Genomic DNA, 54,184 nt, shown 5'->3' with positions numbered 1-54,184 from the left:
GGGTGGGCCGCCGCCTGCCGCGCTACCGGCGCACGATCCTGAAGAGCCGTATCTCCCGCTCCACCCGCGCCTGGTACGCCGCGTACGGCGGCCAGAGCGCCAGCGCCGCCGCCCAGGCCGCGGCCCGCTCCTCCCCCGCCAGCAGCCGCGCCGTGACCGCGATGTCCTCGCCCCTGAGGCTGACCGACGCCTCCGGATGCGCGAGCAGGTTGTGGGTCCAGGCGGGGTGGCCGCTGCGGCCGAAGTTGGAGCCGACCAGAAACCAGCCGCGGCCGTCCTCCTGCGGCACGCACGCCAGCGGGGTGTGCCGGGGCAGCCCGCTGCGCGCCCCGGTCGAGGTCAGCACGAGACCCGGCAGCATCTGGGCGCTGAGCAGCACCTTTCCCCGGGTCAGCCGGTGCACCGCGCGGTCCAGGGCGGGGATGACGTGCGGGGCGACCTTCGCGAAGCCCCGGGTGGCGGACACCCGCCGCACCAGACGCACACCGAGGGCGGTCACACCGTCACCTCCTGCCGCTCGAAGAGCCGTGCGGCCCGGGCCGCGTGCGCGCGCAGCCGGTGCACCGGGCCGAACAGCAGCTCGTCGCCCGTGGCCCGCTTGAAGTACAGCTGGGCCTCGTGCTCCCAGGTGAAGCCGATGCCGCCGTGCAGCTGCACGGCCTCGGCGGCGGCGGTCCGCAGCGCCTGGAGGCCCTGCGCGAGGGCGAGGCCGCCGACCCGCTCGTCCCGCGCGGTCGCCCACGCGGCGTAGTACGCGGCCGAGCGCGCCGCCTGCACCTGGACGTACACGTCGGCCAGCCGGTGCTTGACCGCCTGGAAGGAGCCGATCGCCCGCCCGAACTGCTCCCGGCGCCCGACGTGCTCCACGGTCCGCTCCAGCACCCGGTCGGCGGCCCCGACGGCCTCGCAGGCCAGGACGGCCGCGGCGGTGTCACCGACGGCGGCGAGCACCGCCGGGACCCCGCCCCGCTCCCCCGGCTCCGGCCGCTCCCGCTCCTCCCCCAGCAACTCGGCTTCGACATCACGCAGTTGAAGGCGTCCCTGCGGCCTGGTGGCGTCCAGCGCGGTCTGCCGCACCCGCACCAGCCCGGCCGCGTCGCCGGACACGAGGAACAGCAGCGTGCGCGAGCGGGCGAAGCCGCCGGTGTGCGCGGCGACAACGAGGAGCCCGGCGCTGTGCCCGTCGAGGACCTGCTCCGCCTCCCCGTACAGCCGCCACCGGCCGTCCACGCGCCGGGCCTGCATCCCGCCGGCCCGGCCGCCGCCCGCCCAGTCTCCACCGTTCGGGCCGGTCAGGGCGAGCGCGGTGGCGAGCGCGGCGCCCGGCACGGCGAGGGCGGCGGTCAGCTCGCCGGCGGCGATCCGGGGCAGCAGCCCGGCGCGCTGCTCCTCGGTGCCGAGGGCGAGCAGGAGCGGGGCGGCGAGGGCGGCGGTGGCCAGCAGCGGGGTGGGGGCCAGGAAACGCCCCGCCTCCTCGCAGGCGAGCGCGAGATCGGTGACCGGGCAGCCGGCGCCGCCGTAGCGCTCCGGCAGGGCGAGACCGGGCAGGCCTAGCCGGGCGGCCAGGGCCTCCCAGAGGCCGGGGTCGTGACCGGCGGGGGTGTCGGCGGCGGCCCGCACCTCCGCCGGCCCGCAGCGCTTGCGCAGCAGTTCACGGAGGGTGCGGCGGATGTCGTCCTGTTCTGCGCTGAAGCCGGCGTCCATGGGGACCACCCACTCTCTCCCGATCTGACGGCTCGTCATGCTAAGGCTGCCGCCCTCGGATGCACAGGGCCTCGACGCCTGCCGCCCCGACCGGATCTGATATACCGTCAGATCCATGTCGCTGCCAGGTACCCGAAGGGCCGCCGTCGTCGGCGCGGCGCTCTCCCGCTGCGGCCGCGTGGACGACGCGACCGCGTACACCCTGCACGCCCAGGCGGCCCGCCGCGCCCTCGCCGACGCCGGACTGGACCGCTCGCTCGTCGACGGCTTCGCCTCGGCGGGCACCGGCGTCCTCGCACCCGTGGAGGTCGCCGAATACCTGGGACTGCGCCCCACCTGGGTCGACTCCACCGCCGTGGGCGGCTCCACCTGGGAGGTCATGGCGGCCCACGCGGCGGACGCGATCGCCGCGGGCCACGCCAACGCCGTCCTGCTCGTCTACGGCTCGACCGCCCGCGCGGACATCAGGGCCGGCCGCCGCACCGGCGACCTCTCCTTCGGCGCCCGCGGCCCGCTCCAGTTCGAGACGCCCTACGGCCACACCCTGATCGCCAAGTACGCCATGGCCGCCCGCCGCCACATGCTCGAACACGGCACGACCATCGAGCAGTTGGCGCAGGTCGCGGTCCAGGCGCGGGCGAACGCCGCACTGAACCCGGAGGCCATGTTCCGCGACCCGATCACGGTCGACGACGTCCTGTCCGGCCCGATGATCGCCGATCCCTTCACCAAGCTGCACTGCTGTCTGCGCTCCGACGGCGGGGCGGCGGTGCTGCTCGCCGCCGAGGAGTACGTACGGGACTGCCGCACGGCCCCGGTGTGGGTCCTGGGCACCGGGGAGCACGTCTCCCACGCCGCCATGTCGCAGTGGCCCGACTTCACGGTGTCCCCGGCCGCGGTGAGCGGACGGCTCGCCTTCGAGCGGGCGGGGGTCGGGCCCGGTGAGATGGACTTCGCCGAGATCTACGACGCCTTCACCTACATGACGCTGGTGACCCTGGAGGACCTCGGCTTCTGCGCGAAGGGCGAGGGCGGGGCGTTCGTGGAGAAGGGGCGGCTGATGGTGGCCGGCGGGGAACTGCCCGTGAACACGGACGGAGGCGGTCTCTCGGCCCAGCATCCCGGTATGCGCGGGCTGTTCCTGCTGGTGGAGGCCGTACGGCAGCTGCGGGGCGAGGCCGGGGCCCGGCAGGTGCGGCGACCGGGCGGGGAGCTGCCCCGGCTGGCGGTCGCCTCCGGCACCGGGGGCTGGTTCTGCTCCTCGGGGACGGTGGTGCTGGGGCGGGACTGAGCCGGGCGGCCGCGATGGTGGCAGGCCGGACAGCGATGCCGGGCCGGGCGGCGACGCCTGGCCGGGCCGCCGACGTGGTGGCGGGCGGCCGCGCGGGACGGCTGCGTGATACTCGGGGCATGGCAACGGATCTTCACGAGCTGCTCAGGTCGCTGCGGGTGTGGGCCCCGGAGGCGACCGAGCTGCCGCCCTTCGACCCGGAGGCCGCGCCCGGCGACCCCCTCGTGCTGTTCACGGCCTGGTTCGCCGAGGTGGCCGCGGCCGGGCAGACCGAGCCGCACACCATGTCGCTGGCGACCTCGGACGATGAGGGCCTGCCGGACGTGCGGACCGTGATGCTGCACGGCGCCGACGCGGACGGCTGGGCCTTCGCGACCCACGCGAGCAGCCGCAAGGGCCGCCAGCTCGCCACCCGCCCGTACGCCGCCCTCGGCTTCTACTGGCCCGCCCAGGGCCGCCAGGTGCGGGTACGCGGCCCGGTCGCCGTCGCCCCGCCCGGGGAGGCGCGGGCCGACCTGCACGCCCGTTCCACCGGGGCGCTGGCCGCGGCGCTGACCGGCCGGCAGAGCGACGTCCTCGGCTCGGTGGAGGAGCTGCGGCGGGCCTCCGAGGACGCCTGGGAGCTGGCCCGGCGGGAGCCGCAGGCCGAGGTCGGGAGCTGGACGCTCTACCGGCTCCGCCCGACGGAGGTGGAGTTCTTCCAGGGCGACGGACAACGCCGCCATGTGCGGCTGCGGTACCGGCGGGAGAGCGCCGACGCGGGTACGGACACGGGCGCGGGCTGGGTCAGGGAGCTGCTGTGGCCCTGAGGCCGCCGCACCCCGGCGCCGTACGTCCCTGAGAGCTCCGGGCCCACGCGCACCCCGGCACCCTCGCGCCACCACATCCCGCGCCCCGCGCGCCGGTCAGGACAGCCGCGGCTCCGGGTCCGTGGCCAGCCGGGCGTGCAGATGGCTGTCGCGGAACGCGTCGTGGCGGCCCGCCTCGAACATGGCGCCGCGCAGGGTGCCCTCGTACCGGAAGCCGCAGCGCTCGGCGACCCGGCAGGAGGCGTCGTGGTCGAGGGCGTGGTCGAGTTCCAGCCGGTGCAGGCCGAGGTCGCCGTGGGCCCAGCGGGCGGCCAGGGCCAGCGCGCGGGTGGCGACGCCCCGGCCGCGGGCCTCGGGCAGCACCCAGTAGCCGACCCGGCCGGAGCGGAAGACCGGGTCGATCGCGTTGACGCCGATGTGCCCCAGCGTCGTACCGTCCGCCGCGTCCGTGACCCGGAACGAGGCGCTGGTGCCGTCGGCCGCGCCGTCCTGCTTGGCCCGCAGCGAGGCACGGGCGCTGTCGAGGTCCACGACGGGCCTGAGCGGGGTGTTCCAGCGCCGGAACTCCCGGTCGGAAAGCCCGCGCAGCCAGGTCTCGGCGTCGGCGTCGCGGTCCGCGCGCCAGTGGCTCAGCCGCAGCCCGTGGCCGTGCAGCTCGGGGAAGGCGGAGCCGGGAGGTCTGTCGCTCGTGTGGGCCATCGGGCCATTGAAACCGGTGAACCGGGGATCGGCAGCCTCTTCACGCCCCCGTCGGCGCCCGGCCCTCGAAGATCAGGGCCGTTCCGGCCGGAACACCGGCACGCCGTCGCGGAAGGCGACCTCCAGCGCCGCCCCCGCCCGCAGTCCGTCCGGCCCGCACTCCACCACCTCGGTCATCATCCGCGGCCCCTCGGCGAGGTCGACGACGGCGGCGACGTAGGGGGTGCGCTGCCCGAAGGGTGGCAGATCGTTGCGGTGGACGACGGACCAGGTGTAGAGCGTGGCCCGGCCGCTCGCCTCCTGCCAGGTCACGTCCTCGCTCCAGCAGTGCGGGCAGAACTCGCGGGGATAGTGGTGCGCCCGCCCGCACGCCCCGCAGCGGCGGATCAGCAGGCGCCCGCACGCCGCCGCGTCCCAGTAGACGCGGGTGAAGCCGTCCGGTTCGGGGAGGTCGTGGCGCGGGCCGCCGCTCACCGGAACCAGCCGAGCGCGTCGTCCAGCGACCAGGTCTGCCACGACATCCCGAACAGGGCGACCACCGAGATGAGCCCCATCATCGAGTTCTGCCCCTGCTCGGCCCAGTCGTGGATCATCAGGACGAAGTAGAGGGCGTTGAGCACCAGTCCGCCGACCAGGGCGACCGGGGTCAGGAAGCCCGTGATCAGACCCAGTCCGAGGGCGAGTTCCGCGTAGACGACGACGTACGCCATCGTGCGCGGCCTGGCCGCGACCACGGTCTCGAAGCCGGAGCGGACCGCACCCCAGCGGTGTCTCGCCGCGACGTCCGCCGCCCACGCGATGCCGGTGCCGTGCTCGAACCAGTCCTTCCGGTCCTTGTGCCGCCAGCTCTCCAGCCACCACAGGCCGAGCCCGATACGCAGCACCGCCAGCCATTCCGCCCCGCCGAGCCAGATCGTGTCCATGTCCCCGGACCCACTCTCCCGCCGACCCGCCCATCACATCTGACGGTACGTCAGTTCAGCGGACGGGCGGCACTTTCGCAAGATGCCCGCGGCCCGCGGCTTTCCGGGCGCCCCGCCCGCACCGAAGCCGTGCGTCCGCGCCGGATCCGGCGGCATGGCCGACGATTCCGTCGGTCGTCGGTACCCGACCGCGTCCGCAAGGGCGCGGCGTCCGGTCTTCCCGTCCGTCCGATCGGGCGCCGCCCACCTCGCACCTCCGACACCCCACCGCGCATACACAATCGAGCGGTCTACGTCACACGTCCCACCCATCCGTCCCTCAGGCGTGATCAATCCGCAACCAATTCCGGTCTTGACCGAGACCCATCAATCCTGTGCGTGATTACGCTCGCGCTCATGCCAGACTCCACCCCCTCCTCCGACTCCACCCCGCCCGCGCCCGTCCCCTCCGCCGCGGCCGCCGCGACCGTTGCCGCGGACCGGCCCGTGTACGTCATCGGCGCCGGCCCCGGCGGGCTCGCCGTCGCGTACGCGCTGCGCGCCCGGGGCGTCCGCGCCGTCGTCCTGGAGAAGTCCGACCAGGTCGGCGCGTCCTGGCGACGCCATTACGACCGGCTCCACCTGCACACCACCCGGCGCCTTTCCGCCCTGCCGGGGCTGCCCATCCCGCGCCGCTTCGGCCGCTGGGTGTCCCGTGACAACGTGGTGCGCTACCTGGAGAAGTACGCCGAACACCACGAGCTGGAGATCGTCACCGGAGTCGAGGTCTCCCGCGTCGAGCGCTCGCCCGACGGCACGGCCTGGCTGCTGCACGCCACCGGCGGCCGTGAACTGACCGGCGCCGCGGTCGTCGTGGCCACCGGCTTCAACCACACGCCCCACATCCCCGACTGGACGGGCCGCGAGTCCTACACCGGCGAACTGCTGCACGCCGGGGCGTACCGCAACGCCGAGCCCTACGCTGGCCGGGACGTGCTCGTCGTCGGGATCGGCAACACCGGCGCCGAGATCGCCGTGGACCTGGTCGAGGGCGGCGCCAAGCGGGTACGGCTGTCCGTCCGCACGGCCCCGCACATCCTGCGCCGCTCGACGGCCGGCTGGGCTGCCCAGTACACCGGTGTACTGGTCCGGCGGCTGCCGGTCGGGCTCGTCGACCGGCTGGCCGGGCCGGTGGGCAGGCTCAGCGTGCCGGACCTCTCGGCCCACGGCCTGCCCCGCCCGGACACCGGCCTCTACAGCCGCGTCACCGCGGGGTCGATCCCGGTCCAGGACGTCGGCCTCGTCGACGCCGTGCGCAAGGGGAAGGTCGAGATCGTGGCCGCCGTCGACGGCCTGGAGGACGACGAGGTCGTCCTCGCCGACGGCAGCCGGCTGTCGCCGGACGCCGTCGTCGCCGCCACCGGCTACCTGCGCGCCCTGGAGGACCTGGTCGGCCACCTCGACGTGCTCGACGCCCGGGGCCGCCCGGTCGTGCACGGCGCCCGCACCCCGCGCAACGCCCCCGGCCTGTACTTCACCGGCTTCACCAACCCGATCAGCGGCATGTTCCGCGAGCTGGCGATCGACGCGGAGAAGATCGCCAAGGCCGTCGCGGCGGACGCCGGACCGGGCCAGGTGTCCCGCCTCCCGGGCTGACCCGGTACCGAGGCACGCCCCCGCCCGCCGTCCGGCCCCGGCCCCGCGGCGGGCGGCCGCTCGTTCTTTGTGTGCACAACCATTCCTGACGGTTCGTCAATTCAGTAATCTGACAGAGCGTCAGTTATTTGGCTGTCACACAGGAGCGGGCGGACCGATGCTTGGATCAACCCACGGCACCCTCACCACCGACTCCCGCCGGGCCCGCGTCATCGCGTGCGGTGAACCCCCGGCGCCGGCCGTCCACGGCCGCCCGGCCGACGTGGACGACCTCGACGTCAGCGGACGTCCGCTGCACGCGGCCGTCCCCGACCTGGACCGCCTCTTCCGGCCCGAGTCCGTCGCCGTGGTCGGCGCCTCGGACGCCGACGGCCGGCCCAACACCGGCATCACCAGGCAGCTGATCGCCTGGGCGGAACGGGTGGGCGCGCGACTGCACCCCGTCCACCCCACCCGCGCGTCGGTCTTCGGCATCCCCTGCCTGCCGTCCGTCGCCGACCTGCCCGAACAGGTCGACCTCGCCGTGCTCCTGGTCGCCGATCCGCTCCCGGTGGTCGAGGAACTCGCCGAGGCCAAGGTGCGGTTCGCGGTGGCCTTCGCCTCGGGGTTCGCGGAGACCGGGGCATCGGGCGCGGCCGCGCAGACCCGGCTCGCGGACGCCGCCGCCCGGTCCGGGGTGCGGCTGCTCGGGCCCAACACCAACCTCAACGCCTTCGAGCGCATCCGGGACGACCTCGACGGACCGGCGATCGCCCTCATCACCCAGTCCGGCCACCAGGGCCGCCCCGTCTTCGCCCTCCAGGAGCTCGGCATCCGCCTCTCCCACTGGGCGCCCACCGGCAACGAGGCCGACCTGGAGAGCGCCGACTTCATCTCGTACTTCGCCGAGCGGCCGGAGGTCGGTGCCATCGCCTGCTACGTGGAGGGTCTGAAGGACGGCCGGTCCTTCCTGCTCGCCGCCGACCGGGCCGCCCGGCGCGGGGTGCCGGTCGTCGCGGTCAAGGTGGGCCGCACGGAGACCGGTGCCCGCACCGCCGCCTCCCACACCGGCAAACTGACCGGCTCGGACGCGGTGGTGGACGCGGCGATGCGGCAGTTCGGAGTGATCCGGGTCGACGGTCTCGACGAGCTCCAGGACACCGCCGCACTGCTGGCACGGGCCCGCGCCCCGCTCGCGGACGGGGTCGTCGTCTGCTCCATCTCGGGCGGCACGGGCGCGCACGTCGCCGACCTGGCGACCCGGGCCGGCCTGCGGCTGCCGGTGCTGTCCGAGGCCAAGCAGGCCGAGCTGCACCAGTGGATACCCGAGTACCTGAGCGTGGCCAACCCGGTCGACAACGGCGGGCATCCGGTCGGCGACGAACGCGGCCGGAAGATCATCGACGCGATCCTCGACGATCCGTCGGTCGGCGTCCTGATCTGCCCGGTCACCGGCCCCTTCCCGCCGCTGAGCGACCGGCTGGTCCAGGACCTGGTGGACGCGGCCGAGCAGTCGGACAAGCTGGTGTGCGTGGTGTGGGGGTCGCCGGTCGGCACCGAACCGGCCTATCGCGAGGTGCTGCTCGGCTCCTCGCGGGTGGCCACCTTCCGCACCGTCGGCAACTGCCTGGCGGCCGTGCGCGCCCACCTCGACCACCACCGTTTCGTACGCGCCTACCGCTCCCCCTTCGACGAGGCGCCGCGCACCACCTCCCCCTCCTTCCGCAAGGCGCGCGCCCTGATGCGGCCGGGCGAGCAGCTCAGCGAGCACGCGGCGAAGCAGCTGCTGCGCGCCTACGGCATCCGGGTGCCCCGGGAACAGCTGGTGACCAGCGCGGCGGCGGCCGTGCGCGCGGCCGGGCTGGTCGGCTACCCGGTGGTGATGAAGGCGTCCGGCGCGCGGATCGCCCACAAGACCGAACTGGGGCTGGTGAAGATCGGTCTGACCTCGGCCAGCCAGGTCCGTGACGCCTACCGCGAGCTGACGGAGATCGCCCGCTACGAGGACGTGCCGCTGGACGGCGTGCTGGTGTGCCAGATGGTGGAGCGGGGCGTGGAGATGGTCGTCGGCGTCACCCATGACGACCTGTTCGGGCCGACCGTGACCGTGGGGCTCGGCGGGGTGCTCGTGGAGGTCCTGCGGGACACGGCCGTGCGGGTGCCGCCCTTCGGCGAGGACCAGGCCAGGACCATGCTCACCGAACTGCGCGGCCGGGCCCTCCTCGACGGGGTCCGCGGCCGCCCGCCCGCCGATGTCGACGCCCTGGTCGAGGTCGTGCTGCGGGTGCAGCGCATGGCCCTGGAGCTCGGCGGCGAACTCGCCGAGCTCGACATCAACCCGCTGCTGGTGCTGCCCCAGGGGCAGGGCGCCGTGGCCCTGGACGCCCTGGCGGTGTGTCGCTGAGATGAGCACCCCCGAATCCGCCGGGTCCCGGGTCCTGCACGACGTCGAGGACCAGGTCTGCCGCATCACCCTCAACCGGCCCGAAGCCCTCAACGCGCTCACCCCTGATCAGCGGGAACGCATCATCCGGCTGCTGGGTGACGCCTCCGCGGACCCGGCGGTGCGCGCCGTCGTCGTCACCGGCACCGGCCGCGGCTTCTGCGCGGGCGCGGACCTGCGGGGCGGTCCGCCGGCCGGGGAGCGGGTCGCGGGCGATGTCGCCCGTACGCTCCGGCTGGGCGCCCAGCGGCTGATCGCCGCCGTCCTCGACTGCGAGAAGCCGGTGCTCGCCGCCGTGAACGGCACGGCGGCCGGTCTCGGCGCCCACCTCGCCCTCGCCTGCGATCTCGTGCTCGCCGCGGAGTCCGCCCGGTTCATCGAGGTGTTCGTACGACGCGGCCTGGTCCCCGACGGCGGCGGCGCCTATCTGCTCCCCCGGCTGGTCGGACCCCAGCGCGCCAAGGAGCTGATGTTCTTCGGCGACGCCCTCACCGCGCCGGACGCCGAACGCCTCGGTCTGGTCAACCGGGTCGTCCCGGACGAGGAGCTGGCCGCGACGGCCCGCGCCTGGGCGGACCGGCTCGCCGCCGGTCCGACCCGCGCCCTCGCCCTGACCAAACAGCTCGTCAACGCCTCGCTCGACGCCGACCGCGCCGCCGCCTTCGCCGCGGAGGCCGCCGCACAGGAGATCAACATGACCACGGCGGACGCCCGGGAGGGAGTGGCGAGCTTCGTGGAGCGTCGCGCACCCGGGTTCCGGGGCCGCTGACACCGGGACACCCCCGGACGGCCCTCGCCGGGAGCCCTGCGCCGGAAGGAGGCGCTCCGCGCGGCCCACCCCGGGTAGACCGCTTCAGTGCTGTCCGCCCCGGGGAGACCGCCTCGGGCATCCGTCTCAGGAAGACCGCTTCAGAATCCGCAGTTCCCCCGCGTCCGGGTCCCCGAGGAGCACGAACAGTTCGGGGGACCGGGCCGTCCCGCCGACCGTCCAGGACGTCTCCTGCCCACAGCCGCCGCCGAGCCGTACGACGACGGCGTCCCGCCCGTCCTCCTCCCGGTCCGTCTCGAAGGCCCAGGTACCGGTCCCGTCGCACACGGTGAAGTCGTCGGCCGTGCCGAACACCGGCTGGGCCGGCACCCGGCTCAACCCGGCCCGGCCGTCCGGCCGCAGCCGCAGCACAGCCCCGTCCTCGCCGCGCCAGACACCGGCGAGCCGGTCGGCGGACAGGCTCGGGGGCTCGTACGTCCGGACCAGCCCCGTGCCGGTGGCCCCCGCACCGCCCGCCACGGCCAGGACGAACAGGGCGACGGAGGCCGCCCCGGCACGCCACCACAGATCCCAGGTTCCCCACGCCCGCGCCCCGGTCCGGGCGCGCCGGCGGGCATGGGCGACCGCGAGCACGGGCAGGACGCCGAGGCCGGCCGACACCAGGGCCGTGGCACCGAACGGCCAGTCCCACAGCAGGGCGGCCGCCGCGGCCCACAGGACACCGAGCAGGGCCGCGCACAGCAGATGCCGGAGCCACCGCGACCGGCGGCCGCCGCACGGGACGAGGTCCGCCAGGGCGGCGGCGGGCCTGGTCTGCACGTACGTGTGCAGCAGTCCCACCACCGGTAGCCACAGGGGCGCGAACAGGAGCAGACAGGCCAGGCCGAAGGCGCCGCCGTATCCGGCACCGTGGTCGTCGAGAGTCGCCAGATGGACCAGCCAGACGACGAAGGCCGCCGAAAGCTGCGCCGCTCCGGCCGCGGCGGCCGCGGCGGTGTCTCCGTCCGCCCAGCCCTGATCCGCTTTGGACCACATGTTCCCACCCCGCCCTGCCCCGTGGCGGCAGCCTACGGTCCCCGCCCCGGCGTCCGGCACACCCCTTTCCATCTGACGCATCGTCAGCTTCAATGGTGGATGTGATGGGACACGCAGGGATGGCGGCAGCCGCCGTCCGTTGGCTCAGGTCGGCCGAGGCGCCGCCGCCCACCTCCGTGGAGGCGCTGCCGCGGCCGGAGCTGCGGTGCGTCGGCGAGGACGAGCGGGCGCCGGTCGACAGCGCCGAGTTCCGGCGGGTGCTGGCGAACTTCGCGACCGGCGTGACCGTGATCACCGCGCCCGCCGCCGACGGCTCCGGCTCCCCCGCCGGTTTCGCCTGCCAGTCCTTCTCCTCGCTCTCCCTCGACCCGCCGCTGGTCGCCTTCATGGTCGGCCGCGCGTCGACGACCTGGCCGCGCATCGCCCGCGCCGGGGTCTTCTGCGTCAACGTCCTGGACGAGTCCCAGGGCGGGCTGTGCCGCGCGTTCGCGGTGAGCGGCGCGGACAAGTTCGCGGGGGTCGCGCACGAACCGGCCCCGGTCTCCGGCGCACCGCGCCTGGCCGGGGCGCACGCCTGGATCGACTGCACCGTGCACGCCGTGCACACCGGCGGCGACCACCTCATCGTGGTCGGACGGGTGGACGCCCTCGGCACCGGCGAGGCCCCCGGCGAGGGCGGCGGTCCGCTCCTCTTCCACCGAGGGCGCTTCGCCCGGCTCGGACCGGCCGGCTGACAGCTCTCAGGCCATCGCCGGCAGCGCCGGCATGGTCGCCGGACGCCGCCTGATCACCAGGGCCATCAGCGCCGCCGCCGCGCACAGCGCGCCCGAGGCGTACCAGACCACGTCGTACGAGCCGAAGGCGTCCCGGGCGACACCGCCGAGGAAGGCGACGAGCGCGGCCCCCACCTGGTGGGAGGCGAGCACCCAGCCGAAGACGATGGCGCTGTCGTCGCCGTACTGCTCCCGGCACAGGGCCAGGGTGGGCGGCACGGTGGCGACCCAGTCGAGGCCGTAGAAGACGATGAAGAAGATCATCGGCGGGTGCACGGAGGGCGCCAGCAGCATCGGCAGGAACAGCAGCGAGACGCCCCGCAGCGCGTAGTACACGGCCAGCAGGCGGCGCGGCTCGAAGCGGTCGGTGAACCAGCCCGAGGCCACCGTGCCGACCACGTCGAAGACGCCGATCACCGCCAGCAGCGAGGCGGCCGCCGTGATGGGCATGCCGTGGTCGTGCGCGGCGGGCACGAAGTGGGTCTGCACCAGGCCGTTGGTCGAGGCGCCGCAGATCGCGAAGGTGCCCGCCAGCAGCCAGAAGGGGCCGGTGCGCACCGCCGCGAACAGGACGGTCACGGCGCGGCGGGCGGCGCCGGGGACGGGCTCGGGCTTCGGCACGAACTCCTCGGACCCGTACGGCTTCTGCCCCACGTCCGCCGGGTGGTCCCGCAGCAGCAGCCAGACGAAGGGCACGACCGCCAGGGCCGCCAGGGCCACCGTGACGGCGGCCGGACGCCAGTCGTGCTCCTCGACGATCCAGGACAGCAGAGGCAGGAAGATCAGCTGGCCGGAGGCCGAGGCGGCGGTGAGGATGCCGGTCACCAGGCCCTTGCGAGCGGTGAACCAGCGGTTGGTCACCGTCGCCGCGAACGCAAGGGCCATCGAGCCCGAGCCGAGGCCCACCAGCAGGCCCCAGCACAGCATCAGCTGCCAGGCCGCCGTCATCCACACCGTCAGGCCGGAGCCGACCGCGATCACGGTCAGCGCGACCGCGACCACCCGCCGGATGCCGAAGCGGTCCATCAGCGCGGCGGCGAAGGGCGCGGTGAGGCCGTACAGCGCGAGGTTGACGGAGACGGCGGCGCCGACCGTGCCGCGCGACCAGCCGAACTCCTGGTGCAGCGGGTCGATGAGCAGGCCGGGCAGCGAGCGGAAGGCCGCCGCACCGATGATCGTGACGAAGGTGACGGCGGCGACGAACCACGCGCGGTGGACGCGGGAGCGGCGTGCGGACGGGGCGTCCGCCACGGTGGCTGCGGCTTCTGATGTCTGGGTCACGTCGTAGAGCATCCAGTGCGCGACCATGACAAACGAGTGGCCCGAAGGACAGCATTCGCTAGGATCGGGCCATGACCCGTGAGCGTGCGTTCCGCCCCCACCGTGTCGTCGTCCTCGCCCTCGACGGGCTGCTCCCCTTCGAACTGGGCATCCCGCACCGCATCTTCGGGCGTCCCAAGGACGCCGAGGGGCGCCATCTGTACGAGGTCGTCACCTGCTCCGTCCGGCCGCCGGGCCCGGTCGAGACCGACGCCGACTTCGCCGTCCAGATCGCCCACGGACCGGAGGCCCTGGCCACCGCCGACACGGTCGTCGTCCCGGCGTCGTACGAACTGGGACCGGTCTACGAGCAGGGCGTGCTGACCGACGAACTGGCCGCCGCGCTCGCGTACATCCGGCCCGGCACCCGGCTCGCCTCCATCTGCACCGGCGGCTACGTGCTCGCCGCCGCCGGCCGGCTCGACGGCCGTCCGGCGACCACGCACTGGGCCGACGCCGCGCACTTCGCGCGGCTCTTCCCCCGGATCAAGGTCGACGCGGACGTCCTGTTCGTCGACGACGGCGACGTGCTGACCTCGGCGGGGGTCGCGGCCGGCATCGATCTGTGCCTGCACATGGTCCGCCGCGACCACGGCACCGCGGTCGCCAACGAGGTGGCCCGCCGGACGGTCGTACCGCCGCACCGGGACGGCGGGCAGGCCCAGTACATCCACCGGCCCGTGCCCGACCCGCAGGTGTCCGGCACGACCGCCGCCCGTGCCTGGGCCCTCGGCCGTCTCCACGAGCCGCTCCAGCTGCGCGACCTGGCCGCCCAGGAGTCCCTGTCGGTACGCACCTTCACCCGCCGCTTCCGCGAGGAGGTCGGCGTCAGTCCCGGGCAGTGGCTGACCCGGCAGCGGGTGGAGCGGGCCCGGCACCTGCTGGAGTCCACCGATCTGTCGGTCGACCAGGTGGCCCGGGACGCGGGCTTCGGCACCGCCCAGTCGATGCGCCAGCACCTACAGACGGCGCTCGGGGTCACCCCCACCGCGTACCGGCGGACGTTCCGGGTCGGCAGCGGCCGCGACGGCGTCCGGCCCGAGGGCGACGACGGGAGCCCCGCCGGTGCGGGCAGCGAGGCCGGTCTGGGCGTCGCGCGCTGAGCGGCCCTCGCGCCGGGCCTCGCCCCACCAGCCGAGCGCCGTCAGCACGAGGGTCGGCGCCACCCCGGCCAGGATCGCCGTCGACGGCGCCACGAACCGGAGCAGGGCGCCGGCCAGCGAGCCGGTGGCCGCGTACCCCGCGCCCGCGGCCGCGTACATCACCGAGTAACCCGCGGCCAGGTCGCCCGGCGGGAGGGCCTCGCGCAGGGAGAGGTTGCGGGTGAGCATCGCCCCGGACTGGAGGGTGCCGCCCGCGGCCAGCGCGACCGCGATGCCCGCCGGGTGCGGGAGCAGCGCGGCGAGCGTGATGCACACCGAGGTCCCCGCCATCAGCACCGCACTGCGCGTACGCAGCCGTCCCGGCCAGTTCCGCAGGCCGTAGGCGAACGCGCCCAGCCCGGCGCCCACCGACATCCCGGCCAGCAGCGGGCCGGACCAGCCGACGTCGACGCCGCGCTGTTCCAGCAGCGCGGGCAGGACGAGTTCGCCGAGGCCGAGCAGGGCCAGACTGGCCGCGCCCGTGACATACACCGGCCAGGCGTCGACCAGCGGCCGCCGCCGCGCCGCCCCGGCCCCGTCGCCTTCGCCCGTTCCCCGCCCGTCGTCCGAACCCCCTTCGCCGCCCGCGCCCCAGCCGGCCGGGAACAGCCGCAGGCCGGCCACCGACGACGCCATCAGGGCCGCCGCCAGCAGCAGCGGCACCCGCGGCGCGACCCCGAGGGCGAGGCCCGCGACCACGGCCGGGGAGACCGCCCACACCCCGGACGACAGCATCGACTCCACGGACAGCGCCTGGGCCGCCGCCCGCTCCGGGACCAACTCGGTGAGCAGGGTGCGCAGACCCCCGGTGACGGCCGCCGGGGCGGCACCGGCGACGCACGCGAACCCGGCCAGGACGGCGGCCGGGGCGGCCGGGAACATCCCGAGCCCCAGGAACCCGGCGGCTCCGACGGCGAGCCCGGCGGACAGCTGGGCGCGGGTGCGCTCCGGCCGCAGCCGCGTCCCGAGCACCGGGGCGCCGGCGATCTCGCCGATGACGTACGCCGCCGCGAGGACCGCGCCCAGCGAGTAGCCGCCGGGCCGCTCACGCGCCAGGAAGACCAGGGCCAGCGGGGCCATGGCCACCGGCATCCGGGCGCCGACGGCGGTTCCGGCCCAGGCCAGGACCTGCCTGGAGGCGATGTCGCGATAGGTCATGCGCCGACGGTACGGGCCGGGGCCGACGACGCCCCGGGATTTTTTTCCCGCCCGCGGACGGCTTCCGGCCACCGTCAGAAGGTGAGCACTCCGCGCGCCACCCGCCCCGCCTCCGCGTCGGCCCGCGCCTTCTCGAAGTCCTCGACCGGGTAGGTGCCCGTCACCAGTTCGTCGAGCAGCAGCCGGCCCTGCCGGTACAGCTCGGCGTACAGCGCGATGTCGCGCTGCGGGCGGGAGGAGCCGTAACGGCAGCCGAGGACCGCCTTGTCCAGGAAGAGGGAGGAGACCTTGAAGGACGCCTCGGCCGCCGCCGGGGGCACCCCGAGCAGGACGGCCTGGCCGTGCCGGTCCAGCAGGTCGATCGCCGCGCGGATCAGCTCCACCCGGCCGACGCACTCGAAGGCGTGGTCCGCGCCGGTCGGCAGGACGTCCTTCACCCCCTCGGTGGAGGTGAGGAAGTCCGTCGCCCCGAACCGACGGGCCAGCTCCTCCTTCTCGGGGTTGGCGTCCACGGCCACGATCCGCAGGGCGCCCGCGATCCGCGCGCCCTGGAGGACGTTGAGGCCGATCCCGCCGGTGCCGATCACGAGCACGCTGTCCCCGCGGTCCACGCGCGCGCGGTTGAGCACGGCGCCCAGCCCGGTCAGCACCCCGCACCCGATCAGCGCGGCGGACGGCATCGGTATGTCCTTCGGGATGCGCACCGCCTGCACCGCCTTAACCACCGTCCGCTCGGCGAAGGCCGAGTTGGCGGCGAACTGGTACACCGGACGGCCGTCCCGGGAGAACGGCCGACCGGGACGGCCGATGGCCTGCCGGCACATCGTCGGCCGGCCCCGGTCGCAGTCCGCGCACGTCCCGCAGTTCGCGAGCGTCGACAGGGCCACATGGTCCCCGGGCACCACATGGCCGACACCCGCGCCCACCGCCTCGACCACGCCCGCGCCCTCGTGCCCCAGCACCACGGGCACGGGGAAGGGGATGGTCCCGTCCAGCACGGACAGGTCGCTGTGGCACAGGCCCGCGGCGGAGACCGCGACCAGCACCTCTCCGGGTCCGGGATCGCGTACCTCCAGGTCGTCCGCGACCCGGACCTGCTTCCCGTCGTAGATCACGCCTCGCATCACGCGGCTCCCTTGGGCTCCCTGGGCAGGCCGAGCACGCGCTCGGCGATGATCGTGCGCTGGATCTGGTCCGAGCCGCCGTAGATGGTGTCGGCCCGGGAGAACAGGAACAGGTGCTGGAGCGCGTCGAGTTCGTACGGCGCCGTGGGCGACCAGTCCACCGGTCCTACGGCCGCCGCCGTGCCGCGCGCCAGCATGGCCAGCTCCCCGAGCCGCTGGTGCCAGCCCGCCCACAGCAGCTTCGCCACGCTGGGCGCCCCAGCGTCGCCGGTACGGCCGAGGGTGCGCAGCGCGTTCCAGCGCATCGTGCGCAACTCGGCCCACTGGCGCACCAGCAGTTCCCGTACGACGGGATCGTCCGCCGTGCCCGTCTCCACGGCCGTGCGCACCACGCGCTCCAGCTCCGCGGCGAACCCGATCTGCTGGGCGAGGGTCGAGACGCCCCGTTCGAAGCCGAGCAGGCTCATCGCGACCCGCCAGCCGCCGCCCTCGCCGCCGACGACGTGCTCCACGCGCGCGCGTGCCCCGTCGAAGAACACCTCGTTGAACTCGCTCGTGCCGGTCAGCTGCCGGATCGGGCGGACCTCGACGCGGCCCGGCTGGTCCATCGGCACGAGCAGGAAGCTCAGGCCGTGGTGGCGGTGCGAGCCGGGCTCGGTGCGGGCCAGCACGAAGCACCAGTCCGCCTCGTGCGCGAGGGAGGTCCAGATCTTCTGTCCGGTGATCCGGTAGTGGGTGCCGGACGGCTCCCGGGCGGCGGTGGTTCGTACGCCCGCCAGGTCGGAGCCCGCGCCGGGTTCGCTGTAGCCCTGGCACCACAGTTCGTCGCCCGCGGCGACGGGGGGCAGGAAGCGGGCCTTCTGGCCGTCGGTGCCGTGGGCGAGGAGGGTGGGGGCGAGGAGGTTCTCGCCGATGTGCCCGGAACGCGGGGGCGCGGCCGAGCGGGCGTACTCCTCGGCCCAGGCGACCTGCTGGGTGAGGGTGGCGGTGCGGTTGCCGTAGCCGCCCTCGGGCCAGCCCAGGCCGATCCAGCCCGCCTTGCCGAGGGTGCGTTCCCAGCCGCGGCGGTCCCGGGCGTCGCCCGCGTGCGCGGCGAGCCACGAGCGTGCCTCGGCGCGGAACTCCTCGTCCTGCGGTGTGAACCCGAACTCCACGGTGACCTCCTCGGAAAGAGCGCGGCAGCGGTCCTGCTCAGGCGTTCGGCCGGGCTCCGTCCCGCGCCGCCCGCTCCATCGCCTCGACCCGCTCCAGCAGCGGCATCGGATCCTTCCCCACCGTCCCCGGCAGGAAGTCGGCGATCCGCTGCGGGGTCCAGGCGCCGTCGGCGTAGGCGGCCCGCAGTTCCCTCGGCTGCGCCCACACCGCGATCTTGGGGCCGGCGATCGTGTACACCTGGCCGGTGATGCGCTGTTCCCTGGCCCGGTCGGACAGCAGATAGACCACGAGCGCGGCCACGTCCTCCGGTTCGCCGATCTCGGTGAGCTCCATGGGCACGTTCGCCGACATCCGCGTACGGGCCACCGGGGCCACCGCGTTGGCGCTCACCCCGTACTTGTGCAGCCCCAGCGCGGCGCTGCGCACCAGCGAGATGATCCCGCCCTTGGCGGCGCTGTAGTTGGCCTGCGAGACGGAGCCCTGGTGGTTGCCGCTGGTGAAGCCGATCAGGGTGCCGCGGCGCTGCGCGCGCATCACGGCGGAGGCCGCCCGGAACACGGTGAACGTGCCCTTGAGATGGGTGGCGACGACCGGATCCCACTCCTGCTCGGACATGTTGAACAGCATCCGCTCGCGCAGGATCCCGGCCACGCAGACGACTCCGTCCAGCCGCCCGTACGCCGACACGGCCGTGTCGACCACCCGCTGTCCGCCCGCCATGGTGGAGATGTCGTCGGCCACCGCGACCGCCGTCCCGCCCGCGGCCTCGATCTCCTTGACGACGGCCTCGGCGACCTCGCTGCTCGGCGCGGCGCCGTCCACGCCGACACCGAAGTCGTTGACGACGACCCGGGCGCCCTCGGCCGCCGCCGCCAGCGCCACCGCCCGGCCGATGCCGCGCCCGGCGCCCGTCACCGCGACGACCTTGCCTGCCACGAAGTTCCCCACGCCCGGCCCCTTCCCGCGTTATCTGACGGACCGTTAGATTTTATGACCGGTCGGATGCCTGGAGACAAGCCCCGGGGAGCACCCATGTCACTGCCGGACGAGTTCCACGAGATCGCCAAGCGCGTCAACAACTGGGGCCGTTGGGGGACCGACGACGAGCGCGGCACCCTCAACCTGATCACCGACGAGGTCGTCCGGGAGGCGGCCGGGTGCGTGCGCACCGGGCGGCGCGTCCCCCTCGCCCTGCCCCTGCGTCAGGACGGCGTGCAGACCGGGATGATCCCGGGGCGGGTCGACCCGCTGCACGTCATGGTGCAGATCAACCAGGAGATCTTCGGGCCGGGAACGGTGGCGTGCAGCGACGACGCCGTGACGATGGGGCTCCAGGCCGCCACCCACTGGGACGCGCTGCCGCACGTCTCCCACTCGGGCCGGCTCTACAACGGCCGCCCGGCCGGCACGATCACCGCGCACGGCGGCGCCGGGTTCGCCGGCATCGACAAGGCGGAGCACATCGTCTCGCGCGGGGTGCTGCTCGACGTGGCACGCGCGCGGGGGGTCGAACGGCTGGCCGGCGGACACGCCGTCACCCCGGAGGACCTGGAGGCGGCCGAGGAACTGGCGGGCACCCGGGTGCGCGCGGGGGACATCGTGCTGGTGCGGACCGGGCAGATCCGGTCCTGCCTCGCGGGCGACCGGCACGGGTACGCCCATCCGTCGCCGGGCCTTTCGGTGCGCACACCGGAGTGGTTCCACGCGCGCGACGTCGCCGCCGTCGCGAACGACACTCTCACCTTCGAGGTGTTCCCGCCCGAGATCGACGACCTGTGGCTGCCCGTGCACGCGCTCCACCTGGTGGAGATGGGCATGCTCCAGGGCCAGAACTGGGATCTCGAAAAGTTGTCCACAGCCTGTGGACAAGAAGGGCGTTACGCGTTTCTGCTCTCGGCGATGCCCGAGCCGTTCGCCGGCGCGACAGGGACACCGGTGGCTCCGGTCGCGATCCTCTGACCGGGCGCGGACCGCCGGGCACTGTCCGACAGGCACTGTCCGGCAGGCGATACGGCGACTCCGGCCGCCCATGGGCCGGTCCCGTCGGACGGGTTCGGCTGGCGGCGCGCCGCTGCCCGCCCCGAGCACGGCACCGCGCGCCGCCATCCGACCTCGGCGCACCCGCCCCGGTCCCTCTGCCCTGAGAAGAACGGCGCCGAACTCACGACCCGCACGCGCCGAGGGCCCCCGTCACCGGGGCCCTCGCCGTCCCCCTCGGCAAGTCGCTGCCACAAGCGTGATCAAACGGACACGCCGCGTCAACACCCGATCGGGGATTTATCGCTTACGCCCCGCTTCGCCCTGGGCGCGCACGGAAGCATATCCGGGCGCACGCCGTCCCGGCCCTCACCGGACGACGGCACCTCACACACCCGGGCACCAGTGGCGACGGGATTCCGCCGGCCGTGCGCCCGCCCTGCGCGCCCGTGCCGGGCGCGGTCACCGCCACGGCCACGGGTCACACGGCTTCGTAGGCCCCGTACACGAGTCCCTCGTATCCCTCGCACGCCGCCACCTCGCGGCAGGCCGCCCCGGGGCCCTCGGACTCCTCGGGCCGGTCCACCTCGCACCAGATGCGCTTGCCCGCACCCTCGGGGCTCCAGCCCCAGCGGTCGGCGAGGCCGTCCACCAGGGCCAGACCACGGCCGCCGGTCGCGTCGCCGTCGACGCAGCGGGGCACCGGCGCCCGGTCGCAGGCGTCGGCCACCTCCAGCCGGACGGTGGCGACCTCGGCCGCCACGGCGGCCAGCGACAGGCGCAGCACGGCCGGCCGGCCGGTGTGCACCACGGCATTGGTGACCAGCTCGGAGACGAGGAGCACGAGGGTCTCGGCGAGCGGTTCGTCGGCCTCTATCCCGGACCCGGCGAGCCGCGAGCGGGCCCACCTGCGGGCGCGCCCGACCTCGGCGGGGTCGGGCCGGATCTCCAGCTGCACTTGTAGCACCTGCACCGCTCACACCATCCGAACCGGCGTACACATGGCCTCGCGCCACGCGAGCGCCACGACGAGGGCCATGACGAGGGCCACGATCGTAGCCATTTTCAGCATGGCCAGGACAATGGCCGCAGCCAGGATCACTGATCGTGAATCCCTTGTAGGACAGCTTGGTTGACGTACAGTCACGCCAACAAGCGCTTCGGGCATATTCCAGCGCCAAGGAGTACCTGTCCGGCATACTGTGCGACCGATGCCGACGCAAGTCGAACAGGCAGGGAAGCGCCGCTCGGAGCAAGCCCTTTCTGCCTTGCGGGCGGCGATGCGCACCGCCGGATCCGGGGCCGCCTCTGGGGCGACACCCGCATGGCTCGTACCCGGAACCACTCGCATCCCACACAAGGTACCGGAGCACGGTGCCGACTCCGGGCCGTGACGAGCCCGCCCCGCGGCACAACCCGATATCGACGCTCCGTAGTTCCCGGATGCCACGATCCGCGGCACTCGGGCGCGGCGCGCCCGCCGGCGGGCGGCCCCCGGAGCTCTTATGCCGGGTCGGCGGCCAGGTCGGCGGCGAGCAGTTCGGCGGCCTGGCCGCCGCCGCCCGGCCGCCGCGCCCGCACCCACGCCCGCTTCAGATGCAGATGCACCTCGGACTCCCAGGTGAAGCCCATTCCGCCGTGCACCTGGAGACAGTCACGGGCGCCGCGCACGGCCGCCTCGTCGGCCAGCAGCCTGGCCGCGGCGATGTCGACGGGGTCGGCGGTGACGGCGGCCGCGTAGACCGCCGCGCGGGCCGGCTCCGTCCGCTCCAGGATCTGCGCGCACAGGTGTTTGACGGCCTGGAAGGCCCCGATCGGCTGCCCGAACTGCTCACGCGTCCGGGCGTGTTCCACCGCCAGCTCGCACACCCGCGCGGCCGTGCCGAGCTGTTCGGCGGCCGTCAGCAGCACCGCGACGGGGTCCGGGGCGGCCGGCGGGCCGTCCGGCGCGGGCACCCGGTGCAGCGGCGTCAGCGGGTCCACGGAGGTCAGCGCGACGGCCTTCGAGACGTCGCCGCGCACCACGTCCGCCTCCGCCAGCCACTCCACGAGCTCGCCGTCGACGGCCGCCACCACGGCCTGCCCTTCGGCCGCCCCGGGCACCGAGCCCGCCGCGAGATGGGTGGCCACCAGGGGGCCCGGCAGCAGGAACCGCCCCGCCTGCTCGAACGCCAACACCGCCTCGGGCAGTCCCAGTCCGACCCCGCCGTCCGCCTCCGGCACCCGCAGCGCGAAGAACCCGGCCGCCCCCAACTCCCGCCACAGCCGCCGGTCCAGGCCGGGCCGTCCGACGGCGGCGCGCAGCGCCTCGGCCGCGAAGCGCCGGGCCAGCAGCTCCCGCACACCGGCCCGCAACGCCTCCTGGTCCCGGGTGAGTCGGAATCGCACGGTCCGTGTCACCGTCCCTTCGGCAGTCCGAGGATCCGCTCGGCCACGATGTTGCGCTGGATCTGCGAGGTGCCGGCCGCGATCGTGTAGGCCAGCGAGGACAGCCGGTCGAGCACCCAGGGCCGGTCGAGGTCGAGCGAGCCGGCGCCCAGCACGTCGGCCGCGGTGTCGTAGAGCTCCTGGCGCGCGTGCGAGTACCTCAGCTTGAAGACCGAGCCCGCCACGCCGGGCACCGCGCCGCCCGCCGCCTCCGCCTCGCTCACGTTCCACTGCGTCAGCCGCCACAGCGCGCGGAACTCGGCGTTGAGCAGGCCCAGCCTGCGCCGCAGCCCGGGGTCGTCCCAGCGGCCGTCGGCCCGGGCCGTGCGGGCGAGTTCGTCCAGCACCCGGCGGCAGGCCACCACCTCGCCCACGAACGCCGTACCGCGCTCGAAGGACAGGGTCACCATGGTCACCCGCCAGCCGTCGTTCTCCGCCCCGACCCGGTTGGCGACCGGCACCCGCACCTCGTCGAGGAACACCTCGGCGAACTCGGCGGACCCGGCGAGCGTGCGCAGCGGCCGTACGGTGACGCCCGGGGCGTCCATCGGCATGGCCAGCCAGGTGATGCCCCGGTGCCGGGGCGCCGCGGGGTCGGTGCGCACCAACAGCTCGCACCAGTCGGCGACTTCGGCGTGCGAGGTCCAGATCTTGGACCCGCTCACCACATAGTGGTCGCCGTCGCGGCGGGCGCGGGTGCGCAGCGCGGCCAGGTCGGACCCGGCGCCCGGCTCGCTGAAGCCCTGGCACCAGACCTCCTCGCCGCGCAGGACCGGCGGCAGCCAGCGGGCCCGCTGCGCGGCCGTGCCCTCGGCGGCGACGGTCGGCCCCGCGTGCAGCAGTCCGACGAAGTTGGCGCCCACGTAGGGTGCGCCGGCCCGCTCGGTCTCCTCCAGGAAGATCAGCTGCTGGGTGGGGGTGGCGCCCCGGCCGCCCGCGTCGACGGGCCAGTCCAGCCCCGCGTACCCGGCGTCGTGAAGCATCCGCTGCCAGCCGAGGTCGTAGGCCCGGCGGGCCGGCCAGTCGCCGGGCGACGGCTTCGCCGGCAGCGTGGGCAGCACCCGCGCGAGCCAGGCCCGCAGCCCCGCGCGGAACTCCTCCTCGGCGGGCGTGTGGGAGAGGTCCATGACGCACCCATCTGATAGTCCGTCAGATCGCTGCTGCCGAGCAGGCTAGCCGCGCACCCCTGGACCGGCAAGGCGGCCGGGCCTACGCTCTGCCCAGCATCTGACGCATCGTCAGCTATCTGTGGGGGCCGAAGTGGACGACACCGCACACACGCTGAGCTCCGCCCGCACCCTGTGGGACCTGGTGGTCCGCCGCGCCGCCCTCACCCCCGACCGTCCGGTGTTCCTCCAGGGCGGGCGCTCCCTGACCTTCGGCGGGCTGCGGGCGCGGGCCGAGCGGGTGGCGGCCGGACTGCACGGTCGGGGCGTGCGCCCCGGCACGGTGGTCGCCTGGCAGCTGCCCACCCGCATCGAGACCGCCGTGCTGTCCTTCGCGCTGGCCCGGCTGGGTGCCGTGCAGACCCCGGTCATCCCGTTCTACCGGGACCGGGAGGTCGGCTTCGCCCTGCGTGAGTCACGGGCGGAGTTCTTCGCCGTACCGGGCGTCCTGCGGGGCTTCGACCACACGGAGATGGCACGGCGGCTGGGCGCGAAGGGCGTCCTCGAGGTGTACGGGGACGAGAGCCTGCCCGACGGCGACCCGGCCGTGCTGCCCCCGCCGCCCGCCGAGGGGACCTCGGTGCGCTGGATCTACTGGACCTCCGGCACCACCTCCGACCCCAAGGGCGTGCTGCACACTGACCGCTCACTGCTCGCGGGCGGCTCCTGTCTCGCCCACGCGCTGCGGCTGTCGGAGCACGACGTGGGCTCGATGGCCTTCCCCTACGCGCACATCGCCGGCCCCGACTACACGGTGATGCTGATGCTGTACGGCTTCCCGGCCGTGCTGTTCGAGCAGTTCGCGCTGCCGGACGCGCTGGCGGAGTACCGCAGGCACGGGGTGACGGTGGCGGGCGGGTCGACGGCGTTCTACTCGATGTTCCTCGCCGAGCAGCGCAAGCGGCCGGGAGAGAAGGTCATCCCGACCCTGCGGCTGCTGGCGGGCGGCGGGGCGCCCAAACCGCCCGAGCTCTACCACCGCGTCGTGCGCGAGATGGGGGTGCAGCTCACCCACGGCTACGGCATGACCGAGGTGCCGATGATCACCATGGGGGCGCCGGACGACACGGCCGAGAACCTGGCCACGACGGAGGGCCGGCCCCCGCGGGGCATGGAGATCCGCATCGTGGACGGGGAGGTGCGCCTGAAGGGGGAGGCCGTCTGCCAGGGCTATCTGGACCCGGCGCAGACGGCGGAGGCCTTCGACGGCGACGGGTTCCTGCGCACCGGCGACCTCGGGCATCTCACCGGCACCGGCCATCTGGTCCTCACCGGACGGCTCAAGGACGTCATCATCCGCAAGGGCGAGAACATCTCCGCCAAGGAGATCGAGGACCTGCTGCACGCGCACCCGGCGGTCGGGGACGTCGCGGTCGTCGGACTGCCGGACGCCGACCGCGGGGAACGGGTCTGCGCGGTCGTCGAACAGCCCGCGGGCGCCGCGCGGCTGACGCTGGAGGCGGTGACGTCGTACCTGCGCGCGGAAGGGCTGTCGGTGCACAAGCTGCCGGAGCAGCTGGAGGTGGTCGACGCCCTGCCGCGCAACGAGACCTTGCGCAAGGTCCTCAAGTACCGGCTCAGGGAGCGCTATTCGGGGACGGTGAAGTAGCGGGCGAAGGCGGGCACGATCTCCGCCTCGCCGACCCGGCCGTCGCCGTCGGTGTCCAGCGCGGCGGCCGTCGTGCGCGCGAGGTCCTCGGGCACGCCCAGGATCATCAGCACCCGCGCGGTGTCCGCGACGGCGGCCGTGCCGTCCGCGGCCGCCGCCAGGCCCAGGGCCGCGTGCAGGAAGGGGCGGGCGATCTCGCCGAACCGCTCGGGGTTGTCGTGCAGCCGCTTGACCGCGCCGTTGACGAACTCCTCCCGGGTGATGCGCTGGTCGCCGTCCCGGTCCGCGATGCCGGCCATGCCCTGCCAGAACGCCTCGGCGCCCGCGTACAGGGCCTGCCCCTTGTCGGAGCGGGCCGCCGTGCCGAACTCCGCCAGCAGCGCCTTGGCCGCCGTACTGAAGTCCTCCCGGTCGATGTAGCCGTTGCCGTCCTGGTCGAAGACGACGAACCGGGCGGCGATCCTGCGCTCGTACTCGCTGCTGACCATGTCTTCTCGGTCCGCCTTACCTCACGTCGGATGCATCTGGTGCCTCTGACCGGGAGCGTACGACGCCGGGGGCCGTCCGGGAGGGGGAAAACGACGCTTGCACCAAGACCGGGGAAATTCCGGGACAACGGTACGGCCGTCGGCCGGAGCCCTCCGCCGCCGCGCGGGCGGGCGGCCGTGCGCCGGTTCTCAGGCGGAGAGCGGGCGCGACTCCTCGGCGGCGACCGCCGTGTCGAGGTCCGGGTGGACGTCGAACAGCCGTCGCACGCCCAGCGCGCCGAAGACGCGGTTGACGTGAGAGCCCTCCACCGCGCCCTGGGCGGGCAGGACCAGACGCAGGCGGCCCTGGCAGGAGCGCAGCAGCCGGCGCGCCGCGATGAGGACGCCGACCCCGCTGGAGTCGCAGAAGTACACCCCGGACAGATCGAGGACGAGTCGGTGGCGGCCGTCGGCCACCACGTCGTGCACCCGCTGCCGCAACGTGGGCGACGTCACCAGATCCAGTTCGCCCGACACATGGAGCACGGCCCAGTCTCCCTGCGTGCCGTCGGTCACTTTGAACGCCACCACCACGCCTTTCGTCCGCCAAACGGAAGCTGTCCCATCACTTCCTTGCAGCGCGGCTGCCCAGCGGGCTGTTCCCTGAAACACCGACCAAAAAACGAAGACTGACCAAAGACGGCTTGTTTCAATCGTCTTCGATCCTGTTCGATCGAGTCTGATCGCCCGGATTCGGGGTAGCCAAGCGATCGGAGCCCTCCCGCGCGGGAACCGCCGGGTTCGCTACCACTCACGGCCGTTCCAGGGGCGCACATTGCAACAAAGGGGCGTGCGTTGTCGGACGTGCCGACTACATTCGAGGAGACGGTGGGCGCACGCTGATCTCAGGGACGAACCGGCGAGAGGGGCACGATGGCGAAGAAGGACGCACCGCCCCGCTGGGACCGCAAGATGCAGCAGCGCCTCGCACGCGGCGAGGCGGCCGCCCTCGGCGAGTTCTACGACCGGTTCGCTTCACTTGTGCACGGCCTCGCTCATCGTGTGCTCGAGGACGAGCGGGCCGCCGACAGCGTCACCCGCGAGGTCTTCGCCCATGTCTGGGAGCACCCGGACGCCTACGACCCGAAGACGGGACCCCTGCGCACCTGGGTGGCCGCCCTGACCCACCGTCTCGCCGTGCAGCGGCTGCGCGCCACCGGGACCGCGGCGCTCGCCGGCGACGACGGCGGGGCGAGCGCCGAGGAGCTGGAGCTCAAGGTGCGCCACGCCTCGGTCGCCGCCCGTGCCGACTACATCGTCCAGTCCATGCCCGCGCCCCTGCGGGCCGCCCTGGACCTGGCCTACTTCCAGCGCCGCGACTACCGCCAGACCGCCGCCGACCTCGGCGTCACCGAGGACGAGGCCCGCCGGCGGCTCCGCCTGGGCCTGCAACTGCTCTCCACCGCCCACGACGCCGGCGCCTCCGGGGCACCACCCGAGTACGGAGGTGCCGCGTGAGCGGGGCGGACCGCTTCGGCCCGGACGACGAGAGTGCGAGCGAGAAGCACGAGGACCTCGAAGGGCACGGGGAGCGCGAGGAGTACGGGGAGCGCGAGGAGTACGGGGAGCGCGAGGAGTACGAGGAGCACGGCGAGTACGACGCCTACGACGCGTACGGAGGGCCGGAAGGGGACGAAAAGAACGCAGAGGGCGAACCGGTGCAGAACGAGCAGGGAGAACGCGGGTCCGACGGACCGGGCGGCCCCGACGACGGCCGGGGTCCGGACGAAGGCCGGCTACGCATACCCCCGCCCCGCACCTCCGTCGAGGACACCGGGCTGCCGCTGCCCGAGCCCGCCGGCCCGGCACCCGGCGCCGCCCCGCTCGCCCTGGAGCACCCGGTCCTGAAGTCGCTGCTGGGCGCCTGGGCGCTGGCGGCCTGCTCCGCCGAGGAGACGGCGGCCGTCGAGGAGCACCTGGGCGACTGCGGCTCCTGCGCGGACGAGGCCCGGCGGCTGCGCGAGGCGGTCGGCCTGCTGCACCCGCCCGAGCCGCTGGACCTGGACCCGGGGCTGCGCACCCGCGTCCTGGCCGGCTGCCTGGACCGGCGCCCGCCGCGCATCCCGGTGCCCGACTGGGCCCACGCCTACGACGCCGAGACCGCCCGCCTCGACGCGCTGCTCCAGGACTTCGGGGACGCCGAGTGGCACGCGCCGGTGCGGCTGCGCTGGTTCGACGGGGCCGCCACGGCGAGCCGCCGTACGACCGTCGCCGGGGTCATCGCGCATCTGCTGGCGGTCGACGGTCTCGTCGCGACCGCCCTCGGCCTCGACGACCCGGTGGCCGGCCTCCCGGCCGGCCGGACCGCGTCACCGGGAAGCCGTACGGAGGCGTACTGGCAGGCCTCCCACTTCCCGCCCACCCGCTCCGTGCGCACCCCCTGGCGGGGGCAGAGCCACGACATCGTCCGGACGGTGTCCTTCACCGGCGGCAGCGCCGGGAAGCTGGCGGTGTCCTACGGGAGCACAAGCGACGGCGCCGAGATCGCGCTGCCGCTGCGGGACGCGATGCTGGACCGCGCCTTCGAGTGCTGGGTGCACGCGGAGGACATCGCGGAGGCGGTGGACTACCCCTACGACCCGCCGTCCCCGCGCCATCTGCACCGCATGATCGACCTCGCGGCCCGGATGCTGCCGGTCGCCCTGGCCGAGCGCCGCCGCGCCGGACTCGCCGCGCCGGGCCGGGGACGGCATCTGGTCCCGGCCGGCGCACCGGGACGCAGCCTGCGGCTGGAGATCGAGGGGCTCGGCGGCGGGGAGTGGATGATCCCGCTGGACTCCCCGGCGGCGACCACCTCACCGGACCACGAGGTGGCCCATGTCGCCCTGGACGGCGTGGAGTTCTGCCGGCTCGCGGCCGGACACGTCCCGCCGGAGGAGGCGGCCGCGGGGCAGGTCGGGGACCGCGAGGCGATCAGGGACGTACTGCTGGCCGCGGCCTCGCTGAGCCGGATGTAACCGTCCTACGCGAAGACGACCGTCCGACGGCCGTTGAGCAGGATGCGGCGCTCGGCGTGCCACTTCACGGCCCGCGCCAGCGCCTGGCACTCCACGTCGCGGCCGATCGCGACGAGCTGGTCCGGCGTGACGTCGTGGCCGACCCGCTCGACCTCCTGCTCGATGATCGGGCCCTCGTCGAGGTCGGCGGTCACGTAGTGCGCCGTCGCACCGATCAGCTTCACCCCGCGCGCATGCGCCTGGTGGTACGGCTTGGCGCCCTTGAAGCTCGGCAGGAAGGAGTGGTGGATGTTGATGATCCGGCCGCTGAGCTGCTTGCACAGGTCGTCCGACAGCACCTGCATATAGCGGGCGAGGACGACGAGTTCGGCGTTCTCCTCGCGCACCAGGTCCAGGAACCGGGCCTCCGCCTCGGCCTTGGTGTCCTTCGTCACCGGGATGTGGTGGAAGGGGATGTGGTACGAGCCGACGAGCTCGGCGAAGTCGGTGTGGTTGGAGACCACGGCCGCGATCTCCACCGGCAGTGCGCCCGTGCTCGCCCGGAACAGCAGGTCGTTCAGGCAGTGCCCGAACCTGCTGACCATCAGGACGACCCGCATCTTCTCCGCGGCCCGGTGGATCTGCCAGTCCATGCGGAAGGAGTCGCCGATCGCCGCGAAGCTGGCCCGCAGCTTGTCCAGCGTCACCGGCGTCTCCGCCGTGAAGTGGACGCGCATGAAGAACAGACCCGTGTCGTGGTCGCCGAACTGCTGGCTGTCCTCGATGTTGCAGCCCGTCATGAAGAGGTAGCTCGACACGGCGTGCACGATGCCCTGCTTGTCGGGGCAGGACAGGATGAGGACGTACTGGTCGGCCGGGGCCGCGGCGCGGGTGGACAGCTCATTCATGCAGCACAGGGTCCCATATCAGCCCCGCACCGGCCGAGCACCGTCCGCTACGCGGACCGCGTCATGATCTGAAGCACTTCGAGGGTGCGCGGCGGCGCGTCCGGGTCGTCCCCGTCGCTCACCGCGAGACGCACATGGGCGTCGCGCGCCGCACGTATCGCCTCCGGCCACGCCTCGTGGTCGACGTAGGCGGAGACGGGCGCGTCCGGGCCGACCTGGTGCATGATCCGCAGCACCCGCAGCACGGCGGTGTCGACGAGCGCCGCCTCCTGGGAGTCGCGGAAGATCGTGCCGACGTACTTCTCGGCGGACCAGTTGTCCAGCCAGGTGTCCTCGACCAGGCGGTACACGGCGTCGGTGACGTCGCCGTAGCCGTCCAGGCCGGCCAGCCAGACGTCCCGCTGGAACACCGGATCGGAGAGCATGTGCAGCGCGGAACGCACGTTGCTGCGCCAGCGCCACCAGGGCATGTCGTTCAGTGGCATGTCGCCCATGGTGGATGAGCGACGGCCGCGACGGGAAGAGTTCTCCGTACCTTGCACGGTCACCGATCGTACGTTCTCCCGCTCCGACCCCTCGACACCCCCCGTAATTCACCTTCACGTCACCGCTCGTTGACCCGAGGTCACTCCACGGTTAGCGATGTGGCGGAATCGTGCATGTTCATGACTGGCAGGCAACACACGCGCAGCACCTTCCCTCCCCACACCAGCCGGCGCGCCAGAGCTGTCCGCCGCACCCTGGGTGTACTGGTGGCATGCGCGTCCCTCACCGTCGGCTGCGGGGCCATCCCCGGAACCGACGGAGCATCGGGAGACGACCCGATCACCGTGATGACCTGGGCCCCCCAGGACACCAACGCCACCAACAAACCCGGTATGCCCGCCTTCGCGGCGGCTTACGCCCGGTACATCAACGCGCACGGCGGCCTGGCCGGGGGCCGCAAACTCAAAGTGATCACCTGCAACGAGAAGAACGACTCGATCACCGCGGCGAAGTGCGCCCGGCAGGCCGTCAAGGCGAACGCCGTCGCGGTCCTGGGCTCCTACAGCCAGTACTCGGACTCGTTCTTCCCGCCGCTGGAAGGTGCCGGCATCCCCTACATAGGCGGCTACGGCATCACCAACTCCGAGTTCACCAGCCCGCTCTCCTACCCGGTCAACGGCGGCCAGGCGGTACTGCTGGCCGGCCTCGGCAAGGAGCTCGCGGCCAACTGCGGATCCGTCGCGCTCGTGCGCCCCGACAGTGTCGCCGGGGACGCCCTGCCGGAGCTGCTCAACTCGGGACTGACGGCGGGCAAGCACGCGCCGACGGTCGACGTGCTGGCCGAGGACGACGCCACCGAGTACTCCAGGCAGTCGGAGGACGCCCTTCGGGCGGTCGCCACCTCCGGCGGCGGGAAGGACGACCAGGGGTGCGTGGTGCCCGCGCTCGGTGACGCCACCAGCACCTTCATGGACTCGTTCCGGCGTGACCGCGAGGACTACCCGGCCGTGCGGACCGCCACGGTGCTCGGCAGCGTCGACCAGACCGTGATCGACGCGTCCGGCGGCGCCTCGGGCCCGTACGAGGGCGCGTACATCACCGGCTGGTACCCGGCGGCGAACGACGACCGCTGGGACAACATGAAGAAGGTGATCAGCGAGCAGGCCTTCTCCGACAACCGGATCGACCCCGCGGACGCCGGCGTGCAGACGACGTACATCGCGTACACCGTGTTCAAGCGGGTCGTCGAGTCGCTGGCCGGCGGCGAGGTGTCCGCCGACACCGTGCGGCACGCGCTGGACGACGGGATGGAGATCGGTACGGGCGGTCTGACGCCGACCCTGCGGTGGCGCTTCCAGGACCGCCTCGCCTCCGTCGGCTTCCCCCGCCTGACCAACGCCGACGTGACCGTCCAGGTCGTCACCAAGGGGCGTCTGGTCTCGGGCAGGAAGGGCTTCATCGACGTCACCAGGACGCTGGAGGACGCGAAGCTCAGCTGACGCAAGGGCCGGGAGGGGGATCCCGGCCCGTCAGGCCCAGCCGGCGGAAGGACCGGGAGGGGTGATCCCGGTCCGTGAAGCCCAGCCGACGGAACCAGGACCGGGACGGGGATCCCGGTCCACTGGGATCAGCCGACGGACCAGGGCCGGGAGGGGTGATCCCGGCCCGCGATCCTCACAGCTGGGTCGACTGGCGCTCGGTCAGGCCGTACTTCCGCGCGATCGTGTTCCACAGCTGCGCGGCCTTCTTCTTCTGCGAGCTGGCAGTGCCGCTCGCCGCGTCGCCCGCCCGGGACTCGCCGGTCCTGCGGGCCTGGCCCTTCTTGCAGGACTTCCCGTTCCCCGCGGTCTGGTCCGCCCAGGCCGCGTAATGGGTGTCGGCCGACGCGGACGCCTTCCACGCCTCGGTGAGCGCGCCGGTCAGCCGCTCGTGGTCGGGCAGCTTGTCGACGGACAGCCCGGACAGCCTCGTGACCAGCTCGTTGCGCTGCTTGGCCGCGTCCCGCAGGTCGGCGGCCGCCTGGCCGAGGTTGTCGCAGGATCTGACGCCGGCGACCGCCGCGATCACCGCGGCCCGGCTGTTGCCGCTGTCGGCCAGCAGCTTGTCCAGCTCCACGGCCTGCGCCTTCGCGCCGTCGCCACCGGCCGCGGGAGCCGAGCCCGCGCTCACGGACGCCGAGGCGGAGGCGGTCGAGCCGGCCTCGCCCTTGTCGTCGCCCCCGCCGCCGAGCAGCGAGCCCGCGCCGATGCCGACCACGGCGATGGCGATGCCGATGCCGGCGATCAACGGCACCTTGGAACGGCTGCGGCCACCGCCGCCCTCGCCCGGGTGGGCGGAACCCCAGCCGTCGTCGCGGGCGCCGCGGCGGCCCGCGCCGGGACCGGCCGGCGGGGCGTACGAGGCCTGCCCGGGGTAGCCGTGCGCCGCGGGTCCGGTGTCGTGCTGCGGGATGCGCGGCAGCTGCTGCGTGGACCCCGCCGGAACGTCACCGCCGACGTCGTTGCGGAACAGGTTGTCGAACTCGGCGGGCGGCTGCCGGTCGCCGCCGTCACCCGGCATGCCCCCGCCGTACGGTCCGGCGGACGGGTCCGCGGGCACCGGCGCGATGTACTGCGTCGCCTGGGCGTCGGGGTGGAACCCGGCGGCCGCCGCCTCGGGCGGCAGGGCCCCGGGCCCCACCGGCGGTATGAACTGCGTCGCTCCCTCGTCCACGGCGGGCGTGACGACGGGCGGCAGGAACTGCGTGGCCCCCTCGACCCCGCCGGGCGCCGCCGGGACCGGCGGAATGAACTGGGTGGCGCCCTCGTGGGCGGCGGGCGGCAGCGGCGCGCCGTACGCCGCGTGCTGCGGGCTCTCCGGCGGCATCGGGCCCGCGCCGCCGGAGGCCTGCGGCCAGGACGGCGCGGAGGACGCTGCCTGCGGCCCGCCCCAGGCCGGCTCGGCGGGTGCGGCGGGCGGCCAGTCCGCGGCGGGCGGCTGGGCCGCCCCCGGCTGCTGGCCGGGGCCCCACGCCCCGCCCCAGGCCTGCCCGCCGGCCGGTGCCGCGCCTGCGGTGTCCTGACCGTACGCCTGGCCGTACTGCTGAGCGCTGTCCTGATAGCTCTGGTAGGGCGGGCCGGCGGGCGCCGCCGTCCTGCCGGGGAGCACCGGCTCGCCTCCGTCGGAGGGCAGCACGATGCCTTCGCGCGCTGACCGCGCCGAGGGCTCCTCGCCCTGTCCACTCTGCGTCACCGGGACTCCTACGAATGGGGGACCTTCGGGATCGTCGGCCCACGCTACCGGGTCCCCGGAACCGGGTGCTACGCAGCTCAGGACCTGGCCTGCCTCCTTGTGACCTCAGTAACAGATCCGGGGCGCCGTGCGCTGTTCATGCCGGCTCCCGCGCACCGGCGGGCCGTTTCCCGCAGATTCACGCAGCGGCGCCCCCCGTGTTCACGCGGCCGCCGGCAGCTCCAGCCGCGCCCCGAACTCCCGCACCACCGGCTCGTCACGGTACGGATCCAGCCGCTGCTGGAAGTCCTCCAGATACTCGGCGCCCCGGTTGGAACGCAGCGTCTCCAGCAACTCCACCGCCTTCAGGCCCGTGTTGCAGGCCTCCTCGATCTCGCGCTGCTGCACCTGGGCGGTGGCCAGCAGGACATAGCCGATGGCCCGCCGGCGCGCCCGCGACTCGGGGTGCCCGGCCAGGGACTCCTGCGCACACCGCGCCGCCGCCTCGGCCTGTCCCAGGTCGCGGTGGCAGTGCGCCAACTCGTCGGCCAGATAGGCCTCGTCGAAGTGCGCGATCCACGCCGGGTCGTCGCCCGCGGCCGCGTCCGCCTGTTCCATCGCCGACACCGCGCGCCCCGAGGCGATCTGGGCCGCCCGCGCGTCGCCGAGCAGCGCGTGCCCGCGGGCCTCCGCCGCGCAGAACATGGCCTCCGCCCGCGGGGTCACCCGGCCCCGGGCCCCCTCCTGGGCCGCCCGCGCCAACTGCGCGATCTCCCGCGGGTTTCCGAGCTGCGCGGCGAGATGGCTCATGGACGCGGCGAGCACATAGCCGCCGTACCCGCGGTCGCCCGCCGCCTGCGCCAGCCGCAGCGACTGGATGTAGTAGCGCTGCGCGAGACCCGGCTGCCCGGTGTCCACGGCCATGTAGCCGGCGAGTTCGGTCAGCCGCGCCACCGCGGCGAACAGCTCGCGGCCCACCGCCTCCCGGTAGGAGCCGGCCAGCAGCCCGGAGACCACGCTGTTGAGGTAGTGCACGACGACCGGGCGCACATGCCCGCTGCCGTACTGGTGGTCCAGGTCGACCAGCGCCTGGGTCATGGCCCGTACGGCCGTCACGTCGGACTGACCCACGCGCGGGCCCGCGGCCCGCGCCACCTGCGAGTCCGGCACGGAGATCAGCCAGTCGCGGCTCGGCTCGACCAGCGCGGACGCGGCGACGGAGGACCCGGACAGGAAGTCCCGGCGTCCGACGTCGCTGCGCCACAGCTCGCAGACCTGCTCGATGGCCCCCAGTACCGTCGGCGAGAACTGGAGACCGACACCCGACGCGAGGTTCTTGCCGTTGGCCATGCCGATCTCGTCGATCGTGACCGTACGGCCCAGCTTGCGGCCGAGCGCCTCGGCGATGATCGCCGGGGCCCGCCCCCGCGGCTGCTGCCCACGCAGCCAACGGGCCACGGACGTCTTGTCGTAGCGCAGGTCGAGGCCGTGTTCGGCGCCGCACATGTTGACCCGGCGGGCCAGCCCGGCGTTCGAGCAACCCGCTTCCTGGATGAGCGCCTGCAACCGTTCGTTCGGCTGCCGGGCGACGAGAGGCCTTGCGGCCATGGCTGAACCCCCTGTGGCTGCGGTGCCTGCCCACGCACCGAGTTGACGTGTCTTCGCTGGCCGGACCCGGTCGGTTCCGCCGAGTCGATCCGGCCTCGAAGATCAATGCCCAACGGACATAGCGAAAATGCCAGACATGCGAGGATTGCCGGGGTAAAAGTGGAGCCGACCCCACTCGTGGCTACCCACTTCCGCCGTGGATCCTCCCGCGCGCCCCCGCACGTGCACCCATGCGCCCCGGACACGAAAGCAGTGCTCCTCCCCCGCGCGCGCCGGGACCGTAACCCCGGGTGGGTCGGGGAGTTGAGTGGGCGTGGAAGAGACGATCCCGGCCGCCGAAGCCGCCCAGATGCCGCAGCAGCGCGGGGAATCACTGCTGGAGACCGCCGTTCGCTACGCCGAGGAACGCCACTGGGACGTGGTCCCCGGCACCTGGCTGGAAGCCGTCGCGGGAGTGGAGCGCTGCTCCTGCGGCCGGACCGGGTGCGGCGCGCCGGGCGCGCATCCCGCGCGCGAGGACTGGGCGACGCAGGCGACCGGCAGCGCGACCGTGGTGCGCCGGATGTGGCAGTGGCAGCCGACGGCGTCGATCCTGCTGCCGACGGGCCGTACGTTCGACGCGATCTCGGTGCCGGAGACGGCCGGCTTCCTGGCGCTGGCCCGGATGGAGCGGATGCGGCTCCCGCTCGGTCCCGTGACGTCGGCGCCCGACCGGCGGATGTACTTCTTCGTGCTGCCCGGGGCGTGCGCGAAGGTGCCCGAGCTGGTGCGCCGGCTGGGGTGGTCCCCGGCCTCGCTGGACCTGGTCGCGCTCGGCGAGGGGGCGTACGTGGCCGGGCCGCCCACCCGGTTCGGTTCGCGGGGGGCCGTGCAGTGGGCGTGCCGGCCCACCCCGGCCAACCGGTGGCTGCCGGACGCGGAGGAGCTGATCTCCCCGCTGGCCTACGCGTGCGGCCGGGACCGGTAGGGCGAGCGCCGTACCGCTCCGCCGACGCGCTCCGTCCGGTCGTAGGGTGAATCCATGACGCAGGGAGCAGGGGTGGGCGCAGCCGCCGTACGCGTGCAGGGGCTCTGGAAGCGGTTCGGGCAGCAGGTCGCGGTCGCCGGGATCGACCTGGAACTGCCCGCGGGCAGGTTCATCGGGCTGGTGGGGCCGAACGGGGCCGGGAAGACCACCACCCTGTCCATGGTGACCGGCCTGCTCCGGCCCGACCAGGGCCGCGTCGAGGTGGTCGGGCACGACGTGTGGCGGGACCCGGTCGCGGTGAAGGCCCGGATCGGCGTGCTGCCGGAGGGACTCAGGCTCTTCGACCGGCTCTCGGGACGTGAACTGCTCGGCTACTCCGGCCGGTTGCGCGGACTGCCCGGCGCCGAGGTCGACAAGCGCGCCGCCCAGCTCCTCGACGTCCTCGACCTGGCCGGCGCGCAGCACAAGCTGGTCGTCGACTACTCGACCGGCATGCGCAAGAAGATCGGGCTGGCGACCGCGCTGCTGCACAACCCCGAAGTCCTCTTCCTCGACGAGCCGTTCGAGGGCGTCGACCCGGTGTCCGCGCAGACCATCCGGGGCGTCCTGGAGCGGTACACGGCCTCGGGCGCCACGGTCGTGTTCTCCTCCCATGTGATGGAGCTGGTCGAGTCGCTGTGCGACTGGGTCGCCGTGCTGGCCGCGGGCCGCATCCGCGCCCAGGGCACCCTCGACGAGGTGCGCGGCGAGGCGCCCACGCTCCAGCAGGCGTTCCTCGAACTCGTCGGCGCCAACAGCCGCGACACCGGCTCCGAACTCGACTGGCTGGGCGGCGGATCCCGATGACGCATCCTGCCGACCCCCGTCCCGCCGGCCCCGCGGACCTCCGTCCCGTGCCGGTTCCCGCCGGTCCCGGCGCACCCCGTCCCGCCGGCCTCACGGCGACCGTCGTCCGGCTGAAGCTGTCCCTGCTGCGCAACGGTCTGCGGCAGTCCGGCGGGCGGCGGGCGGCCTTCGTCGTCTCCGCCGTCGCCGCGCTGCTCTTCGCCGCGCTGCAACTGCTCGGGCTGATCGCGCTGCGCGGCCACGCGCACGCCGCGTCCCTGGTCGGGCTGCTGACGGCGGTGCTGGCGCTGGGCTGGGCGGTGATGCCGCTGTTCTTCCCCAGCGGCGACGAGACCCTGGACCCGACCCGGCTGGTGATGCTGCCGCTGCGGCCCCGGCCGCTGGTACGGGCGCTGCTGGCGGCCTCCCTGGTCGGCGTCGGCCCGCTGGTCACCCTCATGCTGCTGGCCGGCAGCGCGGTCTGTGTGGCGCACGGGACGGCGGCGGGGGTCGTCGCGGCCGTGGCCGTCGCCCTGGCCCTGCTGGTCTGCGTGGCCCTCGCACGGGCCGTCGCGATCGCCAACATCCGGCTGCTGACCAGCCGCCGGGGACGCGACCTCGCGGTGCTGAGCGGCCTGGTCATCGCGATCGGCGCGCAGGTGGTCAACTTCGGCGCGCAGCGGCTGGGCGTGTCGGGTCTGGCACCGCTCGACCCGGTGTACGCGGTGGTGCGCTGGGTGCCGCCCGCGTCGGCGGTAGGGGCGGTGGACTCGGTGAGCCGGGGGGCGTACGGCACCGCGGCCGCCCAGCTCGCGCTGACCGTGGGCGCGCTGGTGCTGCTGGTGGCGGCGTGGGCGCGCAGTCTGACCCGGCTGATGACCGCCCCCGACGGCTCGACGGTGCAGCGGACCGAGTCCGAGGGCCGCGAGCGCGGTACGTCGTGGGGTCCGGCCCGGCTGCTCCCGGCCGGCCGCACCGGCACCGTCATGGAGCGCAGCCTGCGCTACATCTGGCGCGACCCCAAGACCAAGGCGGCCTGGGTGACGTCGCTGGCCATCGGCCTGATCGTGCCGGTGTTCAACGCGTTGCAGGGCACCGGCTCGATCTACTTCGCCTGCTTCGCCGCGGGGATGCTCGGCATCCAGATGTACAACCAGTTCGGCCAGGACACCTCCGCGTTCTGGATGGTCGCGCTGACCATCTCCACCCCGCGTGACGCGTACGCCGAGCTGCGGGCCCGGGCGCTGGCGCTGCTGCTGATCACCCTCCCGTACGCCACCCTCGTGACCGTGCTGACGACCGCGGTGCTCGGCGACTGGCGGCGGCTGCCGGAGGTGCTGGGGCTGTCCCTGGCGCTGCTGGGGGCGATGCTGGCGACCGGCGCCTGGACCTCGGCCCGCTTCCCGTACTCCATCCCGCAGGAGGGCTACAAGAACGTGGCGCCGGGGCAGAGCGGTCTCGCCCTGATCTCGATCCTCGGCGGCATGGTCGCCGCCGCGCTGCTGTGCGCCCCGGTCCTCGCGCTGGCGATCTGGCTGAACGTCAGCGCGGGCGGCGACGCGTGGACCTGGCTGCTGCTGCCGGTGGGCGCGGGGTACGGGACGGCGCTCACCGCGCTCGGGCTGCGCCTGGCGGCCCCGCGCACCGCCGCACGGCTGCCGGAGATCCTGGCGGCGGTCAGCAAGGGCTAAAGGCGGGCGGCCCGCGCCGGCGACGGCCGCCCGCGGGCCGGCCGACGGCTCGGGGCTGTCAGGAGGTGAGTACGCCGTCCAGGAACGGCTCGATCGCCGCCCGCCACGCCTCCGGCTGGTCGTAGTGGACGAGGTGACCGGCGTCGGCCACCTCCGCGTACTGCCCGCGGGGCAGCACCCGGACCATCTCCTGCGCCTCGGCGCGGCCCAGCTCGCCGTCCTGGCCGCGGACGACCAGGGCGGGGCAGCGGACCTGGGCGAGTTCCTCCCAGTGCGCGTCGTACACCCAGGTCTCGCGGGACCTCAGCATCTGCCCGGGCTCGAAGACGGGACGCCAGCCGTCGGAGGACTCGTGCATGACCTCGGCGTAGAACTCGCCGCGGGCCTGGTTGGGGCGCTCCACCCAGGGGTCGTCCTCGCCGAACCACTTGCGTACGTCGGCGAGGGTGGCGAAGGGGACGGGCCAGGACTGGAACCAGTCGGCCCACTCGCGCTGCGAGGCCGCGCCGAGCGCGGAGGCCCGCATGTCGCAGATGATCAGACCGTGCACCAGGTCGGGGCGCCTGGCGGCGAGCTGCCAGGCGGTCAGCGCGCCCATGGCGTGACCGACGAGGACCACATGGGTGAGGCCCACCTGCTCCAGCGCGGCCTCGGCGTCCTCGACGTACGCCTCACGGGTGAAGGACGCCTGCGGGGACTTGCCGCTCTGCCCGTGGCCGCGCTGGTCGAGGGCGACGGCCCGGTGCCGTTCGGAGAGCCAGCGGGCGGTGGACGCCCAGTGGGAGGCCCGGCCCATCAGACCGTGCAGTAACAGGACACCGGGAGCGGCCCGGCTCTCCTGCGGCAGCCCCGGCCCGTACCGGTCCCGGCCGTGGGCTTCCTGACCGGGTGGTCCGGCCTGCTCCGGCAGGAGTACGGCCGGGTCGCGCTTGGGCGGATCGCCGAACTCCCAGGCGGCCAGGCGCACGCCGCCCGCCCCGGTCACGTCGATGCGTCGCGCCATTGGTCCTGGCACCCCCCTAGCTCCGCTCGGACCGCTCGCGCCGGCCGGTCCTGTGAACCGCTTGCTGCCTGCCGTCGTTGCCGTGGTACCGCTTTCCCTCATCCACATCTACGGACTCTACGCAGACTCATGGGCAAATTATCGAAAACGTATTCGAAATACGCCTTCTCCGCGGGTAACACCCCTCGTTCGAGTGACCACTCTCAAGGAATGATCGCCGCCTCCGAGGGGAGATCTTCAGCGGGAGGCGGACCGCTCGGGGAAAACGGTCCGAGGGGAACGACCTTGAGAGCTCGGGGCTCCAGGTCGGAACAGGGGAGGACAGGCCCCGGCGCCTTCGGGCGCCGGGGCCACCCTGGTCTGTGCGGCACATCCTCCCCGCCCCCTCAGCCCGTATGCCTCATGCGACAGCAAGCCTGGCACGCGAAGCGTCGGGCCGCTGCGATTCGGCACACTCAGCGCTTGGCGACGAACACGTGCGAGGCGACCTCCGCCACCAGCTCGGCGGCCTCGCCGCCGCTGCCCACCAGCACACCGCCGGGGGACTCGGTCACGCTCACCACCGAGCCGGGCTGCACGCCGGCCCGGCGCAGCGTGTACATCAGCTGCGCGTCCGTCTGGATCGGCTCGCCGATCCGGCGCACCACGACCGTCTTGCCCTCCAGGCCCGGGTCCAGCTCGGACAGGGACACCATGCCCTCGTCCAGGAAAGGGTCGGCGCCGTCCTTCTCGCCGAGCTCCTCCAGACCGGGGATCGGGTTGCCGTAGGGCGACTCGGTCGGGTGGCGCAGCAGCTCCAGCACGCGCCGCTCCACGGCCTCGCTCATCACGTGCTCCCAGCGACACGCCTCGGCGTGCACCTGCTCCCACTCCAGACCGATCACGTCCACCAGGAGGCATTCCGCGAGCCGGTGCTTGCGCATCACCCGGGTGGCCAGCCTGCGGCCCTCGTCCGTCAGCTCCAGGTGCCGGTCGCTGGCCACGGACACCAGTCCGTCGCGCTCCATCCGGGCCACCGTCTGGCTGACGGTCGGCCCGCTCTGGTCGAGCCGTTCGGCGATCCGGGCGCGCATCGGGACCACGCCTTCCTCCTCCAGCTCGAGGATGGTGCGGAGATACATCTCCGTGGTGTCGATCAGTCCGGACATACCTGCCCCTAAATGAGATCTGCCGCCGGAAGCACGGCCGGCTCCGCGGCGCGTGCGCTGGCCCTGGGCTCAATTCTGACGCATAGCACTGACAACCGTGCCGCGCCGGCGAAACGGGACGGTTACGCGGGAGTGCGCCGGGCTCGCCCACGGCGGACGCCGATCGTCCGGGGCGCACGGCGGCCCGCGAGCCACCCGGGAGGCGCGGACACCCGGGAGGCACGGACAGCGGGGGCACCCGGTCGACACGACCGCGCGTCGCCGTATTGACAGGGCACTGGTCCAGACCGCACGGTGATCCGCGGCACAGACGCCGCCAGACGCTGTGAAGGGGCATCGCATGGGCGACAGCACACCGGCCGGCCAGTTCTTCGACGCCGCGATCACCCTGCTGCAACGGGTCCGCGACGAGGAGGCCGGGGCCATCGAGGCGGCCGGCACGCTCCTCGCCGACGCGGTGGCCGGCGGCGGCCGTCTCTTCGCCTTCGGCGCCGGACACTCCTCGCTCGCCGCCCAGGACCTCGTCTACCGGGCCGGTGGCCTGGCCCTGATGAACCTGCTCCCCGTGCCGGGCATGGTCGGCGTCGACGTCAGGCCGGCCACGCTCGGCTCCGCCCTGGAGCGCGTCGACGGGCTGGCCGAAGTCGTCCTGGACTCCTCCCCGCTGCGCGCGGGCGACGTCCTCGTGATCATCTCCCTCTCGGGCCGCAACACCCTCCCCGTGGAGATGGCCGTGGGCGCCCGCGCCCGCGGGGTGAAGGTCATCGGCGTGACCTCGGTGGCGTACGCCGCGCAGACGTCGTCCCGGCACTCCTCGGGGACGTACCTCAAGGACCACTGCGACCTCGTCCTCGACTCGAAGATCGCGGTCGGCGACGCCGAGCTCAGCCTGGACACCATCCCGGCCCCCTTCGCCCCGGCCTCCACCGTCGTCACCACGGCGCTGCTCCAGGCGGTCATGGCCACCACGGCCTGCACCCTCGCCGAGCGGGGCGTCGAGCCGCCGCTGCTGCGCTCCGGCAACGTCGACGGGGGCCACGACTGGAACCGCCGGATCATGCAGGAGTACCGGGACCGGATCTTCTACCAGCACTGACGGCGCGGCCGGACCTGCCCCGGACGCTCCGCGGCGCGCACTACTCGGTCCGCAGCAGTCCCGCGAGGTCGAGGGCGCCCGCGATCCGTACCGCGACGTCCTCCGCGTACGCCGTGTCGGAGCGCTCGAAGGCGCTGCGGCCGCCGGTGCGCAGGAACGTCACCACGCCCAGCGTCCGCCCCCGGCTGCGCAGCACCGCGCACAGCGCGTGCACCGTGTCGGACGGCCACTGCCGGGCCAGCGCCCACTCCCGCGCCTCCTCGCCCGGCCCGGTCCCGGCGGCGGAGCGGACCGACCCGGTCCGTTCCACGCACTGCAACGCCGGATGCCCCGGGCCGTAGCACACGGGCAGCCCGGCCTGCCCGGTGAGCAGCGCGGGACCCGGGGTGCCCGCGGGCGTCTGGGCGATCCGCACCAGCCGTACCGGACCGTCGGCCGGCTCCGTGACCCGGTCGAGCAGGGCCTGGTCGGCGAACCCGGCGAGCGCGAAGTCGAGATGGACGGTGACCGCCTCGGCCGGGTCGTCGCACTCGGCGGCCGCGCGGGCCGCCCGGTGCAGCTGGTTGCCGCGGAAGCGCAGCAGCGCCGCCTCCTGCTCGCCCTGCCGGGACTCGGTGACGTCCTGGAACAGCCAGCCGACGCCGAGCGGGACCGGCTCCTCCGCGAGCGGCGAGGCCAGCCGCAGGAAGCCGCTGCGCCAGCAGCGCCGGCGCTCGCCCTCGGGCGTGCGCACGGCCACCCAGATCTCGGCCGGCGCGGGCGGCGCGCCCTGGGCCAGGACGTGGGTGAGCGCGCTCTCCAGTTCCTCGACACCCTGGGCGAGCAGTTCGCCGAGCGGCCGTCCCAGCGCCGCCGTGCGCCCGATGCCCAGCGCGCGGGCCGCGTGCGCGTTCACGACGGCGGGACGCAGATCGGCGTCGACCAGGACGACACCCCAGCTCGCGTTCTCGAACAGGGCCTCGCTCAGCGCGATGGACCGCTCCAGGTCGATCTGCGCGTGCACCTCGCTGAAGGCGCAGTACAGGCCCGCGGGCCCGCCGTCGGGGCCGTGCACGACGGCCGACTGGGTCCGTACGAGCACCCGGCCGCCGTCCTTGGTCAGCAGCGCGAACTCGTGCACCTGGCGGCCGGTGGCCCGCATGGCGGCCATCAGCCGGGCCTGGACCTCCTCGGCGTCCGCGGGGCGCACGGCCCAGCCGGCGAACCCGTGCCGTCCCACGGCCTCGGCCGCCGTCCAGCCCAGGATCCGCTCGGCCTCCCGGTTCCAGTGGGTGACGACGCCGTCCGCGTCGAAGGCGCACAGGGCCGCGTCCATGCCGTCCAGCAGCGCGGCGAGCAGATCCGAGCCGTCCGAGGCCTCCCGCCCGGGCTCTGTGGGCTCGTCCGGCCCCAGCTCGTCGGTGGTCCCACTACGCCGGGAAGCACTCACCTGGACCCCCTGCCGGCTGCGTCACTTTCCATCATTCAACTCGAACGTGATGCAGCACACATCGAGTTCCCACAAGATTGAAGGAATCGTTGTACGCCGGGGTCTATCCGGCACAGGACTCGCGGCGCAACGTCAGCCACAGATCGCTCTCCCCGTCCAGCACATACCGCTCGACCTCGACGAACCCGCGCGCCTCGGCGAACCGGACGCCGTCCTCGTTGGCCGCCAGGACGACGGCCTCGACCGTCCGGGCCCCCAGCGTCCGCGCGTGGGCCAGCCCGTGCTCGTACAGCGCCGTGCCGAAGCCCCGCCGCCGGAACCCGGGCAGCACCCGGGCGATGACGGTGGCGACCGCGTCCGCGCCCTCGGGCGGCCGTACGGTCGAGCAGCCGACCAGTGTGTCGCCGAGATAGGCGTTCGCCAGGCGGTAGCGGCCGACGCGCTCCAGCGCCTCGGCCGGGGACATCGCCGCGGGCGGTACGACCACGTTGTGGACGTGCCGCCACTGCTCCGTCATCGCCTCGCCCGCCACGGGCGCTATCCGAAGCTCCGCCCGGTCCGCCGGGGCCGCCGCGTCCGTCCGGTCCGCCTGATCCATCCGGTCCACCTGGTTCACCTGATCCGCCTGATCCGTCATGGCAGCAGGGAATCGCGGACCCGCCCGCCGGTCAACGGGATTGCCCGCACGCGACGGCGGGGCCGGCTAGGTCGGCGAGGTCGGCACAAAAAAGGTTGAAGGTCCGCCGCGACCTTCTTAGGGTGGGGCTTACACCGAAGGGAGGTGATCGGGTACATGAGTGAAACCCGGACGCGTGAGGTGGCTGCGGGCTAGCGGCCCGTCACCACACCGAGTGCGGTGCCGGACCAGCGCGTGACAGAAGCGTGCGGCCGGCCCAATCCCAAGCAGTCACCCGACCCGCGAGTCGCCGGTAACGTCCGGCCGGCCCCTCTTCCGGAGGGCCAGACTCGCGGGTCGTCTGCGTTCCAGGGCGGTCCGCGACGGATCCGGGACGGCGGCCCGAGCCGCCCCGGCGGCCTCAGTGGCCGATGTCCTCGTAGCCCTCGATCTCGCGCGGGTCGCGGGAGCCCGGACCGATGTAGCGGGCGGAGGGACGCACCAGGCGCCCGGTGCGCTTCTGCTCCAGGATGTGCGCCGACCAGCCGGCCGTACGGGCACAGGTGAACATCGACGTGAACATGTGGGCCGGGACCTCGGCGAAGTCGAGCATGATGGCCGCCCAGAACTCCACGTTGGTCGCGAGGACCCGGTCCGGGCGGCGGTTGTGCAGCTCCTCCAGGGCCGCCTTCTCCAGGGCCTCGGCGATCTCGAAGCGCGGGGCGCCGAGCTCGCGGGCCGTGCGGCGCAGCACCCGCGCCCGGGGGTCCTCGGCGCGGTAGACGCGGTGGCCGAAGCCCATGAGGCGCTCGCCGCGGTCGAGGGCCTGCTTGACGTACGCCTCGGCGTCGCCCGTGCGCTCGATCTCCTCGATCATGCCGAGCACCCGGGAGGGGGCGCCGCCGTGCAGCGGGCCGGACATGGCTCCCACCGCGCCGGACAGGGCGGCGGCCACGTCCGCGCCGGTGGAGGCGATGACCCGGGCGGTGAAGGTGGACGCGTTCATGCCGTGCTCGGCCGCCGACGTCCAGTAGGCGTCGACCGCCGCCACGTGCTTGGGGTCGGGCTCGCCGCGCCAGCGGATCATGAACCGCTCGACGACGGACCGCGCCTTGTCGATCTCGCGCTGCGGGACCATGGGGCGGCCCTGGCCGCGGGCCGACTGGGCGACGTAGGACAGCGCCATGACGGCGGCGCGGGCGAGGTCGTCGCGGGCCTGCTCGGCATCGATGTCCAGGAGCGGTTTCAGGCCCCAGACGGGGGCGAGCATGGCGAGCGCGGACTGGACGTCCACCCGGATGTCACCCGAGTGCACCGGGATCGGGAACGGCTCGGCGGGCGGCAGGCCCGGGTTGAAGGCGCCGTCGACGAGGAGGCCCCAGACATTGCCGAACGAGACGTGGCCGACCAGATCCTCGATGTCGACGCCCCGGTACCGCAGCGCGCCGCCCTCCTTGTCCGGTTCGGCGATCTCCGTCTCGAACGCTACGACTCCTTCGAGTCCGGGTACGAAGTCGGACATCAGGCGGCTCCTCATGATGTGTGCGACGGATGATGTTGTGGGCCGAGAACCGGGACCGGCGACCGGGCGGAACGGTGGAGTCGGCGTACGCCCCACGGATCCACGGTCGTCCGCGACGGCTCGCGGTCCTGGGCGCCCACCCTGGTGATGCCCCGTGCGGTCGGCGGTCATCCAACCAGGACGCCATCAGCACCATATCCCTGAGTGTCACCTTTGGGGAGTACTTGCGGCACTGAGTGCCACCCCGATGATGCGGGACGGCACCCGGCGGCGGGCATGCATACGGCAAGATGACCGCGTGAACGCCGCCCACGACGCCGCCGCCCCGGATCCCGCCTCGATGCGCAAGCAGTACCGGGAGGAGGGTCTCGCCGAGTCCGATCTGGCCGCCACGCCCGTGCAGCAGTTCGCACGCTGGTTCAAGCAGGCCGCCGCGGAGGCACACCTGTTCGAGCCGAACGCCATGATCGTCTCGACGGTGGACGAGGAGGGCCGGCCCAGCTCCCGTACGGTGCTGCTGAAGCAGTTCGACGAGCACGGCTTCGTCTTCTACACCAACTACGACTCCCGCAAGGGCCGCGACCTGGCCGGGAACCCGAACATCTCGCTGCTGTTCCCCTGGCACCCGATGGAGCGCCAGGTCATCGTGCAGGGCGTGGCACGGCGTACCGGCCGGGACGAGACGGCCGCCTACTTCCGCACCCGGCCGCACGGTTCCCAGCTGGGCGCCTGGGCCAGCACCCAGTCGAGCGTCGTCCCCTCCCGCGCCGGGCTCGACGCCTCGTACGCCGAGCTGGAGGACCGCTATCCGCAGGGCGAGCAGGTCCCGGTCCCGCCGCACTGGGGCGGTTTCCGGGTGACCCCGCGGACGGTGGAGTTCTGGCAGGGCCGGGAGAACCGGCTGCACGACCGGTTGCGGTACGTGGCGCAGGCGGACGGCGGCTGGCGCACGGAGCGGCTCAGCCCCTGAGCCGGCCGGGTCCCGGGGCCCGGTCCCGCAGGCTCTCGGTCCCGCAGGTCTCCGGTCCCGCAGGTCTCCGGTCCCGCAGGTCTCCGGTCCCCCGGACAGCAGTACCTCGTGCGTCAGTCCCCGGACGTCAGTCCCGCAGCGCCGTGTCGAGGACGGCCGCCCACTGCGCCACGACCCGCTCGCGGCGCTGGCGGTCGTCGGTGAGCAGATTGGCCAGACCCAGGCCGCGGGCCATGTCCAGCAGGCCCTGGACCGTCTCGCGGACCCCGGGCCTGGACTCGTCCGCGCCCAGCAGGTCGACGGCTATCCGATGGGTCTCACGGCCGACCCGGGCCTCCAGCTCGATCACCCGCGGGCTCAGCTGCTCCTCGTTCGAGGCGGCCACCCACAGATGCAGCGCCGCCCGGAACAGCGGGCCGGTGTAGAGGTCGACGAGGGCCGTCACCACCTCGCGCCGGTCCTGGGCGGCGCCCTCGGGGAACAGGGCGCGCAGCGCGCCGGAGCGTTCCTCCGCGACGTACTCGACGGCCGCCGTGAACAGGTCCTCGCGGGTCGGGAAGTGGTGCTGGGCGGCGCCCCGGGAGACCCCGGCGCGCTCGGCGACGACCAGCACCGTGGAGCCCGCCCAGCCGTGCTCGGCGAGGCAGGCGACCGCGGCCTCCAGCAGCCGCTGCCGGGTGGCCCGGCTGCGGTCCTGCTTGGGGGCGCGGTCGCGGTCGGCCGTGGTCACAGCACCCATGCGGGATCCCGTCGTTCGAGGAAGGCCGTCATCCCCTCCCTGGCCTGCGCGGAGGAGAACAGCCGGGCCGAGAGCGCGGTGAGGTCGGCCGCGTCCTGGTCGAATGCCTCCAGCACCCTAGCCGTGAGCAGCGCTTTCGTCTCGGCCAGTGCCCCCGGGGCGGCCTTGCGCAGACCCTCCAGGACGGGTTCGAGTACGTCGTCCACGTCGTCGCCCGCCACGGTCAGCAGCCCGGTCCTGACCGCCTCGGCGGCGTCGAAGCGCTCGCCGGTGAGGTAGTAGCGGGCGACGGCGCGCGGGTCGGCGCGGGGCAGCAGGGTGAGCGAGATGACGGCCGGGGCCACCCCGATCCGCACCTCCGTGAGCGCGAAGGTGGCGTCGTGGGAGGCGGCCGCGATGTCGCAGGCGCCGAGCAGGCCGAGGCCGCCCGCCCGTACGTGCCCGGTGACCCGGGCCACGACCGGTTTGGGCAGCTCGACGATCCCCCGCAACAGGGCGACCAGCGCGTCCGGGTGCGGCGGGTCGCGCAGGTCGGCGCCGGCGCAGAAGGTGTTGCCGGTGTGGGTGAGGACGACCGCGCGCACCTCGTCGTCCCCGGCGCAGTCGGCCAGCGCGTCGGCGAGTTCCCCGACGAGCGCCGCGGAGAGCGCGTTGCGGGTGTCCGTCGCGTCGAGGCTGAGCGTCTGCACGCCCCGCTCGCGGGTCCGTCCGACCAGGGTCATGCGCGCTCCTTCAGTTCCCGGCGCAGGGTCTTTCCGGAGGCGGCCCGCGGCACCACGTCGATGAAGGTGACCTGCCGGACGCGTTTGTAGGGGGCGACGCGCTCGGCGACGTACATCATGACCTCCCCCTCGGTGAGGCCCGTGGCGGCCTGCTGGGCGACCACGAAGGCGTGCGGTATCTCGTTGCCGTCGTCGTTGCGGACGCCGACGACGGCGGCGTCCGCGATACCGGGGTGGGTGAGCAGGATGGCCTCCAGCTCGGCGGGGGCCACCTGGAAGCCCTTGTACTTGATGAGCTCCTTGACCCGGTCGACGACGAACAGCCAGCCGTCGTCGTCGACATGGCCGACGTCCCCGGTGTGCAGCCAGCCGTCGGCGTCGATCATCTCGGCGGTGGCGTCGGGGCGGCCCAGGTAGCCCTTCATGACCTGGGGGCCGCGGATCAGGATCTCGCCGGGCTCGCCGACGTCGAGGTCCGTGCCGGGGTCGTCGAGGGAGACGATCCGCATCTCGGTGCCGGCGATGAGCCGGCCGACGGTCCCGGGCGGCGCGTCGGCCATGGCGTCCAGCGGGACGACATGGGTGCCGGGCGACAGCTCCGTCATCCCGTACGCCTGGCCGACCGGCGGCAGGCCCAGCCGCCGGGAGCAGGCCGCGGCGAGCTCGGCGTCCAGCGGGGCGGCGGCGCTGACGATGTACTTCAGCGACGACAGGTCGTACTCGGCGACGGCCGGGTGCTTGGCGAGGGCGAGGACGATCGGCGGGGCCACGTACAGGCCGGTGATGCGGTGGTTCTGGATCGCCGCGAGGAAGGAGTCCAGTTCGAAGCGCTGGAGGACGACGACGGTGGCGCCCTTGCGCAGCGGCGCGTTCATCAGGGCCGTCAGGCCGTAGATGTGGAAGAAGGGCAGCACGGCGAGGATGCGTTCGCCGGGGCCGGTGTCGACCGCGGGCTCCAGCTGCGCCAGGTTGGTGGCGATCTGCCGGTGGGTGAGCATCACGCCCTTGGGGACGCCCGTGGTCCCGGAGGAGTACGGCAGGGCCGCGACGTCCTCGGCCGGGTCGAGGACCACCTCGGGTTCCGGCGCCTCGGAGGCGAGCATGTCGATCAGCGAGCGGTGCCCCGGCGCACTGTCGCAGACGAAGATCTCCTGCACGCCGCCGGCCAGCTCGGCGGCCTCGCGCGCGCTCGCCAGCAGCGGCGACACGGTGACGATCCAGCGGGCCGCCGAGTCGCGCAGCTGCTTGGCGAACTCCTGCGCCGTGGCCAGCGGGTGCACGGTGGTGACGGAGGCCCCCGCGCGTGTGGCGCCGTAGAACGCGATCGGGAAGGCGACCGTGTTGGGGCTGTGCAGGGCGAGCACGTCGCCCTTGCGCACCCCCGCCTCGGCCAGCGCGGCCGCGACCCGCCGGTGGAACCGGTCGACCTGTTCGTACGTGAGGGTGGTGCCGTCGGTGCCGTCCACCAGGGCGGGGGTGTCCCCGAACTCGGCGGCCCGGCTCAGTACCGCCTCGTGGATGGGAAGTTCGATGGCAGGGACGTCTGCGTACGCGCTGCGGAACACGGTTCCTCCTCGCACAACGGTGTGCTGGATCAGTACGACTTGGGCAGACCCAGGGTCTGGTGGGAGATGTAGTTGAGAATCATTTCCCGGCTCACCGGAGCAATACGGGCCACACGCGAGGCTGTTATCAATGTGGCGAGACCGAATTCTCGGGTGAGGCCGTTGCCGCCGAGGGTGTGCACCGCCTGGTCGACCGCCTTCACACAGGCCTCCCCGGCCGCGTACTTGGCCATGTTGGCGGCCTCGCCCGCGCCGATGTCGTCCCCCGCGTCGTACAGCGCGGCGGCCTTCTGCATCATCAGCCGGGCGAGTTCGAGGTCGATGTGCGCCTGTGCGAGGGGGTGCGCGATGGCCTGGTGGGCGCCGATCGGGACCTTGAAGACGGTCCGCTCACGCGCGTACTCGATCGCCCGGGTCAGGGCGAAGCGCCCCATGCCGATGGCGAAAGCGGCCGTCATGATCCGCTCCGGGTTGAGCCCGGCGAAGAGCTGGAGCAGACCCGCGTCCTCGTCGCCGACGAGTGCCTCGGCGGGCAGCCGCACCTCGTCCAGGACCAGTTCGAACTGCTTCTCCGCGCCGTGCAGTTCCATGTCGATCTTCTGCCGGGAGAAGCCCTCGGCGTCCCGCGGGACGATGAACAGACAGGGCTTGAGGCTGCCGGTACGGGCGTCCTCGGTACGGCCGACGATCAGGGTGGCGTCGGCGATGTCGACGCCGGAGACGAAGACCTTGCGGCCGCTGAGCAGCCAGTCCCCGCTGTCGCCGTCCCGGCGGGCGGTGGTGGTGATCCGGTGCGAGTTGGAACCGGCGTCGGGCTCGGTGATGCCGAAGGCCATCGTGCGGGAGCCGTCGGCGAGGGCGGGCAGCCACTCCCGCTTCTGCGCCTCGGTGCCGAAGCGGGCGATGACCGTGCCGCAGATGGCGGGCGAGACGATCATCATCAGCAGCGGGGCGCCGGCCGCGCCGAGTTCTTCGAGGACGATGGACAGCTCGGCGATGCCGCCACCGCCCCCGCCGTACGCCTCCGGCAGGTTGACGCCCAGGTAGCCGAGCTTGGCGGCCTCCTGCCAGAGCTCGGCCGGGTAGCCGCCGTCCGCGACGACCCGGGCGAGGTAGTCGCGGCCGTAGCGCCTGCCGAAGGCGGCCACCGCGGCGCGGAGGTCCTGGTGCTCCTCGGGCTCGATGAGGGTGCTCATGGTGCTCCTTCGAGTGCGGGTTCGTCGGGACCGGGCGCGCCGGGTCCGCACGGGGGGTGCGGACCCGCGTCCCGTCAGGCCTGCTGCACCACGGCCAGCAGCGTGCCGACCTGCACCTGCTGGCCCACGGTCACGGGGAGCGAGGTGAGGGTCCCGTCGGCGGGTGCCGTGATGTGGTGCTGCATCTTCATCGCCTCCAGCCAGAGGATCGGCTGGCCGGCGGCGACGGCCGTGCCGGGCTCCAGCCCCTCGGCGATCCGCACCACCGTGCCCGGCATGGGGGCGACGAGGGAGCCGGGGGCCTGCTGGGCGGCCGGGTCGGGGAAGCGGGGCAGGGCGGTCAGCGCGGTGGCGTTGACGTGGACCCGGTCGCCGTACCGCGCGACCTCGAACTTCCGTTGCACACCGTCCACTTCGAGTACGACGAGAGCGGCGTCGGCGTGCACCACCCGCACCCCTTCGGCGGTCAGGCCGTCACGGGTGTGCCGATAGTGGACCTCGTGCTCCTCGCCGGCCATGGCGTAGCGCCTGGTCTGGGGCTGGGACGGCAGGTTGCGCCAGCCGCCGAAGCGGGAGCGGCCGTGGGCGTCGGCCAGGGCGGCGGCGAGCGGGGCGTGCGGGTCGGCCGTACCGCCGTCGGTGAGGGCGGCGAGGTGCCGGTCGTAGAAGCCGGTGTCCATGCGGCCGGCGGTGAACTCCTCGTGCCGCAGGGAGCGTACGAGGAGGTCCCGGTTGGTGGCGGGGCCGTGCACCGCCGTCCGCTCCAGGGCGCCGGCCAGCCGGCGGAGGGCCTCGGCGCGGGTGGGGGCGTGGGCGACCACCTTGGCGAGCATCGGGTCGTAGTGGACGCCGATCTCGTCGCCGTCGGTGTAGCCGGTGTCCAGGCGGACGCCTTCGGGGACGGCGAGGCGGTGCAGGGTGCCGGTCTGCGGGGCCCACTCGCGGGCCGGGTCCTCGGCGTACAGGCGGGCCTCGACGGCGTGGCCGTCCGGGCGGGGCAGGGTGCCCGCCAGGGCGTGGCCCTCGGCGATCCTGATCTGCTCGGCGACCAGGTCGATGCCGAACACGGCCTCGGTGACGGGATGTTCGACCTGGAGGCGGGTGTTCATCTCCAGGAAGTGCGCCCGGCCGTCGGCGACCAGGAACTCGACCGTGCCCGCGCCCACGTAGTCGACGGCACGGGCGGCGCGTACGGCCAGCGTGTGCAGTTCGCGCTCCAGCTCCTCGGGCAGGCCGGGCGCCGGCGCCTCCTCGATCACCTTCTGGTGGCGGCGCTGGAGGGAGCAGTCGCGGGTGCCGAGCGTCCACACCGTGCCGTGGGTGTCGGCGAGGACCTGCACCTCGACATGGCGCCCGTTCTCGACGTAGGGCTCGACGAACACCTCGCCGTCGCCGAAGGCACTCGCGGCCTCGGCGCGCGCGCCCTCCAGCGCGCCGTCGAGGTCGGCGAGCCGGCGCACGATCCGCATCCCGCGCCCGCCGCCGCCCGCCGCGGCCTTCACCAGCACGGGCAGGTCGGCCTCGGTGACCTCGCCCAGCGGTGCCAGGCCCATCAGTTCCTTGGCGCGGGTCTTGGACGCCATGGCCTCGATCGCCTGCGGCGGCGGACCGATCCAGACCAGGCCCGCGTCCAGGACGGCGCGTGCGAAGTCGGCGTTCTCGGACAGGAAGCCGTAGCCGGGGTGCACGGCGTCCGCGCCGGCGGCGACGGCCGCCTTCACGATCAGGTCGCCGCGCAGATACGTCTCCGCGGGGGTCGACCCGGGCAGCCGTACCGCGGTGTCGGCCGTACGGGTGTGCAGGGCGTGCGCGTCGGCGTCCGAGTGCACGGCGACCGTCCGGATGCCCGCCTCGCGGCAGGTACGGAAGACACGGCAGGCGATCTCGCCGCGGTTGGCGACGAGGACGGAAGAAATCACGGGTACGGACCTCACATCCGGAAGACGCCGAAGCCGCCGCGCGCGCCCTCGAAGGACGCGGTGTGGACGGCCGACAGGCACAGGCCGAGGACGGTGCGGGTGTCGCGCGGGTCGATGACGCCGTCGTCGTACAGCCGCCCGGACAGGAACATCGGCAGCGACTCGGACTCGATCTGCTGCTCGACCATGGCGCGCAGCCCGGCGTCCGCCTCGTCGTCGTACGGCAGCCCCTTCGCGGCGGCCGACTGGCGGGCGACGATCGACAGCACGCCGGCCAGCTGCTGCGGGCCCATCACCGCCGACTTGGCGCTGGGCCAGGCGAACAGGAAGCGCGGGTCGTAGGCCCGTCCGCACATGCCGTAGTGCCCGGCGCCGTAGGAGGCGCCCATCAGGACGGACAGGTGCGGCACCTTCGAGTTGCTGACCGCGTTGATCATCATCGCGCCGTGCTTGATGATGCCGCCCTGCTCGTACTCCCGGCCGACCATGTAGCCGGTGGTGTTGTGCAGGAACAGCAGCGGGATGTCGCGCTGGTTGGCGAGCTGGATGAACTGGGCGGCCTTCTGGGACTCGGCGCTGAACAACACCCCCTGAGCGTTGGCGAGGATCCCGACGGGATAGCCGTGCAGGGTGGCCCAGCCGGTGGTCAGGCTCGTCCCGTACAGCGGCTTGAACTCGTCGAAGTCGGAGCCGTCGACGATCCGGGCGACGACCTCGCGCGGGTCGAAGGGGGTCTTCAGGTCGCCGGGGACGATCCCGAGGAGCTCCTCCGGGTCGTACTTGGGCGGCTCGGCCGGACCCGGATCGGGGTAGGCCTTGCGGTGGTTGAGGCGGGCCACGACCCGCCGTGCCTGGCGCAGCGCGTCCTGCTCGTCGACCGCGAAGTAGTCCGCGAGCCCCGACACCCGGGCGTGCATCTCGGCGCCGCCGAGCGACTCGTCGTCGCTCTCCTCGCCGGTGGCCATCTTCACCAGCGGCGGCCCGCCGAGGAAGACCTTCGCCCGCTCCTTGACCATGATCACGTGGTCGGACATGCCGGGGACGTAGGCGCCGCCTGCGGTCGAGTTGCCGAAGACCACGGCGACGGTGGGGATCCCGGCGGCGGACAGCCGGGTCAGGTCCCGGAAGATCGCGCCGCCCGGGATGAAGATCTCCTTCTGGGAGGGCAGGTCGGCGCCGCCGGACTCCACCAGGCTGATGCAGGGCAGCCGGTTGGCGAGCGCGATGTCGTTGGCGCGCAGCGCCTTCTTCAGGCTCCACGGGTTGGAGGCGCCGCCGCGCACGGTGGGGTCGTTGGCGGTGATCAGGCACTCCACGCCCTCGACCACCCCGATGCCGGTGACGAGCGAGGCGCCGACCGCGTACTCGCTGCCCCAGGCGGCCAGCGGCGACAGTTCCAGGAACGGGGTGTCGGGGTCGAGCAGCAGCTCGATGCGCTCGCGGGCCAGCAGCTTGCCGCGCCCGCGGTGCCGGTCGACGTACTTGGGACCGCCGCCCGCCAGCGCCTTGGCGTGCTCGGCGTCCAGGTCGGCGAGCTTGGCGAGCATGGCCTCGCGGTTCGCCCGGTGGTCCGGGCCGTTGACGTCCAGGGCGGACGGCAGGACCGTCACAGCAGCACCTCCGGTATGTCCAGGTGACGGGAGCGCAGCCACTCTCCGAGGGCCTTGGCCTGCGGGTCGAAGCGGTGCTGGGCGGCGACGCCCTCGCCGAGGATCCCCTCGACGACGAAGTTCAGGGCGCGCAGGCCGGGCAGGACCTGACGGACCACGCGCAGACCGGCGGTCTCCGGCAGCAGCTCGCGCAGCCGTTCGACGGTGAGGGTGTGGGCCAGCCATCGCCAGGCCTCGTCCGTCCGCGCCCAGACCCCGATGTTGGCGTTGCCGCCCTTGTCGCCGCTGCGGGCACCGGCGACCAGGCCGAGCGGGGCCCGCCGGGTCGCCGCGCCGGGCGGCAGCGGCTCGGG

The 54,184-nt window shown here is 73.8% G+C and carries 48 protein-coding genes and 1 pseudogene; 17 read left to right on the top strand and 32 right to left on the bottom strand.

The genetic code is table 11. The features are described 5' to 3' along the window. Window positions 1-22 precede the first annotated feature (22 nt). Together ABT085_RS05940 and ABT085_RS05935 are read right to left on the bottom strand one after the other, a co-directional pair. Window positions 23-499, bottom strand: a complete 477-nt coding sequence (locus tag ABT085_RS05940) for a nitroreductase family deazaflavin-dependent oxidoreductase (protein WP_351602584.1) — start codon at window positions 497-499, stop codon at window positions 23-25. Further along, entirely contained in the window at window positions 496-1,704 is a 1,209-nt protein-coding gene (locus tag ABT085_RS05935) for an acyl-CoA dehydrogenase family protein (protein ID WP_351602590.1), read from the bottom strand. Before ABT085_RS05935 ends, ABT085_RS05940 begins: the two co-directional genes overlap by 4 nt. 115 nt (window positions 1,705-1,819) lie before the next feature. On the opposite strand from ABT085_RS05935, the gene ABT085_RS05930 reads away from it, so the two are divergent. After that, on the top strand, window positions 1,820-2,995 hold the full coding sequence (locus ABT085_RS05930) for a thiolase C-terminal domain-containing protein (protein ID WP_351602582.1): 1,176 nt from the start codon (window positions 1,820-1,822) through the stop codon (window positions 2,993-2,995). Window positions 2,996-3,114: 119 nt separating this feature from the next. Next, entirely contained in the window at window positions 3,115-3,804 is a 690-nt protein-coding gene (locus tag ABT085_RS05925; protein WP_351602580.1) for a pyridoxine/pyridoxamine 5'-phosphate oxidase, read from the top strand. Window positions 3,805-3,900: 96 nt separating this feature from the next. Here the strand turns inward: ABT085_RS05925 and ABT085_RS05920 are convergent, their stop codons facing one another. From ABT085_RS05920 to ABT085_RS05910, 3 genes are all read right to left on the bottom strand, one after another. Then, complete coding sequence (locus ABT085_RS05920; protein ID WP_351602578.1) at window positions 3,901-4,503, bottom strand: GNAT family N-acetyltransferase; 603 nt, start codon at window positions 4,501-4,503, stop codon at window positions 3,901-3,903. Window positions 4,504-4,575: 72 nt separating this feature from the next. Further along, complete coding sequence (locus tag ABT085_RS05915; protein ID WP_351602576.1) at window positions 4,576-4,977, bottom strand: Zn-ribbon domain-containing OB-fold protein; 402 nt, start codon at window positions 4,975-4,977, stop codon at window positions 4,576-4,578. Beyond that, a complete protein-coding gene (locus ABT085_RS05910; RefSeq protein ID WP_351602574.1) occupies window positions 4,974-5,426 on the bottom strand; it encodes a DoxX family protein in 453 nt (150 codons plus the stop codon). Before ABT085_RS05910 ends, ABT085_RS05915 begins: the two co-directional genes overlap by 4 nt. A 396-nt stretch (window positions 5,427-5,822) precedes the next feature. Between ABT085_RS05910 and ABT085_RS05905 the strand changes: the two genes are divergently transcribed. The 3 genes from ABT085_RS05905 to ABT085_RS05895 all read left to right on the top strand — a co-directional run bounded on the left by ABT085_RS05905 (window position 5,823) and on the right by ABT085_RS05895 (window position 10,252). Then, window positions 5,823-7,061, top strand: a complete 1,239-nt coding sequence (locus ABT085_RS05905; protein WP_351602572.1) for a flavin-containing monooxygenase — start codon at window positions 5,823-5,825, stop codon at window positions 7,059-7,061. A gap of 157 nt (window positions 7,062-7,218) precedes the next feature. Next, on the top strand, window positions 7,219-9,444 hold the full coding sequence (locus ABT085_RS05900) for an acetate--CoA ligase family protein (protein ID WP_351602570.1): 2,226 nt from the start codon (window positions 7,219-7,221) through the stop codon (window positions 9,442-9,444). 1 nt (window position 9,445) lies between these two features. Beyond that, a complete protein-coding gene (locus ABT085_RS05895) occupies window positions 9,446-10,252 on the top strand; it encodes an enoyl-CoA hydratase/isomerase family protein (protein ID WP_351602568.1) in 807 nt (268 codons plus the stop codon). 126 nt (window positions 10,253-10,378) lie between these two features. On the opposite strand, the gene ABT085_RS05890 is transcribed toward ABT085_RS05895, so the two are convergent. Then, window positions 10,379-11,287 carry a hypothetical protein gene (locus tag ABT085_RS05890; protein ID WP_351602566.1) on the bottom strand — a complete coding sequence of 303 codons (909 nt, stop codon included), beginning with the start codon at window positions 11,285-11,287 and terminating at the stop codon, window positions 10,379-10,381. Between the two features lie 104 nt (window positions 11,288-11,391). On the opposite strand from ABT085_RS05890, the gene ABT085_RS05885 reads away from it, so the two are divergent. Continuing rightward, a complete protein-coding gene (locus ABT085_RS05885; protein ID WP_351602564.1) occupies window positions 11,392-12,021 on the top strand; it encodes a flavin reductase family protein in 630 nt (209 codons plus the stop codon). A 6-nt stretch (window positions 12,022-12,027) separates the two neighbouring features. On the opposite strand, the gene ABT085_RS05880 is transcribed toward ABT085_RS05885, so the two are convergent. Further along, entirely contained in the window at window positions 12,028-13,341 is a 1,314-nt protein-coding gene (locus tag ABT085_RS05880; RefSeq protein WP_351602562.1) for an MFS transporter, read from the bottom strand. Between the two features lie 71 nt (window positions 13,342-13,412). Here ABT085_RS05880 and ABT085_RS05875 point away from each other — a divergent pair, with 71 nt between their 5' ends. Next, complete coding sequence (locus tag ABT085_RS05875; RefSeq protein WP_351602560.1) at window positions 13,413-14,483, top strand: GlxA family transcriptional regulator; 1,071 nt, start codon at window positions 13,413-13,415, stop codon at window positions 14,481-14,483. Here the strand turns inward: ABT085_RS05875 and ABT085_RS05870 are convergent. The 4 genes and pseudogenes from ABT085_RS05870 to ABT085_RS05855 all read right to left on the bottom strand — a co-directional run. Further along, window positions 14,477-15,680 (bottom strand): annotated as a pseudogene (locus tag ABT085_RS05870) (MFS transporter); the annotation flags it as partial. The gene ABT085_RS05875 and the pseudogene ABT085_RS05870 overlap by 7 nt on opposite strands. Before the next feature lie 74 nt (window positions 15,681-15,754). After that, window positions 15,755-16,804: a Zn-dependent alcohol dehydrogenase gene (locus tag ABT085_RS05865; RefSeq protein WP_351602558.1), complete on the bottom strand. Its 1,050-nt coding sequence runs from the start codon at window positions 16,802-16,804 to the stop codon at window positions 15,755-15,757. Then, entirely contained in the window at window positions 16,804-17,958 is a 1,155-nt protein-coding gene (locus ABT085_RS05860) for an acyl-CoA dehydrogenase family protein (protein WP_351602556.1), read from the bottom strand. Before ABT085_RS05860 ends, ABT085_RS05865 begins: the two co-directional genes overlap by 1 nt. A 37-nt stretch (window positions 17,959-17,995) precedes the next feature. Further along, the gene (locus ABT085_RS05855) at window positions 17,996-18,907 is read right to left on the bottom strand and encodes an SDR family NAD(P)-dependent oxidoreductase (protein WP_351602554.1); all 912 of its coding nucleotides are present in this window, start codon (window positions 18,905-18,907) and stop codon (window positions 17,996-17,998) included. Between the two features lie 84 nt (window positions 18,908-18,991). Between ABT085_RS05855 and ABT085_RS05850 the strand changes: the two genes are divergently transcribed. Beyond that, window positions 18,992-19,918, top strand: a complete 927-nt coding sequence (locus ABT085_RS05850) for a cyclase family protein (RefSeq protein ID WP_351602552.1) — start codon at window positions 18,992-18,994, stop codon at window positions 19,916-19,918. Between the two features lie 499 nt (window positions 19,919-20,417). On the opposite strand, the gene ABT085_RS05845 is transcribed toward ABT085_RS05850, so the two are convergent. The 3 genes from ABT085_RS05845 to ABT085_RS05835 form a co-directional block, all read right to left on the bottom strand. Then, window positions 20,418-20,909, bottom strand: coding sequence for an ATP-binding protein (locus tag ABT085_RS05845; RefSeq protein WP_351602550.1), 492 nt, complete (start codon window positions 20,907-20,909; stop codon window positions 20,418-20,420). Window positions 20,910-21,439: 530 nt separating this feature from the next. After that, on the bottom strand, window positions 21,440-22,324 hold the full coding sequence (locus ABT085_RS05840; protein WP_351602548.1) for an acyl-CoA dehydrogenase family protein: 885 nt from the start codon (window positions 22,322-22,324) through the stop codon (window positions 21,440-21,442). Between the two features lie 8 nt (window positions 22,325-22,332). Continuing rightward, window positions 22,333-23,490 carry an acyl-CoA dehydrogenase gene (locus ABT085_RS05835; RefSeq protein ID WP_351602546.1) on the bottom strand — a complete coding sequence of 386 codons (1,158 nt, stop codon included), beginning with the start codon at window positions 23,488-23,490 and terminating at the stop codon, window positions 22,333-22,335. A 133-nt stretch (window positions 23,491-23,623) separates the two neighbouring features. Between ABT085_RS05835 and ABT085_RS05830 the strand changes: the two genes are divergently transcribed. Then, window positions 23,624-25,138, top strand: coding sequence for a class I adenylate-forming enzyme family protein (locus tag ABT085_RS05830; protein WP_351602544.1), 1,515 nt, complete (start codon window positions 23,624-23,626; stop codon window positions 25,136-25,138). On the opposite strand, the gene ABT085_RS05825 is transcribed toward ABT085_RS05830, so the two are convergent. Together ABT085_RS05825 and ABT085_RS05820 are read right to left on the bottom strand one after the other, a co-directional pair. After that, complete coding sequence (locus ABT085_RS05825) at window positions 25,117-25,626, bottom strand: EF-hand domain-containing protein (RefSeq protein ID WP_351602542.1); 510 nt, start codon at window positions 25,624-25,626, stop codon at window positions 25,117-25,119. The genes ABT085_RS05830 and ABT085_RS05825 overlap by 22 nt on opposite strands. Window positions 25,627-25,815: 189 nt before the next feature. Next, a complete protein-coding gene (locus tag ABT085_RS05820; RefSeq protein WP_351602540.1) occupies window positions 25,816-26,199 on the bottom strand; it encodes an STAS domain-containing protein in 384 nt (127 codons plus the stop codon). 339 nt (window positions 26,200-26,538) lie between these two features. Between ABT085_RS05820 and ABT085_RS05815 the strand changes: the two genes are divergently transcribed. Together ABT085_RS05815 and ABT085_RS05810 are read left to right on the top strand one after the other, a co-directional pair. Beyond that, window positions 26,539-27,123 carry a sigma-70 family RNA polymerase sigma factor gene (locus tag ABT085_RS05815; protein WP_351602538.1) on the top strand — a complete coding sequence of 195 codons (585 nt, stop codon included), beginning with the start codon at window positions 26,539-26,541 and terminating at the stop codon, window positions 27,121-27,123. Further along, window positions 27,120-28,622: a zf-HC2 domain-containing protein gene (locus tag ABT085_RS05810; RefSeq protein WP_502982649.1), complete on the top strand. Its 1,503-nt coding sequence runs from the start codon at window positions 27,120-27,122 to the stop codon at window positions 28,620-28,622. The genes ABT085_RS05815 and ABT085_RS05810 overlap by 4 nt, the downstream gene beginning before the upstream one ends. Window positions 28,623-28,627: 5 nt before the next feature. Here the strand turns inward: ABT085_RS05810 and purU are convergent, their stop codons facing one another. Together purU and ABT085_RS05800 are read right to left on the bottom strand one after the other, a co-directional pair. Further along, window positions 28,628-29,509 carry a formyltetrahydrofolate deformylase gene (gene purU, locus ABT085_RS05805; protein WP_351602536.1) on the bottom strand — a complete coding sequence of 294 codons (882 nt, stop codon included), beginning with the start codon at window positions 29,507-29,509 and terminating at the stop codon, window positions 28,628-28,630. 47 nt (window positions 29,510-29,556) lie between these two features. Further along, complete coding sequence (locus tag ABT085_RS05800) at window positions 29,557-30,057, bottom strand: SCO4402 family protein (protein ID WP_351602534.1); 501 nt, start codon at window positions 30,055-30,057, stop codon at window positions 29,557-29,559. 117 nt (window positions 30,058-30,174) lie between these two features. Between ABT085_RS05800 and ABT085_RS05795 the strand changes: the two genes are divergently transcribed. Next, window positions 30,175-31,494: an ABC transporter substrate-binding protein gene (locus ABT085_RS05795; protein ID WP_351602532.1), complete on the top strand. Its 1,320-nt coding sequence runs from the start codon at window positions 30,175-30,177 to the stop codon at window positions 31,492-31,494. Window positions 31,495-31,669: 175 nt separating this feature from the next. Here the strand turns inward: ABT085_RS05795 and ABT085_RS05790 are convergent, their stop codons facing one another. Both ABT085_RS05790 and ABT085_RS05785 read right to left on the bottom strand, forming a co-directional pair. Next, window positions 31,670-33,226, bottom strand: a complete 1,557-nt coding sequence (locus tag ABT085_RS05790) for a hypothetical protein (protein ID WP_351602531.1) — start codon at window positions 33,224-33,226, stop codon at window positions 31,670-31,672. A 201-nt stretch (window positions 33,227-33,427) separates the two neighbouring features. Then, complete coding sequence (locus tag ABT085_RS05785; protein WP_351602529.1) at window positions 33,428-34,813, bottom strand: NsdA family TPR-like regulatory protein; 1,386 nt, start codon at window positions 34,811-34,813, stop codon at window positions 33,428-33,430. A 313-nt stretch (window positions 34,814-35,126) separates the two neighbouring features. Here ABT085_RS05785 and ABT085_RS05780 point away from each other — a divergent pair, with 313 nt between their 5' ends. Genes ABT085_RS05780 through ABT085_RS05770 form a run of 3 tightly spaced genes read left to right on the top strand, consistent with a single transcriptional unit; the run spans window position 35,127 to window position 38,296 of the window. Further along, window positions 35,127-35,780 carry a bifunctional DNA primase/polymerase gene (locus ABT085_RS05780; protein WP_351602527.1) on the top strand — a complete coding sequence of 218 codons (654 nt, stop codon included), beginning with the start codon at window positions 35,127-35,129 and terminating at the stop codon, window positions 35,778-35,780. A 54-nt stretch (window positions 35,781-35,834) separates the two neighbouring features. Beyond that, a complete protein-coding gene (locus ABT085_RS05775) occupies window positions 35,835-36,626 on the top strand; it encodes an ABC transporter ATP-binding protein (protein ID WP_351602525.1) in 792 nt (263 codons plus the stop codon). Then, a complete protein-coding gene (locus ABT085_RS05770; protein WP_502982647.1) occupies window positions 36,623-38,296 on the top strand; it encodes a transporter in 1,674 nt (557 codons plus the stop codon). The genes ABT085_RS05775 and ABT085_RS05770 overlap by 4 nt, the downstream gene beginning before the upstream one ends. Before the next feature lie 58 nt (window positions 38,297-38,354). Here ABT085_RS05770 and ABT085_RS05765 read toward each other — a convergent pair whose 3' ends face one another. Then, complete coding sequence (locus tag ABT085_RS05765; protein WP_351602521.1) at window positions 38,355-39,299, bottom strand: alpha/beta fold hydrolase; 945 nt, start codon at window positions 39,297-39,299, stop codon at window positions 38,355-38,357. A 455-nt stretch (window positions 39,300-39,754) separates the two neighbouring features. Beyond that, window positions 39,755-40,447: an iron-dependent transcriptional repressor DtxR gene (locus tag ABT085_RS05760; RefSeq protein WP_351602519.1), complete on the bottom strand. Its 693-nt coding sequence runs from the start codon at window positions 40,445-40,447 to the stop codon at window positions 39,755-39,757. A gap of 340 nt (window positions 40,448-40,787) precedes the next feature. Here ABT085_RS05760 and ABT085_RS05755 point away from each other — a divergent pair, with 340 nt between their 5' ends. Continuing rightward, a complete protein-coding gene (locus tag ABT085_RS05755) occupies window positions 40,788-41,543 on the top strand; it encodes an SIS domain-containing protein (RefSeq protein ID WP_351602517.1) in 756 nt (251 codons plus the stop codon). A 40-nt stretch (window positions 41,544-41,583) separates the two neighbouring features. On the opposite strand, the gene ABT085_RS05750 is transcribed toward ABT085_RS05755, so the two are convergent. The 3 genes from ABT085_RS05750 to ABT085_RS05740 form a co-directional block, all read right to left on the bottom strand. Further along, complete coding sequence (locus ABT085_RS05750; RefSeq protein WP_351602516.1) at window positions 41,584-42,972, bottom strand: PAS domain-containing protein; 1,389 nt, start codon at window positions 42,970-42,972, stop codon at window positions 41,584-41,586. Between the two features lie 103 nt (window positions 42,973-43,075). Further along, window positions 43,076-43,609, bottom strand: a complete 534-nt coding sequence (locus ABT085_RS05745) for a GNAT family N-acetyltransferase (RefSeq protein WP_351602514.1) — start codon at window positions 43,607-43,609, stop codon at window positions 43,076-43,078. 400 nt (window positions 43,610-44,009) lie between these two features. Further along, window positions 44,010-45,110: a citrate synthase 2 gene (locus tag ABT085_RS05740; RefSeq protein ID WP_351602512.1), complete on the bottom strand. Its 1,101-nt coding sequence runs from the start codon at window positions 45,108-45,110 to the stop codon at window positions 44,010-44,012. Between the two features lie 340 nt (window positions 45,111-45,450). On the opposite strand from ABT085_RS05740, the gene pdxH reads away from it, so the two are divergent. Then, window positions 45,451-46,080, top strand: a complete 630-nt coding sequence (gene pdxH, locus ABT085_RS05735) for a pyridoxamine 5'-phosphate oxidase (protein ID WP_351602586.1) — start codon at window positions 45,451-45,453, stop codon at window positions 46,078-46,080. Window positions 46,081-46,207: 127 nt separating this feature from the next. Here pdxH and ABT085_RS05730 read toward each other — a convergent pair whose 3' ends face one another. From ABT085_RS05730 to ABT085_RS05700, 7 genes are all read right to left on the bottom strand, one after another. After that, a complete protein-coding gene (locus ABT085_RS05730; RefSeq protein WP_351602510.1) occupies window positions 46,208-46,819 on the bottom strand; it encodes a TetR/AcrR family transcriptional regulator in 612 nt (203 codons plus the stop codon). Further along, a complete protein-coding gene (locus ABT085_RS05725) occupies window positions 46,807-47,541 on the bottom strand; it encodes an enoyl-CoA hydratase family protein (RefSeq protein ID WP_351602508.1) in 735 nt (244 codons plus the stop codon). The genes ABT085_RS05730 and ABT085_RS05725 overlap by 13 nt, the downstream gene beginning before the upstream one ends. Then, a complete protein-coding gene (locus ABT085_RS05720; protein ID WP_351602506.1) occupies window positions 47,538-49,106 on the bottom strand; it encodes a 4-coumarate--CoA ligase family protein in 1,569 nt (522 codons plus the stop codon). Before ABT085_RS05720 ends, ABT085_RS05725 begins: the two co-directional genes overlap by 4 nt. A 29-nt stretch (window positions 49,107-49,135) precedes the next feature. Further along, a complete protein-coding gene (locus ABT085_RS05715) occupies window positions 49,136-50,302 on the bottom strand; it encodes an acyl-CoA dehydrogenase family protein (RefSeq protein WP_351602504.1) in 1,167 nt (388 codons plus the stop codon). A 74-nt stretch (window positions 50,303-50,376) separates the two neighbouring features. Continuing rightward, window positions 50,377-52,221 carry an acetyl/propionyl/methylcrotonyl-CoA carboxylase subunit alpha gene (locus ABT085_RS05710; protein ID WP_351602502.1) on the bottom strand — a complete coding sequence of 615 codons (1,845 nt, stop codon included), beginning with the start codon at window positions 52,219-52,221 and terminating at the stop codon, window positions 50,377-50,379. An 11-nt stretch (window positions 52,222-52,232) separates the two neighbouring features. Next, window positions 52,233-53,831, bottom strand: coding sequence for an acyl-CoA carboxylase subunit beta (locus ABT085_RS05705; protein ID WP_351602499.1), 1,599 nt, complete (start codon window positions 53,829-53,831; stop codon window positions 52,233-52,235). After that, window positions 53,828-54,184 (bottom strand): AtuA-related protein (locus tag ABT085_RS05700; protein WP_502982646.1); only part of this gene is annotated, 357 nt, incomplete at its 5' end. The genes ABT085_RS05705 and ABT085_RS05700, both read right to left, overlap by 4 nt.

The sequence above is a fragment of the Streptomyces sp. NPDC002265 genome, from assembly GCF_040296125.1.
Taxonomy (GTDB): domain Bacteria; phylum Actinomycetota; class Actinomycetes; order Streptomycetales; family Streptomycetaceae; genus Streptomyces.
This window is presented reverse-complemented; position numbering and strand designations above follow the sequence as displayed.

Coding starts and splice junctions, on each gene's coding strand:
- ABT085_RS05935 (WP_351602590.1), bottom strand. CDS start 1,704: ATGGACGCCGGCTTCAGCGCAGAACAGGACGACATCCGCCGCACCCTC.
- ABT085_RS05930 (WP_351602582.1), top strand. CDS start 1,820: ATGTCGCTGCCAGGTACCCGAAGGGCCGCCGTCGTCGGCGCGGCGCTC.
- ABT085_RS05925 (WP_351602580.1), top strand. CDS start 3,115: ATGGCAACGGATCTTCACGAGCTGCTCAGGTCGCTGCGGGTGTGGGCC.
- ABT085_RS05920 (WP_351602578.1), bottom strand. CDS start 4,503: ATGGCCCACACGAGCGACAGACCTCCCGGCTCCGCCTTCCCCGAGCTG.
- ABT085_RS05910 (WP_351602574.1), bottom strand. CDS start 5,426: ATGGACACGATCTGGCTCGGCGGGGCGGAATGGCTGGCGGTGCTGCGT.
- ABT085_RS05905 (WP_351602572.1), top strand. CDS start 5,823: ATGCCAGACTCCACCCCCTCCTCCGACTCCACCCCGCCCGCGCCCGTC.
- ABT085_RS05900 (WP_351602570.1), top strand. CDS start 7,219: ATGCTTGGATCAACCCACGGCACCCTCACCACCGACTCCCGCCGGGCC.
- ABT085_RS05895 (WP_351602568.1), top strand. CDS start 9,446: ATGAGCACCCCCGAATCCGCCGGGTCCCGGGTCCTGCACGACGTCGAG.
- ABT085_RS05890 (WP_351602566.1), bottom strand. CDS start 11,287: ATGTGGTCCAAAGCGGATCAGGGCTGGGCGGACGGAGACACCGCCGCG.
- ABT085_RS05885 (WP_351602564.1), top strand. CDS start 11,392: ATGGGACACGCAGGGATGGCGGCAGCCGCCGTCCGTTGGCTCAGGTCG.
- ABT085_RS05875 (WP_351602560.1), top strand. CDS start 13,413: ATGACCCGTGAGCGTGCGTTCCGCCCCCACCGTGTCGTCGTCCTCGCC.
- ABT085_RS05865 (WP_351602558.1), bottom strand. CDS start 16,804: ATGCGAGGCGTGATCTACGACGGGAAGCAGGTCCGGGTCGCGGACGAC.
- ABT085_RS05850 (WP_351602552.1), top strand. CDS start 18,992: ATGTCACTGCCGGACGAGTTCCACGAGATCGCCAAGCGCGTCAACAAC.
- ABT085_RS05835 (WP_351602546.1), bottom strand. CDS start 23,490: ATGGACCTCTCCCACACGCCCGCCGAGGAGGAGTTCCGCGCGGGGCTG.
- ABT085_RS05825 (WP_351602542.1), bottom strand. CDS start 25,626: ATGGTCAGCAGCGAGTACGAGCGCAGGATCGCCGCCCGGTTCGTCGTC.
- ABT085_RS05815 (WP_351602538.1), top strand. CDS start 26,539: ATGGCGAAGAAGGACGCACCGCCCCGCTGGGACCGCAAGATGCAGCAG.
- purU (WP_351602536.1), bottom strand. CDS start 29,509: ATGAATGAGCTGTCCACCCGCGCCGCGGCCCCGGCCGACCAGTACGTC.
- ABT085_RS05795 (WP_351602532.1), top strand. CDS start 30,175: ATGACTGGCAGGCAACACACGCGCAGCACCTTCCCTCCCCACACCAGC.
- ABT085_RS05785 (WP_351602529.1), bottom strand. CDS start 34,813: ATGGCCGCAAGGCCTCTCGTCGCCCGGCAGCCGAACGAACGGTTGCAG.
- ABT085_RS05775 (WP_351602525.1), top strand. CDS start 35,835: ATGACGCAGGGAGCAGGGGTGGGCGCAGCCGCCGTACGCGTGCAGGGG.
- ABT085_RS05770 (WP_502982647.1), top strand. CDS start 36,623: ATGACGCATCCTGCCGACCCCCGTCCCGCCGGCCCCGCGGACCTCCGT.
- ABT085_RS05765 (WP_351602521.1), bottom strand. CDS start 39,299: ATGGCGCGACGCATCGACGTGACCGGGGCGGGCGGCGTGCGCCTGGCC.
- ABT085_RS05760 (WP_351602519.1), bottom strand. CDS start 40,447: ATGTCCGGACTGATCGACACCACGGAGATGTATCTCCGCACCATCCTC.
- ABT085_RS05755 (WP_351602517.1), top strand. CDS start 40,788: ATGGGCGACAGCACACCGGCCGGCCAGTTCTTCGACGCCGCGATCACC.
- ABT085_RS05745 (WP_351602514.1), bottom strand. CDS start 43,609: ATGACGGATCAGGCGGATCAGGTGAACCAGGTGGACCGGATGGATCAG.
- ABT085_RS05740 (WP_351602512.1), bottom strand. CDS start 45,110: ATGTCCGACTTCGTACCCGGACTCGAAGGAGTCGTAGCGTTCGAGACG.
- pdxH (WP_351602586.1), top strand. CDS start 45,451: ATGCGCAAGCAGTACCGGGAGGAGGGTCTCGCCGAGTCCGATCTGGCC.
- ABT085_RS05730 (WP_351602510.1), bottom strand. CDS start 46,819: ATGGGTGCTGTGACCACGGCCGACCGCGACCGCGCCCCCAAGCAGGAC.
- ABT085_RS05725 (WP_351602508.1), bottom strand. CDS start 47,541: ATGACCCTGGTCGGACGGACCCGCGAGCGGGGCGTGCAGACGCTCAGC.
- ABT085_RS05715 (WP_351602504.1), bottom strand. CDS start 50,302: ATGAGCACCCTCATCGAGCCCGAGGAGCACCAGGACCTCCGCGCCGCG.